At 45.0% G+C, this 57,541-nt stretch carries 51 protein-coding genes and 1 pseudogene (1 of these 52 cut by a window edge); 33 read left to right on the forward strand and 19 right to left on the reverse strand.

The window, feature by feature from the left end; all coding sequences use genetic code 11:
- The 4 genes in view from NC796_RS04610 to NC796_RS04625 are tightly spaced (at most 47 nt apart) and all read right to left on the reverse strand, a layout consistent with a single transcriptional unit that may run on beyond the window.
- A protein-coding gene (locus NC796_RS04610) for a hypothetical protein (RefSeq protein ID WP_310682535.1) crosses the window boundary here: on the reverse strand, positions 1–3,049 show its 5' portion. Its footprint begins 1,706 nt before the window's first position; only the first 3,049 of its 4,755 coding nucleotides appear in the window; it begins with the start codon at positions 3,047–3,049; its stop codon lies off the left edge, out of view.
- Positions 3,050–3,059: 10 nt separating this feature from the next.
- The gene (gene aroB, locus NC796_RS04615) at positions 3,060–4,154 is read right to left on the reverse strand and encodes a 3-dehydroquinate synthase (protein ID WP_310682537.1); all 1,095 of its coding nucleotides are present in this window, start codon (positions 4,152–4,154) and stop codon (positions 3,060–3,062) included.
- A complete protein-coding gene (locus NC796_RS04620; RefSeq protein WP_310682539.1) occupies positions 4,138–4,656 on the reverse strand; it encodes a shikimate kinase in 519 nt (172 codons plus the stop codon). The genes aroB and NC796_RS04620 overlap by 17 nt, the downstream gene beginning before the upstream one ends.
- A 47-nt stretch (positions 4,657–4,703) precedes the next feature.
- The gene (locus NC796_RS04625) at positions 4,704–6,290 is read right to left on the reverse strand and encodes an NFACT RNA binding domain-containing protein (protein WP_310682541.1); all 1,587 of its coding nucleotides are present in this window, start codon (positions 6,288–6,290) and stop codon (positions 4,704–4,706) included.
- Positions 6,291–6,341: 51 nt separating this feature from the next.
- On the opposite strand from NC796_RS04625, the gene NC796_RS04630 reads away from it, so the two are divergent.
- On the forward strand, positions 6,342–6,995 hold the full coding sequence (locus NC796_RS04630) for a hypothetical protein (RefSeq protein WP_310682543.1): 654 nt from the start codon (positions 6,342–6,344) through the stop codon (positions 6,993–6,995).
- 285 nt (positions 6,996–7,280) lie between these two features.
- On the opposite strand, the gene NC796_RS04635 is transcribed toward NC796_RS04630, so the two are convergent.
- A complete protein-coding gene (locus NC796_RS04635) occupies positions 7,281–7,583 on the reverse strand; it encodes an HU family DNA-binding protein (RefSeq protein WP_310682545.1) in 303 nt (100 codons plus the stop codon).
- A 201-nt stretch (positions 7,584–7,784) separates the two neighbouring features.
- Between NC796_RS04635 and NC796_RS04640 the strand changes: the two genes are divergently transcribed.
- From NC796_RS04640 to NC796_RS04655, 4 genes are read left to right on the forward strand one after another with little or no spacing between them, the layout of a single operon-like run.
- Entirely contained in the window at positions 7,785–9,425 is a 1,641-nt protein-coding gene (locus NC796_RS04640) for a sodium:alanine symporter family protein (protein ID WP_310682547.1), read from the forward strand.
- A gap of 44 nt (positions 9,426–9,469) precedes the next feature.
- Positions 9,470–10,105, forward strand: a complete 636-nt coding sequence (upp, locus tag NC796_RS04645; protein ID WP_310682549.1) for a uracil phosphoribosyltransferase — start codon at positions 9,470–9,472, stop codon at positions 10,103–10,105.
- Positions 10,092–10,655 (forward strand): LPS export ABC transporter periplasmic protein LptC, encoded by a 564-nt coding sequence (gene lptC / locus NC796_RS04650; protein ID WP_310682551.1) that lies wholly within the window; start codon positions 10,092–10,094, stop codon positions 10,653–10,655. The genes upp and lptC overlap by 14 nt, the downstream gene beginning before the upstream one ends.
- A 1-nt stretch (position 10,656) precedes the next feature.
- On the forward strand, positions 10,657–12,306 hold the full coding sequence (locus NC796_RS04655) for an OstA-like protein (RefSeq protein WP_310682553.1): 1,650 nt from the start codon (positions 10,657–10,659) through the stop codon (positions 12,304–12,306).
- 46 nt (positions 12,307–12,352) lie between these two features.
- Here NC796_RS04655 and NC796_RS04660 read toward each other — a convergent pair whose 3' ends face one another.
- Entirely contained in the window at positions 12,353–14,482 is a 2,130-nt protein-coding gene (locus NC796_RS04660; RefSeq protein ID WP_310682555.1) for an elongation factor G, read from the reverse strand.
- A gap of 256 nt (positions 14,483–14,738) precedes the next feature.
- Between NC796_RS04660 and NC796_RS04665 the strand changes: the two genes are divergently transcribed.
- Together NC796_RS04665 and NC796_RS04670 are read left to right on the forward strand one after the other, a co-directional pair.
- Positions 14,739–15,743 carry an asparaginase gene (locus tag NC796_RS04665; RefSeq protein WP_310682557.1) on the forward strand — a complete coding sequence of 335 codons (1,005 nt, stop codon included), beginning with the start codon at positions 14,739–14,741 and terminating at the stop codon, positions 15,741–15,743.
- A 149-nt stretch (positions 15,744–15,892) separates the two neighbouring features.
- On the forward strand, positions 15,893–16,603 hold the full coding sequence (locus tag NC796_RS04670; RefSeq protein WP_310682559.1) for a ribonuclease H-like domain-containing protein: 711 nt from the start codon (positions 15,893–15,895) through the stop codon (positions 16,601–16,603).
- A 75-nt stretch (positions 16,604–16,678) separates the two neighbouring features.
- Here NC796_RS04670 and NC796_RS04675 read toward each other — a convergent pair whose 3' ends face one another.
- Positions 16,679–17,977: a glucose-1-phosphate adenylyltransferase gene (locus NC796_RS04675; protein WP_310682560.1), complete on the reverse strand. Its 1,299-nt coding sequence runs from the start codon at positions 17,975–17,977 to the stop codon at positions 16,679–16,681.
- Positions 17,970–19,406, reverse strand: coding sequence for a glycogen synthase (locus tag NC796_RS04680; protein ID WP_310682562.1), 1,437 nt, complete (start codon positions 19,404–19,406; stop codon positions 17,970–17,972). Before NC796_RS04680 ends, NC796_RS04675 begins: the two co-directional genes overlap by 8 nt.
- Positions 19,407–19,560: 154 nt before the next feature.
- Here NC796_RS04680 and NC796_RS04685 point away from each other — a divergent pair, with 154 nt between their 5' ends.
- The 4 genes from NC796_RS04685 (at position 19,561) to NC796_RS04700 (ending at position 23,556) form a co-directional block, all read left to right on the forward strand.
- Positions 19,561–20,481, forward strand: coding sequence for an ATP-binding cassette domain-containing protein (locus NC796_RS04685; RefSeq protein ID WP_310682564.1), 921 nt, complete (start codon positions 19,561–19,563; stop codon positions 20,479–20,481).
- 2 nt (positions 20,482–20,483) lie between these two features.
- A complete protein-coding gene (locus NC796_RS04690; RefSeq protein WP_310682566.1) occupies positions 20,484–21,776 on the forward strand; it encodes an ABC transporter permease in 1,293 nt (430 codons plus the stop codon).
- 488 nt (positions 21,777–22,264) lie between these two features.
- Positions 22,265–22,516 (forward strand): hypothetical protein, encoded by a 252-nt coding sequence (locus NC796_RS04695; RefSeq protein WP_310682568.1) that lies wholly within the window; start codon positions 22,265–22,267, stop codon positions 22,514–22,516.
- A 242-nt stretch (positions 22,517–22,758) separates the two neighbouring features.
- The gene (locus tag NC796_RS04700) at positions 22,759–23,556 is read left to right on the forward strand and encodes an exo-alpha-sialidase (protein ID WP_310682570.1); all 798 of its coding nucleotides are present in this window, start codon (positions 22,759–22,761) and stop codon (positions 23,554–23,556) included.
- Between the two features lie 44 nt (positions 23,557–23,600).
- Here the strand turns inward: NC796_RS04700 and NC796_RS04705 are convergent, their stop codons facing one another.
- Together NC796_RS04705 and NC796_RS04710 are read right to left on the reverse strand one after the other, a co-directional pair.
- A complete protein-coding gene (locus NC796_RS04705; RefSeq protein ID WP_310682572.1) occupies positions 23,601–25,943 on the reverse strand; it encodes a HEAT repeat domain-containing protein in 2,343 nt (780 codons plus the stop codon).
- A gap of 6 nt (positions 25,944–25,949) precedes the next feature.
- Positions 25,950–26,732 carry an inositol monophosphatase family protein gene (locus tag NC796_RS04710; RefSeq protein WP_310682574.1) on the reverse strand — a complete coding sequence of 261 codons (783 nt, stop codon included), beginning with the start codon at positions 26,730–26,732 and terminating at the stop codon, positions 25,950–25,952.
- A gap of 85 nt (positions 26,733–26,817) precedes the next feature.
- On the opposite strand from NC796_RS04710, the gene NC796_RS04715 reads away from it, so the two are divergent.
- The gene (locus NC796_RS04715; protein WP_310682576.1) at positions 26,818–28,992 is read left to right on the forward strand and encodes a Tex family protein; all 2,175 of its coding nucleotides are present in this window, start codon (positions 26,818–26,820) and stop codon (positions 28,990–28,992) included.
- Positions 28,993–29,157: 165 nt separating this feature from the next.
- Entirely contained in the window at positions 29,158–30,354 is a 1,197-nt protein-coding gene (locus NC796_RS04720) for an aspartate aminotransferase family protein (RefSeq protein WP_310682578.1), read from the forward strand.
- A gap of 457 nt (positions 30,355–30,811) precedes the next feature.
- Here NC796_RS04720 and NC796_RS04725 read toward each other — a convergent pair whose 3' ends face one another.
- Both NC796_RS04725 and NC796_RS04730 read right to left on the reverse strand, forming a co-directional pair.
- Entirely contained in the window at positions 30,812–31,831 is a 1,020-nt protein-coding gene (locus NC796_RS04725; RefSeq protein ID WP_310682580.1) for a GntG family PLP-dependent aldolase, read from the reverse strand.
- A 7-nt stretch (positions 31,832–31,838) separates the two neighbouring features.
- Positions 31,839–32,825: a threonine/serine dehydratase gene (locus tag NC796_RS04730; RefSeq protein WP_310682582.1), complete on the reverse strand. Its 987-nt coding sequence runs from the start codon at positions 32,823–32,825 to the stop codon at positions 31,839–31,841.
- Positions 32,826–33,419: 594 nt separating this feature from the next.
- On the opposite strand from NC796_RS04730, the gene NC796_RS04735 reads away from it, so the two are divergent.
- Positions 33,420–34,283 carry a hypothetical protein gene (locus tag NC796_RS04735; protein ID WP_310682584.1) on the forward strand — a complete coding sequence of 288 codons (864 nt, stop codon included), beginning with the start codon at positions 33,420–33,422 and terminating at the stop codon, positions 34,281–34,283.
- Positions 34,284–34,464: 181 nt separating this feature from the next.
- A complete protein-coding gene (locus tag NC796_RS04740; RefSeq protein ID WP_310682586.1) occupies positions 34,465–34,749 on the forward strand; it encodes a hypothetical protein in 285 nt (94 codons plus the stop codon).
- A gap of 146 nt (positions 34,750–34,895) precedes the next feature.
- On the opposite strand, the gene NC796_RS04745 is transcribed toward NC796_RS04740, so the two are convergent.
- Complete coding sequence (locus NC796_RS04745) at positions 34,896–35,312, reverse strand: hypothetical protein (RefSeq protein ID WP_310682588.1); 417 nt, start codon at positions 35,310–35,312, stop codon at positions 34,896–34,898.
- 255 nt (positions 35,313–35,567) lie between these two features.
- Between NC796_RS04745 and NC796_RS04750 the strand changes: the two genes are divergently transcribed.
- The 4 genes from NC796_RS04750 to NC796_RS04765 all read left to right on the forward strand — a co-directional run bounded on the left by NC796_RS04750 (position 35,568) and on the right by NC796_RS04765 (position 38,982).
- Positions 35,568–35,738, forward strand: coding sequence for a hypothetical protein (locus NC796_RS04750; RefSeq protein ID WP_310682590.1), 171 nt, complete (start codon positions 35,568–35,570; stop codon positions 35,736–35,738).
- A gap of 36 nt (positions 35,739–35,774) precedes the next feature.
- The gene (locus NC796_RS04755) at positions 35,775–37,913 is read left to right on the forward strand and encodes a hypothetical protein (RefSeq protein WP_310682592.1); all 2,139 of its coding nucleotides are present in this window, start codon (positions 35,775–35,777) and stop codon (positions 37,911–37,913) included.
- A 273-nt stretch (positions 37,914–38,186) separates the two neighbouring features.
- Entirely contained in the window at positions 38,187–38,474 is a 288-nt protein-coding gene (locus tag NC796_RS04760; protein ID WP_310682593.1) for a hypothetical protein, read from the forward strand.
- Complete coding sequence (locus tag NC796_RS04765; RefSeq protein ID WP_310682595.1) at positions 38,458–38,982, forward strand: hypothetical protein; 525 nt, start codon at positions 38,458–38,460, stop codon at positions 38,980–38,982. Before NC796_RS04760 ends, NC796_RS04765 begins: the two co-directional genes overlap by 17 nt.
- 347 nt (positions 38,983–39,329) lie before the next feature.
- On the opposite strand, the gene NC796_RS04770 is transcribed toward NC796_RS04765, so the two are convergent.
- Entirely contained in the window at positions 39,330–39,542 is a 213-nt protein-coding gene (locus NC796_RS04770) for a hypothetical protein (RefSeq protein ID WP_310682598.1), read from the reverse strand.
- 528 nt (positions 39,543–40,070) lie between these two features.
- Between NC796_RS04770 and NC796_RS04775 the strand changes: the two genes are divergently transcribed.
- The 5 genes from NC796_RS04775 (at position 40,071) to NC796_RS04795 (ending at position 45,118) form a co-directional block, all read left to right on the forward strand.
- Positions 40,071–41,150, forward strand: coding sequence for an ATP-binding protein (locus tag NC796_RS04775; protein ID WP_310682600.1), 1,080 nt, complete (start codon positions 40,071–40,073; stop codon positions 41,148–41,150).
- Between the two features lie 14 nt (positions 41,151–41,164).
- Complete coding sequence (locus NC796_RS04780; protein ID WP_310682602.1) at positions 41,165–41,611, forward strand: response regulator; 447 nt, start codon at positions 41,165–41,167, stop codon at positions 41,609–41,611.
- 29 nt (positions 41,612–41,640) lie between these two features.
- Positions 41,641–43,086 carry a histidine kinase dimerization/phosphoacceptor domain -containing protein gene (locus NC796_RS04785; protein WP_310682604.1) on the forward strand — a complete coding sequence of 482 codons (1,446 nt, stop codon included), beginning with the start codon at positions 41,641–41,643 and terminating at the stop codon, positions 43,084–43,086.
- Positions 43,087–43,184: 98 nt separating this feature from the next.
- On the forward strand, positions 43,185–44,642 hold the full coding sequence (locus tag NC796_RS04790; RefSeq protein ID WP_310682606.1) for a histidine kinase dimerization/phosphoacceptor domain -containing protein: 1,458 nt from the start codon (positions 43,185–43,187) through the stop codon (positions 44,640–44,642).
- A 14-nt stretch (positions 44,643–44,656) separates the two neighbouring features.
- Positions 44,657–45,118, forward strand: a complete 462-nt coding sequence (locus NC796_RS04795; RefSeq protein WP_310682608.1) for a hypothetical protein — start codon at positions 44,657–44,659, stop codon at positions 45,116–45,118.
- Positions 45,119–45,139: 21 nt separating this feature from the next.
- Here the strand turns inward: NC796_RS04795 and NC796_RS04800 are convergent, their stop codons facing one another.
- A complete protein-coding gene (locus NC796_RS04800) occupies positions 45,140–45,412 on the reverse strand; it encodes a DUF3467 domain-containing protein (RefSeq protein ID WP_310682610.1) in 273 nt (90 codons plus the stop codon).
- A 145-nt stretch (positions 45,413–45,557) separates the two neighbouring features.
- Here NC796_RS04800 and NC796_RS04805 point away from each other — a divergent pair, with 145 nt between their 5' ends.
- The 6 genes and pseudogenes from NC796_RS04805 to NC796_RS04830 all read left to right on the forward strand — a co-directional run.
- Entirely contained in the window at positions 45,558–45,998 is a 441-nt protein-coding gene (locus NC796_RS04805) for a hypothetical protein (protein WP_310682612.1), read from the forward strand.
- Between the two features lie 66 nt (positions 45,999–46,064).
- Positions 46,065–48,317, forward strand: a complete 2,253-nt coding sequence (locus tag NC796_RS04810; protein WP_310682614.1) for a PAS domain S-box protein — start codon at positions 46,065–46,067, stop codon at positions 48,315–48,317.
- A gap of 35 nt (positions 48,318–48,352) precedes the next feature.
- Complete coding sequence (locus NC796_RS04815; RefSeq protein ID WP_310682616.1) at positions 48,353–49,495, forward strand: hybrid sensor histidine kinase/response regulator; 1,143 nt, start codon at positions 48,353–48,355, stop codon at positions 49,493–49,495.
- A 95-nt stretch (positions 49,496–49,590) separates the two neighbouring features.
- The gene (locus NC796_RS04820) at positions 49,591–49,980 is read left to right on the forward strand and encodes a PRC-barrel domain-containing protein (protein WP_310682618.1); all 390 of its coding nucleotides are present in this window, start codon (positions 49,591–49,593) and stop codon (positions 49,978–49,980) included.
- A 337-nt stretch (positions 49,981–50,317) separates the two neighbouring features.
- On the forward strand, positions 50,318–51,655 hold the full coding sequence (locus tag NC796_RS04825) for a hypothetical protein (RefSeq protein WP_310682619.1): 1,338 nt from the start codon (positions 50,318–50,320) through the stop codon (positions 51,653–51,655).
- 400 nt (positions 51,656–52,055) lie between these two features.
- Positions 52,056–52,169: pseudogene (locus NC796_RS04830) on the forward strand (IS110 family transposase); the annotation flags it as partial.
- A gap of 413 nt (positions 52,170–52,582) precedes the next feature.
- Here the strand turns inward: NC796_RS04830 and NC796_RS04835 are convergent.
- Together NC796_RS04835 and NC796_RS04840 are read right to left on the reverse strand one after the other, a co-directional pair.
- Positions 52,583–53,005, reverse strand: coding sequence for an SRPBCC domain-containing protein (locus NC796_RS04835; protein ID WP_310682620.1), 423 nt, complete (start codon positions 53,003–53,005; stop codon positions 52,583–52,585).
- 110 nt (positions 53,006–53,115) lie between these two features.
- A complete protein-coding gene (locus tag NC796_RS04840) occupies positions 53,116–53,760 on the reverse strand; it encodes a phosphoribosyltransferase family protein (RefSeq protein WP_310682621.1) in 645 nt (214 codons plus the stop codon).
- Positions 53,761–54,008: 248 nt separating this feature from the next.
- Here NC796_RS04840 and NC796_RS04845 point away from each other — a divergent pair, with 248 nt between their 5' ends.
- The 3 genes from NC796_RS04845 (at position 54,009) to NC796_RS04855 (ending at position 55,914) form a co-directional block, all read left to right on the forward strand.
- Positions 54,009–54,362 carry a hypothetical protein gene (locus tag NC796_RS04845; protein WP_310682623.1) on the forward strand — a complete coding sequence of 118 codons (354 nt, stop codon included), beginning with the start codon at positions 54,009–54,011 and terminating at the stop codon, positions 54,360–54,362.
- A gap of 131 nt (positions 54,363–54,493) precedes the next feature.
- Entirely contained in the window at positions 54,494–54,757 is a 264-nt protein-coding gene (locus tag NC796_RS04850; RefSeq protein WP_310682625.1) for a hypothetical protein, read from the forward strand.
- Positions 54,758–54,963: 206 nt separating this feature from the next.
- On the forward strand, positions 54,964–55,914 hold the full coding sequence (locus NC796_RS04855) for a CHAD domain-containing protein (RefSeq protein ID WP_310682627.1): 951 nt from the start codon (positions 54,964–54,966) through the stop codon (positions 55,912–55,914).
- A 125-nt stretch (positions 55,915–56,039) separates the two neighbouring features.
- Here the strand turns inward: NC796_RS04855 and NC796_RS04860 are convergent, their stop codons facing one another.
- Together NC796_RS04860 and NC796_RS04865 are read right to left on the reverse strand one after the other, a co-directional pair.
- Positions 56,040–56,282 (reverse strand): winged helix-turn-helix domain-containing protein, encoded by a 243-nt coding sequence (locus NC796_RS04860; protein ID WP_310682629.1) that lies wholly within the window; start codon positions 56,280–56,282, stop codon positions 56,040–56,042.
- Between the two features lie 728 nt (positions 56,283–57,010).
- Positions 57,011–57,541 (reverse strand): hypothetical protein (locus NC796_RS04865; protein ID WP_310682631.1); only part of this gene is annotated, 531 nt, incomplete at its 5' end.

A 57,541-nucleotide genomic window follows, 5' to 3' on the forward strand; every position in this document is an offset into this window, starting at 1 on the left:
CGCCCTCCACCACCTGGAATACTTTGGGTGCAATGTGGGGTACAATCCACATATCGATCTCTTTAAAATCAGCATCAAAATAAAACACCGTATCGCGTGGCGCCTGCGGATTCGGGGGCACAAAGTACCCATCCAGGTGCAGGCTTTGTCCGACGCCATCATTTTGAGACAAGTAGTCATCGTATTTTGTAGAATCGGTTACGATATCTATGGAGGTATTAAACCGGTTTTTCTGGGGATCAAATTGACTTTCAAACCGTGCATCTCCCACCATTCGGTCATCAATTTTCAGTTGACCGACCTGCATATTCCCCTGGATCGAAGGACGCGACATCAGTGACCGCGTAGTTAGCGTGCCGTTCATGGTACCACTGAATCCCACTCTTCCATCTATCAAATCAGAAATGCGCTGTAGGTTCACATCCCGCATGACAAACATAAGAGAGTCCTGCCTGCTTGGGGTGATATCGCCCCTGATTTCTATAAATTCATTTTGGTTCTGAAAGCGAAAATCCTGGAAAAGAACATTCCCGCTCCGCTCCAGCGTGATGGTCGGTATTAACTCATTTTGCCAGGCGTATTGGTTGTTTCCCAGGTAAAAATTCTCAATTTTCATTTTCATTGCCGAATCAGACAGGGTACTTGTCACCTGGAATTCTGACCGGGCCTCGTTGGAAATGTTGGCAATACTGCTGCTAAAGAAGAGGGAATCCTGGTTCAGTGAAATATCAAAACGTGCGGAATCTACATTAACGAGTTCGGTGTGCAGTGTATCCACACTGGCCTGGAAATCGATATTGGAAAACTCTTTTAGCGATTGATCGTGCCTGAAACTGGCAGTGAGACGCGCCGTAGCCCCAAATGCTTCATTCATATTGTAAATCAGCGTGTCCGTCCGCGAGTCTGCAGTTAAGAGCAAACGATTGTCATCGGCCCTAAAATCAAAGTTTAGCGTCGAATTCGAGACAATACGCGGAAGGTCTGGCCAGTAATGACGAATTAGCTCGAGATCTTTTGTCACGAGCTCCCCTTCAAGGGCAATCGATTCAGGGGTGGCACCGGCCGTTTCATAGTTTTCTTCCGATGCCAGCGAATCCAACATTATTTCGTGGCGAATACGATCGCCGATATAACGGCTCCAGTAATTAACCTGGCGATACATATTTGTGGGTTTAATATCACCGCGGAGCGTCATATCAAACAAAGTGCTTGTTAGCCTGAAGGTACGGCTTTGCAAGTCCGGAGAGTCCAGATCCATATAAATTTGATGTGCGTTGACCGTGTCGGCACCTATGGCTGAAGGCTTGACATCCAGGTTCGCCCGGCCCTGGACGCGATCGGCCTGAAGCCCCTGCAGCTCTACGTTGTAGTCCAGATTGAGGCGCGTTTGGGGGACAGGATCAAATCGGAAATACCGCGAAAGATCAAGATCCGAAGCTTCCCCCTTTAGGGCATACTGCGTCTCATCACGATCAAAATCGATCCATCCCTGCCCGTTCAGTCGCTCATTTCCGGTACGATAACGGTAACTGTGTTCCAGAAAACCTTCCACCAGGGTCGCATCAAAGCTCATTTCTTCTATACTGATCGAATCAATTGAACTGCTATAAAGCGAAGCTGAAAAATTGAGCAGATCTTTTGAGAGGTCGTGCCCAATTCCATTAAAGGAGGCATCCAGATTTATATTTGTAGTATCAATGTTTTGAGCCAGGAACGGCGAAATATCAATATTCTTACCTGAGAGGGAACCGGAGTATCTAAACGGAGAACGAAGCTGGGTGTATCCTTTTACGCCTATGGCACCTGAGGGACTATCGATGTTTAGATCCATATCCAATGAGTCAGGCGTGCCGGCTACTTTGCCCTTCATTCTAAGTGATTCGAACACCTGGAACTGGGCCTGATTGAGTGGACCCGTTATCACTTCCAGGTCACGCTTGCGAAGGGCCAGGTCCTGAAGGTCGAAGCGGTAGTTCATCTCCTCCAGGTTTTTAAGTTTTTTCATCAGCCCGTTGATGCTCAGGTAACTCTCCCCGATGCCAAGTTCAAATCGGTTGAGTTGAAGAGAATCCAAAATTCCCTCAGCATCAATGCTGAAATCGAGGGGTTCTTTGATATCAGGAACAGATGGTACCAATGTTGCAAATTCATCAAAGACAAACTTCTCGGAATTGATATCCAGGTTGTACCGGGCATCGGGGAGCTGCTGGCGAACAGAATCTGACTCCAGGTTAATCCCGTCAATTTGCCCGCTCACAGTAAGCTCCGACTGGGGCGTGGTGATATTAAAGGCGTTAAACTCCAGGTAGCGGCTATCATTGTAAATTTGGCCGGAGAACCTGACATTATCGATATTCATGTTATGCAGGTCGCCCGAAAAACTTTCGAAATCCAAAAACCGCTGTATTTCACTCAGCTCCAGAAACATTGTGGTGCTGATAGAATCGGACTGAAACGGCTCGGGAATGTCCAGGTCGCCGGTGTCACCGTGAAACCGGTCAACGTAAACACTCCCATTCTGTATGGTTAGCAGAGGCGCAATAATCTCGACTTGCTGAATCCAGGAATCCCCCAATTGGCGCTCGGTTTCAGGATGTTTTTCCCTGGGCTGCAGGGCTTTACTCAGGGTGTAGCTGTTGTCAATATCGCTTAGGAACCGAACTTCCGGGTGCTGCAACTGGAAGTCTACGATACTGATTTTATTTTGGAGCAGGCTCCAGAGGTCAATCTGCGTGTTCAGCTTTTTAATGGTAATCACGCTGTCAGCCGTTGCGGCATTGTATGTAGAATCCCCCGGTGCCGCTGCCATCAGGGAAACATCGGTTAGCTCAAATCGAAAGGGCATCAATCCCTGGAGATTGCCGATTGCAAGTTTGCCGTTAAACCGACTGTTAAAACGCTGCTCTATCTGGTTGGCTACATAGTTTTTGGAGGAATCGAGCTGCAGGATGCCGAACAGTCCCCCGCCGACAAGCAGAATGACCAACAGGAGAACGAGTATAATCCTCCAAAAATACTTCCAGATGTTATGTATCCAGCGTAAAACCACGCGTTATCTCTTAACTAAATTTCTCGTAGGCATGCGACCATGCATCCTCAATTAATTGAGTTCCCTCGCAGGGATAAATGTATGGACTTCCCCAGTCATCTAATAAAATGAGGCGAATTTGTCCATCTTGTACTTTTTTATCGGTCTTCATCGCTGTTATCAATGCACTCCTTTCCGGGACCAATTCCTGCAACTGAATAGGGTACAACGATTTGAACGGTTCAAAACGTGCACTCTCAATATCTGCTCCCAGTTTCACAGAGGCGTATGTTGCGGCAATCATTCCTATAAATACCGCTTGCCCGTGCGATATGTTTCCGTAACCGGACCGTTTTTCGAGCGCGTGACCAAAGGTATGGCCGTAATTCAGGAAGGCCCGGGTACCGGCTTCCAGGGTATCTTTCTCCACTACACGTACTTTTATTTCCGCACTTTGGGCGATAAGCTCAGCCCATGCTTCCGTTGGCTTAAACCCCGGATCCTCGATCAATGAAGCAGCCGTATCAAAGATTTCGGGAGCCCGTATGGCGCCGTACTTTAAAACTTCGGATAGCCCGTTGATCCATTCCCCCCGATCGAGCGTCCCAAGGAACTGAGTGTCTGCAAAAACTGCATCCGGCTGGTAAAACGCCCCAATCAGGTTCTTTCCTACATCATGATTGATACCGGTCTTTCCGCCGATGGAACTGTCGACCATAGCCAGCAGCGTAGTGGGCAGGTGGATTAAAGGAATGCCTCGCAAGGCTGAGGAAGCGGCAAATCCTGCGAGATCTCCGGTTACTCCGCCGCCGATTGCAAACAGTGGAGTACCACGCTCAGCACCGTTTTTTAAGATAAAATCAACGATACGCTGCCACTGCCTGCTGTTTTTGCTTTGCTCTCCCTCTGGAACCACATAGGTTTCAACCCGGTCAAAATAACTGCCCAGTTCGCGGGATATTTTATCAAAATGCAGGCGGTGTACCTGTTCATCGATCACCACAAAAGCAAGGCGTTGGGCATAACTGTCGCTGCTAAATTCAATAATATGATCCCAAATGTCGTTGCCGATATGGATCGTGTAGTTCTTCTGGTAGTTAATGGGTACTTCAATTGTATGAGACATGATTGCGTATCTTACTGACTAGTGCGGCTGCGGTATCTTCGATGGAAGATCGGTTATCTGTGTGAATGGTTATTTCTGACTGCTGGTAATATTTGAGCCTTTGGTCGTATAACTCCTGTAATTCATTTTCGAGAGTTTCTCTGTCCTTCATGGTGCCGTCATCGTTAAGCAACAACGGCCTGTTATTGTGTTGCAAAATACGGTCTAAGATAACAGAAAATGGCGTCTCTATAAATATCAGCAGCCCGTTTATTTTTATGTGGTCCACCAGGTGCTGATTATGCAGGGCGCCCCCGCCGAGTGCCAGAATACCCTCGTATTCCCTGATGGTTTTTAGCAACTGCTTTCGTTCGTGAGCCCGAAAGCCTTCCTCCCCCTCCTGCTCAAAAATTTCAGGAATCGATTTGCCGGCTTCTTCCTCAATAATGGTGTCAAGATCGGCAAACGGGCGATCGAGCTTCCTTGCCAGTCTTGTCCCAAGGCTAGACTTTCCGGTTCCCATGAAACCACATAAAAAAATTAACTTTGGTAAATTTGTAATCTCTTCCATCAACTTTTGGGTTTTTGTGGTGGTACCATTTCAACTTCTTCTCGCTCTACGACTACAGCTCCCGGCGGCGATCCCTTCGGCTTTCGCACGTATTTCACCTTGGTGTACATAACCGGGACGCTCTTCATTCCACGCGCCTTGGAATAGTACGCCGCATAGCTCGCAGCCTGTAAGATAACCTGTTTCGGCGGATAGTCATGCTGATTTCCCATGCGGATGACGGTGTGAGACCCCGCTACACCGCGAGCGTGAAGCCAGACATCCTCTTTATGGGCCAGGCTCGTCAGCTTGTCGTTGCTCTTGGCACTCTTCCCTATCCAGACCTCGTACTTGCCGATCTTAAATTTTCGATACGGTGATGAGGCCTGCTGATTGTCATCAGTGCCATAGCCATAGTTCTCAAGCAGATCGCTTTTATCTTTAATCCATTTTTGCAGCTCCGGCAGGTGCTCAATCGCTTTAAGTTCAGTGAGCAGCTCTTCCAACTGGTCAATTTCCTCCTCAACCGTTCCAATTCGCTCTATCGCTTTTTCATATGATGTACGCGACTCTTTCGCCTTTTTATAATAATACTGCGCATTTTCGGCGATATCCTTTTGTTGTTTAAGCGGTATCGTCACAGTTTCAGCCTCGTCATACAGGTCCTTCACTTCAATCTGCTGCTGGTCGGGGCGCTTCTGTTCGTGCGCGTGGGCCATTAGCAGGTGCCCATACTTTTCATATTCATCGGCCCGGTCCAGGCTTTTATCGGCTTGTTGTAGCTGTTCCAGCTGGGCCTCCTTTTTGCTGAGCGACCGCTCCAGCATCTGCTGCACCTTGTGCCGGTGCTGATGCAACCTGCGGGTGTGCACAGCTTCCCGGTAGGCATGACGGATGGTATCATTTACGGTATCAAACGCCTTTTCTGTTTCTATATCCAGGACCTCCTCAGACCACAGGCAGGTCTCACCCGTTACAAGCACCCGGGGATGCGGATTGGATTCGAGTTCGTCTGTTATCCAGGCAACAAATTCCTTCACCTCTTCCGGCGACATTTTGTCCACCTTGTGCTGATCGATTAGCACGGGTATCAAATTTCTTGGCAACAGCGGATTAAGACGTGTTACCTGGTTCTTGGGTTTCGCCTTTGGATTGACCTCATCTGCAAAGTCGGGTGCATAGGGCTTTGGAGGAGTCTGCCCGGTCACATCATCCCTGTTTTTAAATGCGTCAATAATTTCGTTGTCCTTCACCAAAAAAAGGTTGGGATTGTTACTGAAGAGTTTGAAAAGCAATGCATGACCCTCCTTAAAATGGAAATAAACCAGCCGGTCACACTCTGCTAACGCTATCTTAACGATCTTTTGACCCTCTATCCCCTTGAAAAAATCAATAACATTGCTCTTTTTAGGAGGACGGTAAGTGTCAAGGAACAAAGTCGTCTCATTTGGATTTGCACTAAATATTATGCGTAATGGTTCAGATTCAGAGTTAATGAACATCTCCAACACATCTTTGTGGGGAGATATAGCAAAGTCAAAAAAAGTATCCTTAAGACTTACTTTTATCTCTTTAATTAAATATATTAGTTCGTAATAATTATTCATTGCATTTAATTAAGGCAAATTATCAAATGTAAATTATAAAATTAAGTCGCGATGACATATCCCATTTTTAATTCAGTAGCCAATCAAATCAAGAGTGATCTCGAAAACAGAAACGTAAAAATAAAAACTTTTAAGACCTGGAACGAAGATCGAATTAACGCTACAGGTCTGGAGCTCGTGATTGAGCTAGACGATCACACCGAATTTGTCAAAGAGCTGTCCTTCAACTTTGACTGGGATCGGTTCAGAGAGACAGTATTGGCACAACAGCTTGAAGGTATGGAAGAGCACCCATTTTTGCTGGATGACAATATGGTAAGTACCAGTATTGCTCCGGTCATTGACATCGAAGTAACCTGGATGTTTGATGAAGAACGATCTCAGCCCTCGGTGTCAGGGGAAAATGGCAACCACCGGCTTGATGCAGCAAGCGAATGGATGGAACGCATCAGTGAAGAAGTCAACAAACTGCTTGGGGACGATGACATCATTACCCGCTGGCATATCGAGGTAGAGGGTGATGAGTATGGAAAGTACCTGTCTGCCATCAATCTCATCTCCTATTTTCAATATACGCTGACTGACTTGAAGAGCCTGAACAGTGTGCATCAGTTTGTTACTGAGCGCCTGAAAGAACTGCTCCTGAAATCACAAAAAGTAACGCGAATTTCGGACCGCGTGCTCAGAACCGTTGCCGCAGCATAGGCTTTCTAAAGTTGGATACACCAAAAAGAATGTAAAAAGGCCTTCGATTATCGAAGGCCTTTAATTTTCCGAAGTAGAAACTACCACTACTTATTTTTCTTGTGCCTGTTCTTTCGCAATCGTTTCTTCCGTTTATGCTTGGCAATTTTTGATCGCTTTCTCTTTTTTCCGCTTGGCATGGTTAATCACCTTTTATTATTACTGTTTATACTCATTTCTTTTTGACCCGTCAGTAGGAATGCCTCCAAATATAGCAATATCCGGAGTAAATACTACTGTTAAAATTTACTCACCTTCTTCCTCTTGCATCATTGATTCGTTAACTGCTTCCTTAAAATCTTTAGAAACTTTTAAAACCGGAACATATTGTTCAGGCACAATCACTTCTTCATTTGTTTTTGGATTGCGAGCCACCCGTTCGGCACGTTTCACCACTTTGAAACTTCCGAATCCCCGGAGTTCTATATTTTCTCCCCGCTTCATAGCATCGATTACCGTTTCCATAAAACCGTTAACTACCGCCTCCGTTTCCACCTTGGTTAGCCCGGTTGATGATGATATTACATCTACAATGTCTGCTTTAGTCATAATGAGTCACCCTGAAATTTTAAGACAATTATAAATACTGATTGAATAGTCCAACGTTAAACAGCTCTTAAAATAATTAAGCCTATCTTTTTAAAAAACATTGAAGGCTGAGGACTTATTTTCATCTAAAAAAGTGCTAAATCTTTTATACTTTCACATCTGTTTAAATTAAAACGAAATTTTAAACGGTAGCAAATTCGCATGGAGACATTTGAGAATATCATCAGCTGGTTGGAGAATATTATTTGGAATTACCCGGAGTCCTTTCCAGCGATGGTGGTCATTCTCCTGGCTTTTGGTATCTACATTACCGTACGGCTGGGTTTTGTGCAGTTTACGCGTTTCAAACATGGATTAAAAGTTGTTACCGGTTTTTATGATGATCCCGAGGATGAGGGAGATATAAACCATTTCCAGGCTTTAACAACCGCCCTCTCAGCCACTGTTGGGATCGGGAATATCGCGGGTGTGGCCCTTGCTATCCACTATGGAGGACCCGGGGCCCTTTTTTGGATGTGGGTCACCGCCCTTTTGGGAATGGCGATAAAGTTTACCGAGGTAACGCTGGCACAGGAATATCGGAGCTCAAATCCCGATGGCACAGTCTCAGGCGGACCGATGTATTATATCGAACGGGGACTCGGCTCCAATTGGAAATGGCTGGCTGTGGCCTTTGCTATCTCAGCTGCAATCTGTGCTTTTCTTACCGGAAATGCGGTGCAGGCCAACACTGTTGCTGATGTGATGAAAACTGATTTCCAAATTCCTGTTGTCGTTACCGGATTTATTACCGCCAGCCTGGTGGCTGCAGTCATTTTGGGTGGCATTAAGCGTATTGGCCGCGTAACCTCCCGCCTGGTGCCGTTTATGGGTATTCTCTATGTCCTTGGGGCGCTCGCAATTCTTCTGATTAACTACCAGGATGTTCTTCCTTCCCTTGGACTCATTGTCAGCAATGCCTTTAATCCGCAAGCAGGAGCCCTGGGTGTAGGCTCGGGAGCGCTTATTTTCACCCTCAGCTATGGGGTGCAGCGGGGACTTTTTTCCAACGAAGCAGGCCAGGGATCGGCCCCTATTGCGCACTCTGCCGCTAAAACCGACCAGCCTGTTCGAGAAGGTGTAGTAGCTCTCCTTGAACCGTTCATCGATACACTTGTCATTTGTACCATGACCGGTCTTGTCATCGTTTCTACCGGGGCCTGGGATATGCATCATCAATCAGCGGTAGATCCGGCTGATGATGTAGTGACATATGAGCTCAACAGTGCAGGAAACCAAACACCAAACAATAATGTGCTGTATTTTAAAAATGGCGTTCCACAAAACGGCATTATGAACTACTACGGCATCTCTGTTGACACCATGTTCACTAATGCGTCATTCAGTGAGCCATTTAATGGCAGAATTGAGCTTTCGGGTGATCAAGTGGGCGTCTATGCTGAAGATGATTCACAGATCCCCATTCTTTACGGCGGGGTTGTTCAAAATGGTGCACCGCTCACCTCGGCAGCTTTCGAAAAGGGGCTCGCCCCGATTTTTCCAGGTGGAGGATACATTGTAACCATTGCGGTCTTCCTTTTTGCAGTTTCCACCTCCATTAGCTGGAGCTACTACGGAGATCGGGCGGCGCAGTATCTATTTGGATTTGGGTCTATCTTCTGGTATCGCCTGACGTTCGTCGCCATGCATTTTCTTGGAGCATTGTTTACGATAACCGTCGTTTGGAATTTCGGCGATGTCATGCTTGGGCTAATGGCATTCTTCAACATCGTTGCTCTCTTTGCTCTCTCTGGTGCTGCTTACAAAATCACCAAGAAATATTTTGAAAACCCGGATGTTTGATTGTTGCCGGCAAATTCTAACTACTTAAGAATCTGAGTTTGTAGATGGAGAACCACAAAAATGTAACGCTGGTAGAGCACCCGGTAGTTGCGCGGGATCTCACTATTCTTCGAAATCAATCGGTCAGTATTACAGAATTTCGGGCGGCCCTAAAGCGAATTTCCACCATCTTGGGATATTTTGCGCTCAAAGATCTTCCACTTCGTACGCTCACTGTTGAAACACCGATCGAAGAGACGGAAGGCTATGAGATCGACACTGACGTGGTAGTGGTTCCAATTCTGCGAGCGGGCTTAGGCCTGGTAAACGGTATTGTCGATTTTATTCCCGACGCCAAAGTTGGGCACCTGGGAATGTATCGCGATGAGGATACACACCAACCGGTAGACTATTACACAAATCTACCAGAAGGAATCGAGGATGCCTACCTGGTGCTGGTAGACCCGATGCTGGCAACTGGTGGAAGTGCCAATGATGCGCTCAACTATCTTAAAACCCAAGGGGCACAACAAATCCATTTTATTTCGTTAATATCGGCACCGGAGGGCATTGCTTTCTTGCAGAAAAAACATCCTGATATACAAATAATTACAGCAGCAATTGATGACCGGCTGAACGATGACGCTTTTATCGTTCCCGGCCTAGGAGATGCAGGTGACCGATATTTTGGAACAATTTAAAACAACTTTGATCCTTTTTATTTCATGCCTTGTTTTACTGGGCTTCTCTTCCTGTGGAGAGCTTTCCGATTCGCAAACCCAGCGGGTAAAGGAAGCCCTGAGTGACACCCTCCTGTCAAGCACCGAAACATGGGATGTTGATATGGAACTTATTGAGAAGGGACAAAAAAAGGTGCGTATCCGCGGTTCTTACGCAGCTACTTATACGATGGAAGAGATGAACGAGACACGAATTTCCGGCCCGGTGTTCGTGCAGGTATTTGATTCAACAGGCACTGTTGAAACGCGGGTTACTGCCAATCGGGCCGTATACCAACCCGATGAGTCGATATTCCAGCTGCATGGAGATGTAAAAGTGCGCACCATTACCAACCGAAGGCTACGGTCGGAATACCTGAAATGGAATTCGGGGGACAACCGGGTTTCCACCCCACAGTTTGTGATTATTACCACTCCATCCGACAGCATTGCAGGAAACGGGTTTGAAGGTACCACAGACCTTTCGGAATATACCATCCGGGAGGTTACAGGCCAGGTCACTGTTGATTGATATGGAACACACTTCTCAAACATTATCCAAATTTCCAACTCTGCCCTTATTCCTGCTGGCAGGAATACTGTTTCTCTCTATTTCCCCCCAAAAAGCACACGGCCAAAATCGTGTTACAATTAACAAGGCACAAGAAGTGATGGGGGTGACGATGCAGGGCGAACGGGTGCGTAAACTGATCGGGAACGTGAGCCTTCGCATGGATGATATGGTGATGTATTGTGATAGTGCATACCAATTTCTAGAACGAAGTGAAGTACGGGCATTTGGTAATATTGAGATCGATACGCCCAATGAACAAATTTATGCCGATACACTCATATACTTTACCGATGTTGATTTCAGTCAACTGCGCGGTAGAGTAATCATTGAAGCAGATAGTGCGACGCTTTTCAGCCAGGCCGTGGACTACCGGTTTTCTACCAGGGTGGGACACTTCCTGAAAGATGTGCGCCTTCAAGATCCGGATGGCGTACTTAAGGCCAACAGCGGTTTCTACTACCGTGAACCGGATAGCGCGGTATTCAGAGGCAATGTCCAAATTTCCGACAGCCTGCAGTACATCGAGGGTGACAGCCTGTTCATCAATCGAAGGAAAAATACGTACCGTCTTTACAGCAACGTATTTGTTGACGACAGGGAGAACAGCGTAATCCTAAAGGGAGATTCCCTCAAATCCGATACGACCGGCCACCGGCGTCTTGAGGGCAATGCATGGCTCAAAAAATTTGAACCGCAACCCGATACCACCGCCCCTGCGCCCGACACGCTGGTCGCTGACAGCTTGAAACCGGCTATCCAACGGCAAACACTTCCACCCTACGCCAGAACCGACACCACCACTACTACTGAGGATACCCTGTCAACCTATTTTATGCAAAACAGGCCGGACAGCATCAAAACTGACACGACTACTACCACTACCACCCAAACAACGGGTAGCTCACCGCCGGATACCACCCATATCAGGGCGCAGATCATATACTCTATCCAGGAAACGAGCCCTCCCGATACTCAGGCCGTAATCAACGCCTACAAAAATGTGCGTATATGGTCACCCAAATTTTCTGCTGTTTCGGATACCGCTCGTTACGATGACCAAACGGAAAACTTCATTTTGAGGTCAAATCCCACTGCCTGGCATAAACAGATTCAACTTACTGGACCTTACATCAGGGTGAGACTTCAAAATAATGACATCGACGAGCTGGTTTCGTATCCACAGCCTTTCGTAGTACAACAGGACACTACACTCGACCGGCTAAACCAGATAACCGGGGACACGCTTCGCGTCAATTTTGTGAATGGAGATATTTCCAAAATCCATGTATTCCCGAATAGTCACCTGCTGCGCTACACCAAAAATGAGAACGATGAACCGGACGGGGCGATTGATATGACCGCTCCCTCCATTACTCTCCTTTTTAAAGAGGGAGCCCTGGACACGATGAAAGCGTTGGGACCTGTGGATGGCATGTATCTTCCCGAGAGTAAAAAAACGGCAGACCGACGCCTTGAAGGATTTGTGTGGACGCCAGACCGCCGACCGAAAAAGCCCTCAGAACCGATGAAACGGCGCTTACCCCCCATCCCTGAAGATCCGCCGTTTGAATTGCCAATAAGGTATATTGAAGCCTCCAAAAGAGAGTAAAATATTTGCGACGCACTTCAAAATGCGTCGCACATCGATAAACTTATTAATTCACTTCCTGCAGGCTCATCGTTTCCTGGATTACCCGCTCCTGTTTATCGTAAGGTACCTTGTCGTAGTGTGAAAACTCACGGGTATAACTGGCACTACCCTGCGTCATTGACTTCAGTCGCGTAGCATAATGATCCAGTTCTTCCAGCGGCACCAGGGCCTTTATCTTTTGGATAGAACCTTCGCCATCCATACCCTGGATCTGCCCACGCCGTGTGCTGAGATCACTCATCACATCACCCATATACTGGGCTGGAACGGTTATTTCAACGCTATAAATCGGTTCCATAAGCTGCGGCTTGGCCTTCATGAATCCATCTCTAAACGCCATCAGAGCAGCCGTTTTGAACGCAGCCTCATTAGAATCTACCGAGTGCATCGAACCGTCATACACTGAAATGCGCAGATCCCGAACACGGCAATTGCTCATCGGCCCGTTTTCCATTTTCTCCATGATTCCTTTCAGGATAGCCGGCATAAAACGGTTGTCTATGACACCACCAACGATGCAATTCCTGAATATCAGCTTGCCACCCCACTCTAGATCAATATCCTGTACATCGCGAATTTTCAGATCATTGTGCTCCGGCATATTCTCCTGCAGTGGTTCCATCAGCATCGAAACCTCGGCGTACTGGCCCGCTCCACCCGACTGCTTTTTGTGTTTGTAATGCGTTCGGATACTCGTAGTGATGGTCTCGCGGTATGGAATGCGTGGCTGGACAAACTCAAAATCAAGGTTATAGCGATTCTTCAGCTCATATTTTATTACGGCCAAGTGCTCCTCTCCCTGGCCATGCAAAATGACCTGGTTGAGCTCCTGGCTGTGCTCCACATCCAGTGATGGATCTTCATGCTGCAGCTGGTGTAACGCCGTACCAAGCTTGTCCTCTTCTCCCTGGGTCTTTAACTGAATCGCAGTACGAATCGTCGGTTTGGGAAACTCAATTGGCTCAATAGTGATATCGTTTCCCTTTTCATGAAGCGTCTCGTTCACCCCAATGTCTTTTAGGCGAACGGCTGCTGCAATGTCCCCGGTTTTAACCTCAGAGATATCAACTCGTTTTTCGCCGTTCGTCAGGTAGAGGTTCGACAGCCGAACCATATTACTGCTCGTACTGCTCACCAGGTCTAGGCCGGATTTTACCGCACCACCGTAGACTTTAAAGTAGATCAGGTCTCCCACATGCGAGGCCGCACTGTCTTTGAAAGTAAACATAACCGGCCGACCTTCGGGATCGAGAGCAAACTCCTCCCCATCAACCGTGTTCGGTGGGTTAGCCTCCAACGGATTTGGAGCCACGTTGCCCAGAAATCCCATAACGCGACCAGTGCCCATATTCCGCTGAGCGCAGCAACAAAACAACGGGTACAGATCCTGGTTTAGCAGCGATTTCTGAAGTCCTTCCCGCATCTGGCTTTCGGTGAGCTCTCCCTGTTCAAAATAGAGATCCATCAGCGTTTCATCGTTCTCTGCCACTGCTTCTACAAGCTCGTTGTGCAACAGTTCCGCCTGCGATTTTTGGGAATCGGGGATCGGTAGTTTATCCGGCTTGCCCCCCTTCTCGGGGAATTCATACATCGTCATTTTCAATACATCAATGATGGCATGGAAATCTTCGCCCTCACTAAAAGGATACTGCACAACAACGACGCCACGTCCAAAACGCTCCTTGGCCATATCCACGGCCTTCTGAAAGTTGGATTGAGAAGAGTCCGGTTTGTTGACAATAAATAGAGAGGGAATGCGATACTTCTGTGTATATCGCCAAAGTGATTCGGTGCCCACCTCAACGCCATATTCACCATTCAGTGTAAAGATAGCGGTATCGGCCACCCGCAGTGCACCTACTACTTCTCCGGCATAGTCAGATGTACCCGGAGTATCGATCAGGTTAATTTTGTTTCCCCGCCAGTCCAGGTTTAAAAAAGAGGAAAAAACAGATTTTCCTTTTTCATGTTCAATTTCGTGGTAATCGGAGATCGTATTTCGCTCCTGGACACTGCCGCGTCGGCTTATTGAACCCGACTCGAAGAGCATGGTTTCAGCAAGGGTGGTTTTCCCTGCGCCAGAATGACCCAATAGCACGACATTGCGAATTCTTGATGGCTGATACACATTCATAGCTACCTCCTTTTTTGATAGGCTAGAGATTCGGCGGCAGCCAGGCGACTACTAATTCCCTTTTCCGAAGACGAAGTTCTGACTTCCGCCAGATAAGTGGTTTTAGATAAGTAATGCAAAAAAAGGAATGAAGCCAAAAAATTATTCACATATTGAGGGCAATATTACAAATAACAAATATCAATTTTCAATTACGTGAGGTTGATTGAAGCTTGCTATTTTTGAGTCCCCTGACGAACCTGAAAACAGATAGTTTATGAAACGCATTCTACTTATTCAGACCGGTGGTACCATTGCGATGGATCTTGGAAAGGGTAATCAGCCGGAATTGGATCCAGAGAAATGGTCGGAAACGATCTACCGTGAAATCCCAGAGCTTTCTGAAATTGCCGAACTGCATATCGAGCGGCTCTTTTTTGAAGACAGCTCAGATATTAATGGCCAACACTGGACCCAGCTGATCAAATTTATCAGGGAAAAGTCGCCCCGGTACGATGGTTTTGTAATTCTACACGGGACCGATACGATGGCCTATACCGCCTCTGCCCTCTCCTTTGGGCTCCAGAACCTTGACAAACCGGTCATCCTGACGGGCAGCCAAGTGCCGATGAGCAGCCTCCGCAGCGACGCCCGCCGCAACCTGGTCAACACCATAGAAATGGCCACCTTTCCGCTGTTCGAGGTGGCGATCTGTTTTAATGACTTTGTGTACCGCGGCAACCGATCCACGAAGATGAGCATCGGTGATTTTGATGCTTTTGCGTCGCCAAACTTTCCGGCCCTTGCCGAAATTGGCCTTCATATTGAATTCAACAAACAGGTTCCGCGACCAACAAACCAGTTGAAAGCATTCCCCCGTTTCAGCGATCGGATTTTTTTGTTGAAATTGTTCCCAAACTTGCCTCCAAATTTCCTTGAGCAGCTTGACTTGTCTGAACTCGATGCAATCATCATTGAGGCGTTCGGAAGTGGTAACTTCCCGATGCATGGGGAAAAATCGGTACTCCCATTCCTGGAACGATCTATTGCACAGGATTTAATCGTTATAATAACTTCACAAGCCCCCTACGATGCCGTGGACCTTACCAAGTATGAAAGCGGCAGAAATGCGATGGACCTCGGTGCGCTGAGTGCCAGGGACATGACCAGCGAAGCAACCCTGACTAAAATGATGCATCTGCTGGCCAATTACGAACAACCTAGCCGAATCAAGGATATTTTCCAACAAAATATAGCCGGAGAGATTACAGCCGGTAACTGACAAGTGTCCGGCTGGTTTTGTTTTTGGATGATTGGCGCCATAGTCTGATATTGGAACACACGAAAACCGGAAGACATAAAACCAATGATCAGCAACTGGGTTTCCTCGGAAGGATCTGCTGTAGCCTAAACTAAACCACATTTTTAACCATGTTTTTTGTATTTGATGTAGAGACCATCCCCGATTTTGAATTTGTTCGTTCTGTGCTTGAAGAACCCGAGGATGACGACGATGCCATGTTATTACAGGCGGGGGAAGAATTGGCTCGTAATCAATCGGGATTCTTGCCTCCCATGTATCACAAAATGATCTCTTGGGTGGGACTCTGGATCGAAAACAATGGCGTTCCCAAACAAAAAGTGTCTTGGAACGGTACTGATGAGGAGGAGGGTTTAAAATCCCTCTTCGATTCCCTCTCTACGTACAAGGATTTCGGGCTGATCCACCATAACGGCCGTGGATTTGATCTGCCCCTGTTGACTTATCGCGCCATGAAGCACGGCCTGCAGATGCCCCACCGGCTAAACCACCGCGACATCAAGTACCGATACAGCAATTCAAATGTAGATCTGCTTGATGAGTTCAGCAACTACGGGGCCAGCTCCTGGCCAAAACTCAAGCACCTTGGCTATCTTATCGGCATTCCGTTTAAACAGACCGGCGAAGGCAACGAGGTGCTGGATATGTTCAACCGGGGCGAACTGAAAGAAATTGAGCACTATTGTTATGAAGACGTCATGGCGACCTACATCGTTTGGCTACACCTGAAATTTACTGTTGGTGACATCAGCAAAGAGCTGTTTGACAACCTGCAGGAACGCGCTATGAACAAACTGAAGGAGATTCAGACCGAAGAGTAAAAATACCAATGCCGGGCTTTAACACCCGGCATTTGATAAGTGTGACCCTTGGTTTATTATAGGCCGGGGTCCACTTTAAATTTTTGTCCCGTCAGGAATGACCGCTTCTTTGGGGATAATGACAATTCCATCCACCACGTGATAGTTGCCGTAATCACCATCGTCGAGGTGATCGCCGCCTGCAATACGAACATCATTACCAATATGGACATTTTTGTCAATAATGGCATTGCTGATAAAGCAGCGCTGCCCAATGGCCATCGGTGGATGTTCGGGTGTGCCCTCTTCGATCTCCTCTTGGGATTGGAAAATATCATTCCCCATAATAATGGAATGTTCAATACTGGTACCCCGCCCAATCCTCGAGCGAATACCAATAACTGAACGCTCTATCCGGCTTGCTTCAATAATGCATCCTTCTGCAAGTACAGAATGGTCAAAAGTGGTACCCGACAGTTTGGAGGCAGGAAGCATTCGGGCGCGGGTGTAGATAAAATCTTCGTTGTCGAAAAAATTGAATTGGGGTAGTTCGGAAGTCAGCTCAAGATTGGCCTCAAAAAATGATTTGATGGTCCCGATATCGGTCCAGTAACCATCAAATTCATAGCTTCTCACATTGAGATCGCTATTAATTGCTTTGGGGATAATCTCTTTTCCAAAATCAGTGGCGTCCGGCATACCTTCAAAAAGTTCGCGCAATGCTTCCTTTTTAAAGATGTATATCCCCATTGACGCCAAATAATGGCGCCCCTCATTTGCAAACTTTTCCGGCATATTGGATTGCCATTTTTCCAGCTCTTCCATCTTTGGCTTTTCGACAAAGTTGGCAATCTCTTTCTCTTCGTCTGTCTTCATAATGCCAAAACCGGTGGCATCTTCAGCCCTCACCGGGATGGTACCGACTGTAAGATCAGCATCAGTTTCGTCATGCTGCCTGAGCATCCGGCTGTAATCCATCTGGTAGAGCTGATCGCCGGAAAGGATCAACACGTGGTCATGCCGATGATTTTCCATATGGTGCAGTGACTGACGGACAGCATCGGCCGTGCCCTGGTACCAGTTTTTGCTTTCGGGGGTTTGTTCCGCAGCCAAAATATCGACAAAGCCGCTGCTGAAGACATCAAAATTGTAGGTATTCTTAATATGGCGGTTTAGCGATGCGGAGTTGAACTGTGTCAAAACATAAATCCGGCGCATCCCGGAATTCAGACAGTTGGAAATAGGTATATCCACCAACCGGTACTTCCCAGCAATAGGGACTGCTGGTTTGGATCTCATTTTGGTAAGCGGATAGAGCCGGGTTCCCTGTCCCCCACCAAGAATTACTGAAATTACCGGACGATGCTTATTAAACTTGCTATATGTTCTAGTCATTGATCAGCTCCCTGTAAAGTTCAAGATATTTGTTTGCCGAAGTTTTCCATGAGAAATCTAACCTCATAATGGTCTTTCTGACCGAATTCATTCCTTTAGAGTCCTCATAAAGCGACAGACTGCGCTGTATTGCATCAGCCGCCGCGTGGTGTGTAAAGTCATAAAATGTAATTCCGTATCCATCTTCCTCCCCAATATCTTTTACAGTGTCTTTTAGTCCGCCCACTTTCCTGACAATCGGAACAGTGCCATACCGCATCGAATACATTTGGTTCAGGCCGCAAGGTTCCACCCGAGATGGCATGATAATGAAATCGCTGGCAGCATAGATAAGATGTGCCAACGATTCATTGTAATCCAGTGCAGCATCAAAGAAGCCAACGAAACGGCTGTTCATCTGCCGAAAACGTTCATGGAGACCACGGTCACCGGTACCCAGCAGCATAAAGTTAACGCTTTGCTCACTGCCCAGGAAGTGGCTGAAGAGATCGGGCAGCAGGTCGGCGCCCTTTTCTCTTGCCAAGCGACCGATGTATGAAATAAGCGGATACTCCGGGTTTAAGTCAAATTGATCACAAAGAGCTTCCTTATTTTCCAACTTGCTCTTCCGGTGCGTTTTCAATGTGTAATTCTTTTCCAGGTAGGGATCGGTTTTGGGATTCCACACCTCTGTATCAATACCGTTCAGTATCCCCACCGACTTGTGCCGCTCGGCATGATAGAGCAGGCTGAGGTCACCGTTTTGGCTCAGTTCTTCCATGTAACTCGGTGACACAGTGGTTATTTTCCAGCAGCATTTGATACCTGCAGCCAGGCAGTTGAATTTGCCATCCCAGTCCAACAGGCCTACCTCGGACAGGTTAAAAGAGGGCAGCAGTGAGTAAACCTCGCGGTCATACTCGCCTTGGTATTCCGCGTTGTGCACTGTCAGAACGGTGGGAATATTCTCCATTCCACGGTACCGGTAGCAACGCGTGATGATAAAGGGAACCAGCGCTGTGTGGTGATCATGACAATGCAGCAGATCCGGATCTTCTTCACTGTAGTGAAGCCAGTCTAACGATGCCAGCTGAAAGCTGAGATAGCGTTCGAGTTCGTCCCAGTAACCGTGCCCGCTGTACGGATCAATATAAATGCCCGGGCGATCAAAACGTTCAGGGATATCCACTAAATACAGGGGGAAACCAAGGCTGTCCTCCTTTTCCCGCTGTATTTTATAATGAAACTGTCCCTCTCCCAGCGGCGTATCACCCTCAAAAATCGTCTCAAATTCGTGTTCCTGCACCCACTCAGTGGCATACTTCGGCATGACAACCTTCGCATCCACATCATTATTTCTCATATACTTTGGAAGCGATCCGACAACATCCGCCAAACCACCGGCCTTGGCAACCGGGTAACACTCTGCGCTTAAATGGATAATATTCATATCAGGTATCCCGAAATAAAAATTACTTTTATAATTTTAAGTTATACCCATCCTCGGATACCAAGTAAGAAAATCTTTAAATGGCAGTCAAAATCTTTCTTATAATCTTTCAGACTATTATGTTCACGCTTGAATTGATAAAAAAATTTGAGAGATGGCAATAATAAATCTGCAAGAGGTAAATAAATCATTCGGGAAAACAGAAGCCGTAAAAAACGTTTCGTTCGAAGTTCACAAAGGACGCATTTTTGGACTTCTCGGTCCTAATGGTGCGGGAAAAACGACCTGTATTCGCATGATCAATCACATCCTGATTCCCGACAGTGGCACCATTACTATCAATGGACAAAAAGTTAGCCCGGAAACCCAGAAAATGATCGGTTATATGCCTGAAGAGCGTGGTCTATACAAAAAAATGAAGGTGGGTGAACAGCTGCTATACCTGGCCCAACTCAAAGGTCTGACCAGGGCTGAGGCCAAGAAAGCGGTAAACTACTGGCTGCAGCGCTTTGAAGCTGCCGACTGGTATAACAAAGAGATCGGCGAGCTTTCCAAAGGGATGTCACAAAAAATTCAGTTTATCGCCACGGTGGCTCACGATCCCGATATCTATATTTTTGATGAGCCGTTTAGCGGGCTGGATCCCATCAACAGCGAGATGCTGAAAGAGATCGTCATTGAGCTCCGAGACAAGGGCAAAACGGTCCTTTTTTCCACACACCGCATGGAGCAGGTGGAGCAGATGTGCGACGAAATCTGTCTTTTCAACAACGGTCGTGCGGTACTCAAAGGCGATCTACGTGAAATCAAGTCCTCGTTTGGAAAGAATACGGTGAATATAGAATTCCAGGGAGATCCCTCCTTTCTCGATTCCCTCGAAGATGTTCGCATCAACAATCGCTCAACAAACTTTGCTGAGATCAGGATACTGAATGGACAAGGTATGCAGGGCATATTGGAAACAGCCATGAAACACGCTGAGATCTACAAATTTGAGCGCGTAGAGCCTTCACTTAACGAAATCTTTATTTCAACCGTCGGAGAAGACAATATAAACCCGAAGGATCTAAACTAGTCATGAATATTCGTCAAATTTTACTGGTATTGAAACGGGAATACCTTACCCGGGTCAAGAGCAAAGCTTTTATCCTCACTACCATTCTCATTCCACTGGGGATGGCCGCTTTTATCGGCATCATGGTGGCAATCACTGTTTGGGATAGTGAACCGGAGCATACCATTGCCATCGTAGATCAAACCGGTGCCCTGTATCCCCGGCTGGTCCAGCTGGATGAAAACAGGTATGACAATGCGTCTTCTGTCCCTGTTGATACGCTGCGTTCACAGGTCATGCGCGAACAGCTCGACGGGTATATCGTTTTCAAGGAAGAAAATATTGAATCCGACAAAAATGCGGAGCTCGTTTATGGTGGAAGCGGAGGCTTTCAACTTTTGAATAGTCTACGCGATGACGTTCGGGAAGTAATCCGACAAGAACGGCTGGAACGGGCCAATGTATCGGAAGAAGTGAAAAAGATTTACGAGAGTCGGCCGGGACTCGAAAGTCGGCGGCTGACCGAAGAAGGCAAAGAAACCGATGACAACATCGGAATGCTGACCGGACTGGGCATGGCGATGGGTATCCTGATCTTCGGTATTGTGACAGGCTATGGCGGTCTGCTGACACGCAGTGTGATAGAGGAAAAAACTAGCCGGATCATTGAAATTGTGACTTCTTCCGTAAAACCGATAGAACTGTTGTGTGGTAAAATTATCGGTGTTGGGGCCCTGGCTGTTACACAGGTTGCTATTTGGATTGCCGCTGGATTCGGTTTAACCACGGTAGCGAGCCCGGTTGCCGCCATGTTTATGCAGTCTCAGTCAGAAAGTATGAAAGCGGCTGGCGAAGCGTCCGGGGCAGTCGATTCAGCGCTTTTTGAGATACCAGCGATAGCCCCTTCCCTCATTGTTCTGTTCTTTGTCTTCCTCATTTTCGGATTCCTGATTTACAGCACCATGTTTGCCGCCATCGGTTCAGCAGCCGACTCAGAGACCGACACCCAGCAGTTCATGTTTCCAGTGATGGTGCCTATTTTTATCGCGTATCTGCTGTTATTCAGAATCATGGAAGCGCCCGATACTAGCATGGCGGTGATCAGCTCGCTGATCCCTTTCTTTTCACCGATACTGATGGTTACGCGTGTTGCCATCACCGATGTCCCTATTTGGCAAACCGCTCTCTCAATTGTCCTGATGGCCGGGACCTTCTGGGGTATGCTGTGGCTGAGCGCTAAAATTTACAGCGTGGGTATATTGAATTATGGAAAGAGTGCCAGCTTTAAAGAGTTGGTGAAGTGGATTCGACAATGATCACAGTTGAAATGAGGTACTTTAAAACTGTAGATCTTTTAAAACTATGCTAATAGGATACATTTGAAGTTTATGACCATTTGATTTCATCTCTTTCATTGGATATTCATTTTACCCCGTAGTCAAGGGAAGCATATTAGACCTTTTATTAAGATGAAATTAATTCAAAAGGAGAATGCTAGTATGAAACGATCAACTATTTACATCAATACTCTAGTCCTTTTTCTCTCCCTATCACTCTTGATACCGCGACCAATCTTGAAGAGAACAAGCAAATAAGAGTAGAGCATGTCAAGTCTGAATCTTATACAGGGATAAAGGCAATTAAAAAATCCATTGAGTTTTTTGAAAAAGGGATATAACAACATCCTGAGTTGGAACCAGAAATGACCATGGAAATAGATTCAAAAAAACATGAATCTTTGAAAAATATGGGAGGGTTTTAACATAACCCTCCCTAATCTGTATACAGAAAAAGTGACAGTATTATGAGGGTAAACCTAACAATATTTCTTGCTTTAATAACAATTTCACTCACATTCAAGGAAATTTCTGCGCAAACTAAAGATGTTAAAAGTTCCCAGGGATGGAGCATACCGAAATTAGCTATAAAGAACTCAAATCATCAATTCCCCACATATAATATAAATTTGGCTGAAAACAGACAGGGAGTTTATATATTTGGAAACTCAGTTCCCCGACCCGGAAAAAAGTATCATTCAATAAAAAATATGATGTAGAAGAGACACTTATTGCGATAAACCCTGAAGGTGATCAAATTCCTGTTCCCAAAGGAGATTATAACTTCGCATATCCACGGGCAGTCTCTGATTCAACCGGGCGAATTCATTTACCGTGGGCAGAGCATCCTAGCAGGAGAAAAATCCCAGAATTTAGCATTATCTACTACTCTTTCTATGAAGAAGAAAAGTGGTCGAAGCCCGAAATCATTTACCAGGCAAAAAGCTTTGGATGGAATAGTGTGGATGCTTCTGATTTTTTTGTGGACTCAAGAGATCAATTACACCTATTCTTAACGGCTGATAAGACAAGCTCATCAGGAGAGGGAGTGGTTCACCTGTATATGGATGAGGATGGATGGCAAAGCGTATATTGGACCGGCAAGAGAGCACGTGCATGTGCCTATGTTGATGCAGATATTGATAACAAAGGCAGAATACACCTGGTATGTATAGGCCCGGATTTCAAAATTTCCGGGGATCTAAACAGTGTATTTTATACACATTCGGATGATGCAGGGAACTCATGGGCTCCCGCCAAACGAATAAGCTTGTCTAAGCAAAATCAAGCATCAAGTCCTGACCTCATGATCGCTCCAGATGGAAGAATCCACCTGCTTTGGGCAAAAAATCTGAGTGGAGGATTCATGCCACAAACCATTTTTCACACTTTTTCAGATGATAATGGAGAGAGCTGGCGAGAACCCACTAATTTGAAAACTGATTATCAGCCAATCACATATGATTGTGTCATGGATTCAACAGGAAATCTCCACATGGTATATGCAACCCCTATAATGCCACCTGAGGTTATTGAAAAAAGCACCTTTTATACTCACTGGAATGGATCAGAATGGGTTGAATTTGAACCAATAGTCCATTCGGGATTCTTTCTTAATTTCAGTTCTGAACTCCTGAAAACCAATGAGGGGAAACTGTACATGACTGCCCGGCAATACAATGCAGATAATTGGCAAGAGAAAGAGTATAACCCCAAATTGGAACAAGCGGTTTATTTAACTAAACAATTATATCAATGAATCATCGTGCCCCGCTGTCGAAGCCCCCCCTTGTATGCTATGCCTTACTGTACCACCTTCTGCATCTCGTAAAATACACGGCCGTCATACTCGTCCAGCAATCTTTCTTTAAACAGATCTTGAGCATTAACAATATTTAAATCTGCAACAGCGCGTACGGCGTGGTATCGCATCCTCGGATCGCTGTCCCTGAGCAGGTTTCCTATCCACTCAGTCCACTGCTCTTGGCTGGCATCTACTTGTTTTAATGTATTCAAAGCTTCAGCACGAACGGGATAGCTGTAGCTTTCGCCCATCAGGATCGTCAGGTTTTTGATGAGATTATCACTGGACAGCCGACCATGATCGGCCAATTTCTTCAGCACAAATACTGATTTATGCCCCACCGTGTCCTGGTTCACCACCTGCTGTGCAAAACTTATAAGTGACTCGGTATGGGAAGAGTCTGCTGTTGCCAAGAGGCTGTTTGTGGCCTGCTTAAACAGCCGTATCGTATCAGCTTGCACCGCTGTCTGCTGTAGCGCCTGAATCACCTGATCATTACCCTGATAATAGCTTAGAGCCTGGATAGCCGCTAACTTGATATCAAACTGATCCCGGCGTAACGCATCCAGAAACTGCTGCTCGGTTCCGGTTGCCCCCTGCGTTATGGCTCCCATGGATGAGAGCAGAGCCGCTTCCACCTCAGGGGGCTGCTCGGTTGACATCAGGTCCATAATAGCAAGCTGAAGGTCGGGGTTGTCGGCATGGTTTCTCAACTGCCGGGCCGCTTCCACTTTTTCCTCAGGCGACTGGGCGTTTCTAAGCTGACTCAATACAAATGAAACCGGCTTATACTCTATCAGCGTAAGGTCCTCCCGATGCGATGAGTTTATCGTCACGTAGGAGACCAAGGGATCCAGATTAAGCAGAACCGAGTCACTGCCCCCGGTAAAGGTGACCTCCGTAGTATCTGCTTGCATGCCGGTATATTCGATCAATGGCAGGGTTACCAGCTCTGTCAAAACGGAATCACGGGCCTGGAATTTCAGCAGCAGTTCGCCCTTTGTTTCGTTGTATTGGTAATCTACTTCATACACAATGGAATCTTTTTCGACGGTTTCCTGCTGGTCTAAAAGTAATTGCGGCGGGCTAAACCACGGCTGACCACTGCTTTGGTACCAGCTTTCCGCATAATCGGTCCAGCTTTTAACCGCACCGCCCTGGGTAATTTCATCATTCAGATTTTGCTCAATAACCTGCTTCCAGGTTGTATCATCCCATTGCGGATAAAACTGCTGCCACTGGTTCCAGTGTTTGGGACTAAACGCGTGATAGGGATTCACCGACACTTCCGGGTTTGTTGCATCCTTGATCGGGTCCGGGGATTCCTGCGGAAGAGACTGATTTAACACGGTTTGGTAAAGATTGATCGCCTCTGCATCCGACCACTGCTCCTCCCGCTGCAGCAGGCCAAACCACTGGGCATAAATACCGCGACGAAGCTGGGCTTCAAGGTCGCCCCTGTTCTTGAAAAGGAATACAGAACCAGCACTGTAGGGTTTCGTCTCCCAGCGGTGATCATCGAGTATTATAACATTTAATGTCTCAAAAGGATATTCAACACCGAGTCGTGTTTCAGTACGACTTAAAACCGAATAGGTTTTCTCCAGCAGTTGCTTACCCGATCTGTTTATGAATCCCGTATCTCCCGAGACACGAACCTGCTTGATTCCATAAGAAGTTTCAACACTTTTAAGCGGACCGGCTGCGAACCATAGCGAAGAAGCAGGAATTGAACGATCGCTCTGCCACTGCACCTTCTTCTCCTCAACCGATGTAATCTCTTCAATGTTTGTTTTGCCCGGAGCAAAAGCCAAAAAGTTTCCCGGTACCGTCAAAGTTATCTCCGTAGAGAACGTTACCCGTGGGTGATCAACCACCGGCAACCAGTGCCGATTCGAAAGTGGCAGCGACGAAGTCCAAACGGTTCCATTTGAGCCAAAGTGAACGCCAAATTTGGGAGTAGTCTCATAAATGATATCTATCCCATAACTCTGTCCCTTTTCTGATGGCTCTCCAAGGGAAATAAACAGCGAGTCATTCCCAAGCCTGTACGGGGTTTCACTTCCCCCTACCTGAACATCACGGATATCCATATGGGCTGCGTGCAACACAAGAGAATCGACCCCGGCAACATTCGCATTGATCTCATAAGTGGCGTGACCTTCCAACAGCTTTTGCTCAGGATCAATATTGAGGTCAAGTACCAAGTGGTTAAAAGTAAAATCAAGTTTTGGATAATGCGTGTAATCGAATGACTGCGTTTGCGCTTGAGCTAAGATCAATGAGAATGATAGCAATGCCCAAACGAAAAGAACGCCTGAACTAATTTTTTTTAGGAGCATATATCGTTAGTTATTGGAATATTTTTTAAAAATTTTGATCACTGAAGGATAAAGTGCCTTGCTGCAGGAAAAACCGTTGCCAGACTCTATCGTCTCTTTCCCGTTTGTATCACAAAAAATACCGCCTGCTTCGCGCACAACAGTTAATAACGGTGCCGCATCCCAGATATTCAGTACCGGGTCAAACATCAGGTCGGCACGGCCGGCGGCCACCATCATATGGCCATAAGCATCCCCCCACGTACGATGAACACGCGTGGTATCGAGAAGTTCCGAAAACGGTTTCTCATAGCTGTACTCTGCAGGCGTGGTTACATCGGTGGACAAGAAGCTGGCTTCTGAGAGATTCTCATTTGAGCGCACAAAACAGGGCTCCCCGTTCAACCGCGTGCCTCTCCCCTCTGCTCCCTCGCACATCTCGTCCAGGGCCGGAGCATAGACGATCCCGATCTTGGGTTCATCTTTATGCAACACACCAATCAGCGTGGTATAAAATGGGATGCCGTGGATAAAGGAGAGTGTGCCATCGATGGGGTCGAGAATCCATTTGATATCACTGTCAGTGTTCACATTCTCGAACTCTTCACCGACGATGCCGTGCTCAGGAAATCGATCTTGTATCTCATCGCGCATTAGCCTTTCCGCCTCGCGATCGGCTACTGTCACCGGGGAAGCATCATCCTTGAACTCCACTTCAACGGCGTTCTTAAAATATTGCAGCGTATGATCGCCGCCTTTACGGGCTATTTCTATTGCCGCTTCATGCAACGTTGTTAAATCAAAATTCATCTGTGCAAAAAGTCTTAGTGTGATTATTTTCAGCATGCCAAATATAGGACTCAGAAATTAGAAGTCAGAATCTAGAATAACCAGTATGACAGAAGCACAAATTCACCAGAGCATTGCCACCGAGTTGAGCCTTAAACCGAAACAGGTCGGAACTGTCGCCAATTTTTTGGATGACGGCGCCACGGTCCCATTCCTGGCGCGCTACCGTAAAGAGGCAACCGGTGGACTTGATGAAGGACAAATTCGAGATGTTCGTGATAAACTCAACTTTCACCGCGAGCTCGAAGATCGAAAGAAGACGATCCTGAAAACAATTGATGAACAGGACAAACTGACTGAAGAGCTGGAAGAAAAAATTAAATCGTGCACCGATCTGAATGAGCTTGAGGATCTTTACCTTCCGTACAAGCCGAAGCGCCGCACGCGTGGAGATATGGCCAAGGAAAAAGGACTGGAACCGCTGGCTGAACTGATCTGGGCTCAGGAAGTTGAAAAAGGAGACCCGATGGAGTTTGCCGCCGATTATGTGGATGAAGAAAAAGAGGTTGAGACGGCCGAAGATGCCATTGACGGGGCACTTGATATCGTTGCGGAGTGGATCAACGAGTCGACTGATGTACGCGAAAAACTGCGGGACATCTTCCAGGAACATGCAGTGATCAAAACCGAAAAAAATCCCGATGTGGATGAGCGTACCAACTTTGAAGATTATTACGAGTTCTCGCAAAAAGCCAAATATCTCAAACCTTACCAGATTTTAGCCATCAACCGCGGGCAGCGAGAAAATATTCTATTTGTGAATGTGGAGCTTTGGGATGATGTGACCCTCGAAAACATTGATGATGTGGTGATCAAAAACGATATGAGCATCTTTGTTCCGCTGATCCAGGATGCCGTGGAAGACGCCTACAAGCGGCTGCTGTTCCCATCCCTCGAGCGCGAGCTCCGCACAAAACTCACCGAGAAAGCGGATGAACACGCCATCGAGACGTTTGCCACGAACCTGTCGAATCTGCTGATGCAGCCGCCGCTCGATCATAAAGTGGTTATGGGGATCGACCCGGCCTATCGCACCGGGTGTAAAGTAGCCGTTGTGGACGAAACAGGTAAATACCTGGAAGGAACGACTACCTATCCGACGCCGCCGCAGGAAAAAGTGGCAGAAGCCGAGGAGGTTTTTGCAAACTATATCGAAAAATATAATGTGAACCTTATTGCCATCGGCAACGGTACTGCCAGTCGCGAGACCGAACAGATCGTGGCTAATTTCATCCAGAAGCGAAAAGAGAGTCACCCTGATGAGGAGCTCAATTATATGATTGTCAATGAAGCAGGAGCCTCGGTCTATTCCGCTTCCGAAGTGGCCGCAGAAGAGTTTCCAGACCTGGAGGCAGCCCAGCGCGGCAATATCTCTATCGCACGGCGTGTGCAGGATCCACTGGCTGAGCTGGTGAAAATTGATCCTAAATCTATCGGAGTGGGCCTGTACCAGCACGATGTCAACCAGTACCAGCTGGCGCAATCGCTGGAGGATGTGGTGGAAAGCTGTGTGAACCAGGTAGGTGTCAACCTCAATACGGCCAGCGCCCCGCTGCTGTCACACATTTCCGGACTCAGTTCGTATGTGGCGAAAAACATCGTACGGCGCCGCGAAAGCGAGGGCATCTTTAAAAGCCGTGAAGAAATTAAGGAGATTACCGGGGTCGGCGATTTCCGCTTCCAGCAGGCAGCGGGATTTATGCGAATCCCTGAGTCCAGCAATCCCTTGGACAACACCGCTATCCACCCCGAAAGCTATGAGGCGACAGAGAAACTTTGCAATCTCTTCAGCATTGATCTGACAAAGCTAAAAGAACAAGGCAAAGCAATTTCGGAGAAGCTTTCCAACATCAACAAAGAGGAAGTGGCTGAGCAGATCGGTGTAGGCGTCCCCACGCTGGAGCTTATTATCGAGAATTTGCAAAAACCGGGTCGAGATCCGCGTGAATCACTGCCAAAGCCGGTGCTGCGCGATGATGTCATGAAGATGGAAGATCTGAGCGAAGGTCAAAAGCTGCAGGGCACCGTTCGCAACGTGGTGGATTTCGGTGCATTTGTCGATATCGGGGTCAAGCAAGACGGGCTTCTCCATATTTCCAAAATGGCGAAACACAAGGTGGAAGATCCGCATGTTGTTGTTGCCGTGGGTGACATCCTGGACCTCACCATTGTGTCACTCGACCTCGAAAGAGGACGAATTGGGTTGTCTCTTGTTGATTAACAAAACAAGTTGAAGGTTCAAGGTTAAAAGTTGAACGTTTTGGACAGAAAAAAACCTTAAACATCCAACCTTCAGCATTTAACTGCTTTTAATGTATGATTCTTAACTCTTACTGTTTATTTTAAGCGAGCAAGCTCATAAAGTGCCTAAAAACAACATATAACAATGACAGAATCACAGATTCCTGAAATCACTGAACAATATTATTTCAACGTCTTCAATCGCCTGCCGATTACGTTAGAGCGGGGCGAAGGTACCCGCGTATGGGATGAAGATGGAAACGAATATATCGACTTCCTGGCCGGCATTGCCGTGAACAGCCTGGGACATAACCATCCCGCTGTGGTAAAAGCGATCCAGGAGCAATCTGAGCGGCTTATCCATGCCTCCAACATTTTCTATTACAAGAAGCAGGCTGCGCTGATCAAGAAGATGGCAGAAGTCTTTGACATGGACAGAATTTTCTTGTGCAACAGTGGGGCTGAAGCTGTAGAAGGGTCAATTAAACTGGCCCGCAGATATGCTGCAAAAAACGGGAAAAACGGGGAAATCATTACGATGGAAAACGGCTTCCACGGCCGGACAATTGCTACTATCTCCATGGGGATGAAGAAATACCAGGAAGGTTTTGATCCCATGCTCGGCGGTTTTAAAGAGATCCCCTTCAACGATATTGAAGCACTCGAGGCTGCATTTGATGAAAATACTACCGGTGTCATCCTGGAGATAATTCAGGGATCCGGCGGACTCCATGTAGCCACCAAAGAGTTTATGAAAGCGATTGAAAAACTCTGCAGGAAACACAATGCCGCGTTTATTGTGGATGAGGTTCAAACCGGTGTTGGTCGTACAGGTGCTTGGTTTTCCTATCAAAACTTTGGCGTACAGCCCGATATCGTCGCCTCGGCCAAAGCGCTGGGCAACGGATTCCCCATAGGGGCAGTGCTGGCCCGAGAGGAAGTAGCTGAAGCCATGGGTTCCGGCATGCACGGCAGCACGTTCGGCGGTAACCCAGTGGCATCTGCTGCAGCACTTGCTACACTCGAGGAGATGGAGAAACAGCAGATTGTGAAGCAGGCTGCTGAGAAAGGTGCCTACTTCGTAGAAAAGCTACAAGAACTAGCCGACAAGCTGGACGGGGCGATCAGGGATATTCGCGGCCTCGGACTCATGATCGGCGTGGAGCTCTCTTTCGGCTGTGGCGACATTGTCACTGAAATGCTGGATCGCGGTATCATCACCAACTGCACGAAAGGCAATGTCATCCGCATTGTGCCTCCTATCATTATTACCGCTGAAGAGATCGACACCTATGTTGAGAAGCTTGAGGAGTCGATAAAAGCGGTACGGGCCGAAGCGTGATCATAAAGTCAATATTCTTTACTTAAAAATCCCCCTTTCCTCAAAGGGGGATTTTTTATTTTTGTGAAGTCAACATTTATCTCACAAAAAATGATGTCTCATAAAGTTCTTACTATTTGATATATCTTTGAAAGCATTGGTTGAAAGTCTCCCTTAGCAAAGGGAGATTTAGAGGGTTGTCGGTATAACCAACTCAAGCGAAGAAGGCTTACCGTTCTTAGGATTCTCCGAAAAGAACTGCGGAATGAGATGGACAACGTACTGCATTCCATTGAAAGCTGGATTATCAAAAATGAGTCGGATTGCGGATAAACAACCCCCTCTGTCCCCCTTTGTTAAGGGGGATTCTAACCGCTCCTATAAAAATTTGATTCAGTTAAAAAACCTTTGCCTCTGAATAGCATTATCATTTCGTAAAACTCCCTGCATTCTTTGTGTAACTTTGTGGCACTATCCACTAATTGAATAAGCCTTTCATAACTCTTATCACATGCTCCAGGTCTTCATCTGTTACTTGGTAATGGAACGTAGCCCGAATAGTTTGCGGGCCAAACGGAACCATGCGAACACCACGCTCTTCCAACTTTTTAAGGGCTGATTCCGCCTTTTCCTCCATCAGTACAAAAATTACAATATTCGTCTCAACACTCTCCGTATCGATTTGAAGCTTGCTGCAGGCATTAATCAGTTCGGCCAGCTCCTTGGCGCGCCGGTGATCATCCTCCAACTTGCTCCAATGGTGATCAATGGCATAGTTAGCCGCAGCTGCCAACATACCGACCTGCCGCATTCCCCCGCCCAGCATCTTCCTAAAACGACGAGCGCGACGAATATTTTCACCCGATGATAACACCATCGAGCCGACTGGTGCTCCTAAGCCCTTGCTAAAGCAGACACTGATGGTATCGGCGACCTTCCCAAAGAAAGCAGGATCAATATTCGTGGCCGCAATCGCATTCCACAGCCTAGCGCCATCCAGGTGAATTTTAAGTCCATGGTCATCCGCAAAAGCTCTCAATTCTTCCAACTCTGATTTTGTGTAACATGCCCCTCCACCCTTGTTAGTACTATTCTCGACAGCAATTACTCGAGTGTTTGGCTCCCACATAAATTTCCCCCGAATCCTGTCGTGAAGCATCTCAGCCGTCAATTTTCCACGATGACCCGCCAGCGTTTGCAGTTGCACCGATGAGATAAACGAGGCCGCCCCACCCTCGTAATTAAAAATATGGCCCTTCTTTTCGATGAGTATTTCATCACCCGGCTCAGTTAAGATTTTAATACTGATCTGATTGCCCATGGTCCCGCTGGGTACAAACAACCCGGCCTCAATCCCAAACAATTCGGAGACCTTGTCTTCCAGTTCATTCACGGTGGGATCTTCACAAAACACATCATCGCCCACTTCAGCATCCATCATCGCATGGCGCATGCCATCGGTCGGGGTGGTAACGGTATCGCTTCGCAGATCAATCATATCGGAATCAAAGATATTGTTCCAAAATCTGGTTAAATGCCTCGGTGTTGATATTTGTGCCGCATAAAATCAGTCCCACTTTTTTGCCTTCCAGGCGGTACTTCAATGGTCCAACTAAAGCCGCGAGAGCAGAAGCTCCTGCAGGTTCCACGGCCAGCTTCAATTCCTCAAATGTCAACTTCATAGCGCTGGCCAGTTCCTGATCCGTCACAAGAACCACGTCATTAACAAACTTCTGGCATAGGGCAAAGCTATATGGCGCGGCATGGGGAGCACCGAGACTGTCAGCGATGGTGGCAACTTTCTCAATCGATTCCGGTTTGCCGGACTTCAGGCTTTTGCTCATGCTGTCGGCTCCTTCCGGTTCTACGCCAAACACTTTGCATTGGGGATTTAGTTGCTTGATCGCAGATGAAATTCCTGCACACAGTCCACCGCCGCCAATCGGTACTATCACAGCATCCAGGTCTGGAACCTCTTGATGGAGTTCAAGTCCCACGGTGGCGGTACCCAGAGCAGCAAGTCGGCCTTCAAACGGATGGATGAAAGCACGTCCCTCCTGCTCTTTAATCTCCTCCACCCGATCAAAAGCCAGGTGGACATCATCAACGAGCTCTACCTCTGCCCCAAGTGATCTGCATTTCTCAACTCGATACTTATTGGCTGATTTGGGCATTACCACCTTGGCTGTGGTATTCATCGATTTGGCGGCGTAGGCTACCGCAATGGCATGATTACCGGCACTCACGGCCGTCACTCCTTTCTCAAGCTGGGTGGATGTGAGATTATGCATATTCATCAAAGCACCCCGTGGCTTGAAACTGCCGGCATACTGGAAAAGCTCCATTTTAAGATAAACCTGGGTATCTCTGCCAACTGCTTCTTCACTAACATCCCCTTTCCATTGCCAGACAGGGGTTAACCGAATTTGGTCGTACAGCTGTTGATGTGCCGCCTTAATATCCTGTATCGTGGGAACTGAAATCTCAGTCATGACAAATTTCAGAATTAGTAATTAATGGAACTACAATTGTTTGAAATAATAACACATTCATAAAAGAACCTGTAATATCAATTCTTAGACAGGAAGCATTTTCTGGAAAGCTCGTAAAACGATGCTATAATAAGCAGTAAGCAGGGTCTAAATTTCACTTCAAAAAAAGATAAAAATCAGTGCTTACTGTTTTATAATTTCTGGATAGCGTAGTCTATAAATTTAATTTCCTTTAACGGGTTTAGAGATTTAAAAAAGCTTATATGTCATCCTGAACTTGTTTCAAAACGAACAGTGCGTTTTTGGCCCGAAAAGGCCCTTTTTGAGCGGTCATGTACTACCTTTTGTACCCCCGGAAATGAACCATGGGAAAGGAATTCATTTGAATATACCGCAGTGAGACCATTCCTATCTATCCCTTTTTGTACCATGGCGTACCTTATTTTCTCTTCTGAAGAAAATATGTGAATTTCCTGGGAAAGAACGTAAATTTTATCCCGTCTGCCGATGGCTCCGCAGGGTGAGCGGAAAAATGCTATTTCTTCCCGCTTCAAATGGTACAGCAAACCAGCGATAAAATAATCATTAGTTTCAATGCCGGAAAAGGTACCCGTTATATCCCGAAACACGTTCCCGAAAAGAGACCTGCTGCTCAAACTTATCGCTGACCGACTGGCAAAGCTGCGTAACGATCGTAATTTCGGCTCGGATAACGAAAGATATCTTTATACACGCATTACCGCAGTAGCATATCTCAAAGAAACCGGCCAATATCGCAGGCAACTTCAGGGTTGCCTTAAGAACTTCTCAGGCCGGACGGCCGAAACCTTTCGCCCGGAATTTGTCTCGGCCGTTCGAACGCTGTACCGGGATCATCTCTTGAATCTTGGCCGGAGCGTTATTGAATTTTCAGAGCAAAAAGTAAACCGGAGAAAAATCCTGGATTTGGATTTCAGTGGTGCTGAGATTTCCAACCCCCACTTCTCCGGGATCCTGGAGAGTCTTTTTAATGAGTATGGCGAAGTTGTTCTTAACCTGGACTATGCGCCCTGGACGTGTCGAATGGCCCGCATCTACAATTGCTCGAAGGATACCATGAACCGCCTGGAAGGCAAGCTTCGGATCATTGGACAATTCGGGTGCCTCGATGAAGCTATTTCATTTTTAGAGGTCCGCATAGGCCTGCATGGCAAGTATACCTTTAAAGTGTTAGTGGATAATTTGGATGAGCTCATCAATGACTTCCTTATCGACAGCTCCAACGGTCTTGTCAATAACGTGAAAGCCCAACAACCGCTAGATGAGCTTGTAAAAGAAGCGGCCGGGAAATACGAAATCCTGAATGCGCCTACCTATCTCGTTAATCCGGCAGCCTATAAGTCCATCCTCAAACACCGGATTAAGGCTACACTTAAAAAAGGATCATTTAATTTCCCCAGAAGCGGTCAAAATTTGTGAGAACGTATAGTCGATTTCCGAGCATACGGGGCACCATTACAGGTAAAATTACAGATTTTGAATTTACCCTATTGAATCGGTGATCAATTTTCAAAATCTGATTTTTCCGGGGCGTGAATGTTATTCCCAGATGCGGTTTCTTTGGTGGCGTTATCACATTTGAACCCACAAACAACACATTATGAGCTCTCAAGACCCCAAAGAAACCCTGCTGGAAACCATTGCCATCCTTGAGTCTAAAATGGATTTTCTGTTACGTGCTTTTAATGCCAAACCGGACAAATCCCGATACATGACGGCCCAGGATATCGAAGCGGAATTCCGTATCCTTCAGCGAACGGTACTGAACCGCAGCAACCTGCCGCCAGCCCACAAACAGTTTATTCCGAGCCTGAGGGTTGGTGGCGGACGCCGAAAATATTTTGATCGTAAAGTAATTGAACGGCTTTTTTCGGCCAATGTGTAAGAACACTCTGCCCACATACTCTTGTATCTATTTATTTTTGTAACTGAAAAACCTCAAGTAGAAACGGCCTATGCTTAATACCAGTCAACCAACGCTTCGGCGACCCAATGCAAAAGGGATCACCAGCAAAAAGGAAGTGCTTGATCTTATCGAACAGCTTTCTTCAGTAGTTCAAGAAGTGCAGTCTGAACATCCGGATCAAGCCGCAGGTGCGGTTGCTCGGATAGTTGATCTTCAATGTCACCTACAAGCTTCTTAATCTCTTTCATGCGGTTATCAAGCAACTGCTTTTCTTTCAGCTCCGTGTTAATTTCGGAATCTTCGTTAACCACAAAAGGCCTACCGTTACCCGTTAACAACCAGTTGAGATTTACCCCCGCCTTAGCAAACCGAATTAACGTGGAGCTGTTTACTTCTGTCTTCCCTCCATTTTTTATCTCCGAAATCACAGACCGATTTACGCCCGTCTCCCGCTGCATTTCAGACACATTACCCTCGTAGTATTCCTCCAGCAGATACCGGACATTATCTTGTAATATTGAGCCAGATTTTTTCTCCAACATTCCTCTTTCCTATCCTATTGGTTTTATTGTGATTGGAATAAATGCCCTTCTAAAATATTTATGATCACATCACTTTTTGTTGTTTCGTTGTTATCACATCACTACTTTAGCCCTGTAGGTATCGGTAACGTTTAACGGTAACCATCCGATTATACTACTTACCCATAAATTTTAAAAGACAGAAGTACGCTTGTGAACGGACTAATAACAAAATATAAATTTATCGAACCTCAACTCACCTGACAGGCCCCACTTATGGCAACCATTAAAACCCGCTATACCCTTGGGGATACCATCCAGTTTATTGACGGCGATGGCAAGCCCCGCAGGGAAATCGTCTGCATGATCGAAACCCAACTGGTGGAAGGGTACGATCTGTGGTTCATCACGGATATGGTGACGACCTGTACAGGCTCAACCATGTGAGTGAACACAAAATTTTAATATCTCAAAGAAAACTAAATGAGCAGCAGCAACACCCGGGAAGGCTCTCTAAAGCTACTATCGCCCAATAATCGACAATACCCAGATGAGGTTGAACCATCAGCCATTTCTGATTCTCAAAGGCAACCGTTTGAATACGTGGACAGCTCCGATCCCCTGGATTTCGGGTGGTACCGTAATGAAACCGATGGCACCAATCGCCGGATCGGCACCTTCGACATTGAAATACATTCCAAGATCATCCGCTATAATCCCGAAACACTGAAATGGGATTCGACGCTCTACGAATGTCAAGTGAGTTGGCTTACTCCGGAAACACGACATCTAACCCAAAGCGAACTCTTTGTCCTGGAGCCGGAAGACCTACTATCAAAGAAAGCCTTCCAGATTCAGATCTTTAAGCATTCTTATCAGTCGGCTCGCTTCAAGTCTGATGATGAGATCCTCTTCTTTATGAGCTTTTTGTGTAACCGCTGGCAGCCGCAAACGGTCTATGAGTTCAACTATTATGGCTTTATAGAACACCATGGCTACACCTTTTATCTGACACGCAACGCCTTAATTACTATTCCGGATGATCACCTTCGGGAGCCCCAATACATGATAGCGCCCGACCGAGACTCTGGCCTATTCCCCATGGTAGCTGCCGACACTACCTTTTACGTCAAGCCCGGGCGCATTGAACCCGCCCCGTTGTTAGATCTTTCTTCGCCCACAGATGGCTTTTACAGCGATGAGGAACATCATCTGTTTACCGAGAAAGAGCTCCAGTACTTTATAGATACCGTGCGAGACAGGTTTGGGGAGCTTATCGCCGGACAACATCCCGAAAAAAAGGCAGAAGGATATTTCATCTTCTCCTATATGCTTTCCTTTCTCTTTTTTGATGAGATCTATGACGTGTTCAAACATGTGGTCTTTTTGTATCTATTTGGAGAACCATCAACCGGTAAGGGGCAACTGTCTCAAATCATGCTCAATTTCTTTGGCCAATCCTTTACGGATGTGGATTCCAACCCTACGCTCAAGTCCGCCGAAAACAAATTGGCCAACCACAGTAAAATACCGGTCATTATGGATGAGTTTGTGCCCGGGAAAGGAAAGATCACGCCACAAGTATTTAACATGTGGTACGAATTGAGACAACGTGGGGTGAGCGCCTCCCACGATCGGACCAAAAACGCCTGGAGTCCTGTTCGGTCGCAGCTGATGTTTATCTCCAACTACAAACCCACCGAGGACCACTTCCGATCGCGGTGTATTATGATCGAATACGCCAAAGACAAACGGGGTTCGGTGGATAATCTTTGGTGGTTTGATAACCACAAAAAAGAGATGCAACGGCTCTTTCTATCTCTGCTGTACAAGTTTAATGATTTCAATCGCGAGCTGTTCAAAAGTGAGCTACTCTGGACCAAACGCCTGCTTACGGAAGCTGTTGAAGAAGAACTGGGGCGACGAAGTGACCAGGAAGGCGTGCGATTTCAGATTAAGGACCGGCAAATCGAAAATATGGCGGCCCTTATTACTGTGGATCTATTTGTTTGTCGGCCCGGTGACGTACAGTTCGCAGAATTTGTTAGCCAGTCAGCCCAAGAAAATCGAAACTCCAAGGTAAGCGAAGAGGACCTCCGGGAGATGCAGAACCTACTTCGGGATTCGCGCGTATCCACCGAAATATTTCGTTATGGCGTGGAGTTTCTAGCCAATTCCGCTGAGCGTGAAGTGCACCAAACCCCACTTCAGCAGTTCCTAGCCAGCATTGAGATTATGAATGATAACGGGGAGCTCCCGAAACGATACTACGGCTGGAACAGCAAGGATGGGCTGGTAATGTACTGGAGCGGCATTTGGGACGCCTACACCAACTATAACAAAGGCCGGGAGTATATCAGCCAGGATATTATACGGGAAGAAATTGAAGCTCTGGACCAGCATGGGAAAGCCAAAACGAATTATTACAGTTACGAAGATCCAATAAAGGGTACCGTCAAAGAAAGTCGACATGGCTACCATATTCCCCGCAAACATCTAACGCCAACCTGGCTACGCGCCTTTGGCAAGCGGGAGGAGGCGAACATCATGTTGGAAGAGCAAGGCCGCCAGCCGGCCACCGAATACCAGACAAGCACCGGTGATAGCTCACCACCATTTTAGGCGGAAATAAGAGAAATCTACGATTTTCTAAGAATTTGAAAACACCGTCTTATTTTCTTAGAAGTTCCATTTCTCCCCCAAACAACACCCTGTAAGTATAATAATAATAGTTAGTTAGTAAATAATAATATATCTAAGAAAACCACTAAGAAACGACTAAGAAGTCTAAGATCGGTCTAAGATATCTAAGATAAATCTTTGCCAATTTCTTAGACACTTAACCTATAGTTTTTACTGCACTTAACCTTGGCCTCTAAGAAAATAAGAAAGACTATGTCTAATTTTGAAAATCCTGAAAATACCACCAACCCGATGGGAAACATACCCTCAAGCAATGAAGACTTCATGACGATTGGCGAAGCGATCAGCTACATGTGTGAAAAACTGGGACGCATCTCCCGGACCACCTTTTACCGGTGCGGCTATCGCAAAATGATAACCGTGCGCAGTTACGGGCGGAATAAAAGTACCGGCCGTGAAGCCGTTAAACTGTGTCGCAAGTCAGAAGTGGATTATATCATTCAAACCATTCAGGAGAATCCCCATGCCGAAAACATCTAACCGCATAGATGAAATGCCGATGACCCGACAAAAAGTGGTAAAATCATCTATAACAAACGATCATCTGAGAGCAAAAATAGATGAAATCAACAGTCAGTATCATGATTTTAACAGACTCCACCTATATGTAGATGAAACGAGGCAATTCATTCAGGTGAATTATATAAATGATGATGGTTTTGATGCCCCATTGACGGGTTGGCTTGATATGGGACAAGTTGGGACATACCTTAACAACTACCAGCGTATGTTTTGTCTGGATCCCGACCGTATAGATCGTTTTTTCGATATGACGGAAGCAACCGTGCTTATACCTACCAGCTGGCTTCGGCATACGAGAAAACGTCCGAAAGGCATTGCTAATGCTTTTTTCTACATGAGACAGGCATATCAGGGAGTAATACCCCGGCGAAAACCTATTTCTGTTAGGCCAAATGCAGAAAAAATAGGTCTTTTTGATATTTTAGATGAGAATTTGACCTATTATGTGCAAAACACATTGGGATAAGGAGCTTACCTGTAGTTTTTAACTATTCTTCTTTTGAGGCCATCACTATATATCCCAACTCTTGGTTTTCTTCTCTGAACTTTTGAAATAACTCGTAAGCGGTGCCGTGCTCTAAAATCCCGGCTGCTTATGAATATTCATTGCCTCTTTCATGTCAGTAAGGTAGGCTCCAGGGCGAAACCCTCAATCTCTTTTTTTAGGTAAACCTACCATCAGGCGTTAATAAGACAGGTGTATTTCTCTCGTAAACGATGGCAACCACGTGGTTAGTTTGTAAACCGATCTGAGTCAAGAATCTGTTCTTCGGAATTACCATGAAACCGTTTTAATTACAAATAACAAGGTTTTTAATTGTTTCTTTTTTTCTTACTTGCCTCGTAGAGCTGTTGACATTCCGCATCATAGCTGTTGGTTATCTCCATCAATTTATTTTTTGCTTGCTTGGGAATTCTTCCTTTTGGACCTGATAACAGCTTTTTGGCAGCAACAATAAGCGTGTTAAGTTCAGATTGTTGAAGAATAACTTTCCATTGCGAGTTACCGAAATGCTGAAGTTGCATAATCTAATCTCCGTTTCTTTAAATTAATAATCCGTTCATTGCACAGGAGATGGGCTTTATCTATGGGTTGACCGCTCTCATTTTTAATGCATTTTAAGCTAGGTATAAGTCATCTGGGAGTCAAATTTGGGGCGTTACGAATGTCAGCCGACTGCCGATAATTGTAAACTCATTTTGGGGCTAATTCCAAAATATAATTATATTTAAGTGTGCTCTTCTCATATAGCGTCTCTCTTGATGAATAGTCATGCCTCCTGCTTTGATCGGCAGGGGGCACTTTTGTTAAAATAAGCTATCCCCTATCAACAAATGTGGGTATTTCGCCCACATAAGTCTTTCCAAGTATTAATTATTTATAATGTTTATTAATAATTCCACAGTAACAGTTGAGGTTGCTGGCTTTATTCGATAAGGTGTTAGTGGTGTAATCTTTTTTAAAAAGTGATCAAGAAGGGGGTATCTTAGCAGGTAGGAGAAGCTCTCCTACATTTCTTTTATTCAATCCAGGGCAAATATAAAGGTGTACTTATGAGTGCTATAGACGGCAAGTTTTCCAGTGATTTTTTTCACATGGCCCCGGATTTGATGTGTATTGCGGGCACGGATGGTGTTTTCAAAGAAGTCAATCCCGTGTTTGAATCGATGTTGGGGTACACCCAGAAGGAACTTACTTCCCGCAAGTTTTTTGATTTTATCCATCCAGATGATCACGAGGCGACCCAGCGAGAGCTAAAAAAAATAGTAGAAGGAGAACAGGCGCTAAATTTTAAAAATCGGTACCGCACCAAAGGTGGAACCTTCATCTGGCTCTCGTGGAATGCTCATGTGGATCAACATACAGGGTTAATTTATGCTACCGCCCGCGAGGTAACCGAGCAGGTGAAAACCAAACGGAAGCTGTTGGACACCAAGCAGCAATTAGAGCAGGCCAACGAGGACCTGGAGGCCTTTAGCTACTCGGTATCTCACGACCTTCGCACACCGCTACGGGCTATTACCGGGTTTTCCCAGATACTGCTGGAAGATCACGCTGGTCAACTGGACCAGGAGGGACAGCGCCTGCTGCAGGTGGTCATCGATAATACTGATAAGATGGGGGATCTGATCGATGATATCCTAACTTATAGCCGGGTAAGCCGGGCCGAACCGGTTCGCTCCCGAGTGGATCTGCAAAAGATATTTGAAGATGCAGCCAGCCAAGTGCTGGATAGTTTTCCTGAACTTAAGGATAAGACCACCGTTACCATTCAGGATCTGCCACCAAGCATGGGGGATTTATCTATGCTCAAACAGGTCGCAGTGAATCTAATCTCGAATGCAGTCAAATATTCTACCAATAGCGACCCAATTGAGGTTGAAGTTGGAGTGACAAATGGACAAAACCCCACCACCTACTACGTGAAGGACAACGGCATCGGATTTGATATGCAATATGTCGACAAGCTGTTTGGGGTGTTTCAACGGTTGCATAATAGCCGAGAGTATGAAGGAACAGGGGTGGGCCTGTCGCTGGTTAAGCGCATTATCGATTCTCACGGTGGAGATATTTGGGTGGAAAGCGAGCCTAATGAAGGAACCACGTTTTATTTTCAACTTTCTAAGAATTAACGGTGGCTAATATTATGCTTATGGATAATGCTATTGAGATACTCATTGTGGAGGATAATCCCAATGATGCGGAATTGACGATCCGGACCCTGGAAAAAAACAACCTGTCCAATAGGATTCTGTGGTTAGAAGATGGGGAACAAGCCTTGGATTTTTTAAAAGGCAGAGGAGACTATGAGGGACGCAACACCAAACACAAACCCAAAGTAATCTTTCTGGACCTAAAACTACCTAAGATGAGTGGTATTGAAGTGGTCCAAAAAATTAGACAAGAACCGAATTTGGAACAAATCCCCGTTGTAATGATGACCTCCTCCCAAGAGCAGAAAGACCGGCTGCAAGGATACCAGAATGGGGTCAACAGCTATATTGTGAAGCCCTTAGACTTTCCTGAATTCACTGAAGCCATAAACGATGTAGGCTATTACTGGTTGGTGCTCAACCGGCCACCCAACGATTAGGTTATATTGAGTAACCAAAAGGGAGATCAATGAGTGAAAGCAATATAAGGTTACTTATCGTAGAGGATACGAGCTCAGATGTTGATTTAATCATTCATCGACTCAAGAAAGATGGGGTTGACATTTCCTATGAAGTTGTTGAGCAGCTGCCGCAAGTACTAAACAAGCTGCAAAATAACGTCTATGAAATGGTTATCTCGGATTTCAACCTGGGAGGCTTTGATGGAATCGATGTTTTAAAGGTGGTCAAACAGCATAACCAGTTGCTGCCGTTTATTATGCTATCAGGGGTGATGACCCATGAGCAAGAAACCAAGGTACTTGAGCTTGGGGGGGATGAGGTCCTGCTAAAAACCCAACTCAATCGCCTGCCGTTTTCGGTACGCCGGTTGCTGCATGAGCGCAAAAGCAAAGATAAGCTACAGGAAGTTCATAAAAAGCTGAAAAAAGAACGAACCCGCATCAATCAGTCTCAAAAGTTGGCCGGAATGTTCTGGTGGGGATATGATCCTGAAAATGATAATGTAGAATGGTCAGATGCTGCCTATCATCTGTTAAAGGTAAATAAAGAGCAATTTGGGGAAACGATGGAGGCATTTATGAAACTTGTCCACCCACAAGATCGCCCCTCCCTCAAAAAAACATTGCGGGTCATCAGAAAGGAGAAAAAACCACAAATATATTCGCTTCGGATTAAATCCAAAGGAGAAATAACTCATTTTAAATGTAGTGCTGACCCTGAGGTTAATGAGAACGGTGTAATCACCTATATCTATGGAACTGCCCAAGATATAACCCAGTTAAAACGCCATGAGCAACGCCTTGAACAGGCTTTAAAACACCAGCAAGAGCTACTGTCTGAGGTTCATCACCGCGTAAAAAATAACCTGGCCATTATTTCCAGCTTTTTAGAGCTGCGTTTGTTTGAAACAACCGATCAAACCGAACGGGAATTGCTAACCAAGCTGATAGGAAAAATCAAGTCTATTGGCTTAGTTCACGAACACCTGTATCACTCGATGGATTTTCTGGAAGTTGAGTTAGGTGCTCTTATTGAGGACTTGGCAGACATGTTCCAAATGCTTACTTCCCCACATGACCAAGAGATTAACATCCAATGCCAAACGGATCCGGTCTTGCTGAATGTGAACCAAGCCGTTCCATGTTCACTCATACTATCTGAGCTGTTGGTCAATGCTGCAGAACATGCCTTCGATGGCCAAGATGATAAACGGATTACCATTATTAGTCAACCGACGAATAGTAACACCATTGAGCTAACTGTTTCCGACAACGGGGTTGGACTCCCTGAAGGATTTGCATTTGAACAAGAAGCAGGATTGGGTTCTACTATCATTTCTACGCAACTTAAGCAGCTAAATGCGGACTATATTGTTAAGACAGATAAAGGGTCCACCATTACATTTACCTTTGAGTTGAACCAAGGCAAAGGAGCACACAGCAACTGGAATTAGATAAGTTGGCCATAACTGGTTGAAATTATTCAAAATCTCTTATTGTTATTGGGCACTAGGTAGTGACAGGGGAATAAATTTAGGAAGGAAAGATAATTATGGTGATAGGGGCACAGGCGGTAGATACGCACTTACAGGTACTGGTTATTGAGGATACCCCGACCGATGCAGAGCTACTAATCCATCGACTTCGGAAACAGGATTTTACCTTTGATCACCATTTAGCCGAATCAGCTGGACAAACACGCGCTGCGCTTGAAAACTACCAGATTGATTTGGTTATCTCAGATTTTCATATGCCCGGCTTTGACGGGACCCAGGCCCTGCAGATCGTTAAGGATTTCGACCCGATGATCCCCTTCATTCTTTTGTCTGGCTCTATTGACCAAGATCAAGAAACAAAAATCCTGCAATTGGGCGCCGATGAGGTGATTATGAAGTCCAATCTTAATCGCCTTGCGTTTTCGGTACGCCGCGTATTATACGAGCGACACCAAAAAAGCCAGCTAAAATTGCTGGAATCGGTGGTGACCAATACCAAAGATGCGGTAATGATCCTGGAGGCTGAAAGCAATAATTTACCCGGCCGTAAGATTGTCTATGTCAATGAAGCCTTTACTCAAATGACCGGCTACTCCAAAGAGGAAGCCATAGGGCACACCCCACACCTGCTCAATGGCCCGAAGACCGATAAAAAGAGTAGACAGCGACTCGGCAAGGCCATGGACAGCTGGAAAACCTGTGAGGTGGAGCTACTCAATTACCGGAAAACGGGAGAAGAATTCTGGGTTAACATCTTTGTTAGGCCCGTGTCCGCCCCCAATGGAGGATATAGCCATTGGATCTGTATAGAACGAGAGATTACGGATCGAATAAAACGAGAACAGCAAATAAGGCAGTCACTGAAGGAAAAAGAGGTCTTGCTGGCCGAAATTCACCACCGCGTTAAGAATAATCTGGCGGTGGTATCCGGCTTGCTTCAGCTGGAACGATTTCATTCCAACCAGTCTGAAGTGCAAGATATTTTAAAGAAAGCCGAACTTCGTATAAAATCAATCGCAACGATTCACGAAAATTTATACAAGTCAACCAACTTTGCTTCATTATCTTTTGCCAATTATATGGATGACATCATCGAATCCATCCAAAAAGCATATGAAAGCAAGCAGACAACGATAGAATTAGAAAAAAATATTGCCCAGGTATCCTTAAATGTTAATCAGGCAATTCCCTTAGGCCTTATGATTAATGAACTGCTAACCAATGCCTATAAACATGCGTTTCCGAATAAGAAAAAAGGGCATGTTAAGATTGAGATAACACAACAGGGTGAGCATATCATTCTATGTGTTTCAGATGATGGAAAAGGCTTGCCTGAGGAAGTAACGGATCACAACGTGGATAGTTTGGGATTCACCTTAATTGACACGCTGGTAAAACAACTCCACGGGACCAGCACCATAAAGAGCGATAACGGGGTCAACTTTAGGCTTGAATTTCAAAAACGCAGCCCGAAAGGTACTGCCAATGCTCTGAATTACAATCCGAACAAATAGTAAGGGAAAAGGGTATGGAATATCTGGTAAGCATATCATTTTCTTCTTCGCCGTTAGTCAATACTAAGACCATGGTGAAAGGGTTTACCTTTCAGGATCCGATCTGGTATATGGGGCGAGTGCAGTCGTGTTACTTTGTCTATTCTTTTCTTACAAAACATACTGCAAACCTAAGGCTGTATTTCGAAGATCTTATGGTTAGTGAAATCTGTAACGGAGATATACAGTGTAACTTGACCTTGTCGTATATTACTCCCCAAAATAATCAATCAATCCTGTTTGAAAGCGATTATTCGGAAGAGGAATTATTACAGGCACTGGAGGATGAGTGCAACTTGTACTATTCTACCAATCAAAATCATATCCCTACCTTGGATGCAGAATGTGAAGAACACAATATTACTGTTCCTATCTTAAAAGGGAGCACGTATTTATTGGACTACACCAATGGAAAAGCCATTGATGCTTTTTGGTAAGTTAGGATCTATTTAAACCTTTTATTCTTCGCCGTATTTTTCTTTGTATTCGGCCAAACTCTCTTGAATTGCTTCACTAAGGTTTTCCATATGCTCGGGGCTGACAATAATACGGGAGACCAGTTGTGCTTCCTGTTCAATGTTCAATACAAAGCCCAGAATAAATTCATTTTTTGTAAAAGTGACACGAGCCAAGTTTGAATAAACCCCTTTGGCCACATCTTTGCCGGCGGTGACTTTAAGTTTATTTAAATCATTGCTTTTTCCATTCTGTTGTGAGTTTGCATCAGCCATAGGTAATGATGTTATAAAATTAAGATTGTTTATTTGCTGAATATAACCAATTATACTGTGGTTGATCCTTGAAATGAATTTTGACGGATTCTTATTTTGTAGTGTAATAATGACAATAATATAGCTAACGTTCACAGTACTTGTTATGAAGTTAAAAATGAAGTTGCGCAAAAAATTTAAATTTGCAGCAACTACATTATTATTCCTGTTTGGCGGACATACTAAAGAGGCTCATTCTCAAAACACCGCCCATGCCGTAATGAAAGTATCAGTTCGTATAGTTTCCAATCCACAAATAGACAGTAACATAATTACCGATATTTCAGATCAGCTTCAGACAGGCAAAAAGCAGCTCAGCCTGGGCGGCTACAGCATGGATATACCAACCGGAAGACACTACACTTTTGACTTTAATCCTCAAATAAAGATGCAAAATGATGCTGATTCATGGGACATTTCGACAGACGTTCTACAAAGTGAAAAAGACGGTAAAATCACCTACAATTTTACAGGTAAGGCTAGTACTTCTTCAATACCTCCTGGCAACTATTCTGGTGAGTTATCTACCACAATAGAGTATATGTAGGTGTTTAGTTTTTTGTAAAAAATATGTCTATAGGACAACTGGAGTTTTAATATAAATCATGTGGTGATGGATTGGGAAAGTGTCAGTGAAGACTTGTTTGAAGGTTTTACGAGCAAAGTAAAATTACTTAACCAAATTTTCGAATCTTTTCCAGAGATTATAATACTGGAAAATACTGACCGGTCCATTTTGGCTGTAAACGATTCAGTAGAATCAATGTTGGGATATTCGCCATCCGAACTAGTGGGAGTACCAGTAAAAGAGCTTTATGCGAACGAGTCAGCATATGAAAAAATGGGAAGAGCAGTAATGAGCGCTGGAGCAGGAAAGTCTCAGACGTTAGAAACAAAATTTCTAAAAAAGAATGGGGATTCCCTGCCTATCGAAACACTTGTTAAAAAAATAGTAGATACAACCGGGAATCATGTCGGTTTTCAAGCTGTGGTAAGGGACGTATCCGAGCGAAAAAAGCGGGAAAAGATCATTAAAAAGTTTTTTTCCCTTCCGCTGAATTTCATGACTACAGCTACTCCGGATGGATATTTAAAAGAGTTTAATCCTCATTTTCAACAATTGCTTGGTTATACGGAGGAAGAGCTTTTAAGCATGCCGTTTACTGAATTGATCCACCCTGAGGATATTGAAAGAACCATGCAGGAGGTCGGAAAGCTTGCCTCGGGGGAAATTAAAATGATGGTAAGATTCGAGAACCGGGTGATAGCAAAAGATGGTACCGAATATTGGATATCCTGGGCTGCAACCTTTGATGATGAGACCGGTCTCATGTATTCCATGGGGCAGGATGTCACAAAACATAAGGTGTTGGAAAACCAGCTAATCGAATCCAAGGAAAAAGCAGAGGAGGCTAACAGGGCCAAAAGCCAGTTCATCGCCAACATGAGCCATGAAATTCGCACGCCAATGAACGCGATCTTGGGTTTTGCAGATATGCTAAAAGAACAAGTAGACAGTAATCTGGAGACAGAGTATGTGCAAAACATTTACAACAGTGGGCAAAGCCTGTTGAAATTAATTAATGATGTGCTAGACCTGTCGAAAATAGAAGCTGGAAAACAGCAGTTAAACATTCGTCCCGTTAATGTTAGACGAGTTGTTGATGAAGTCCAAAGTATATTTGCACTTCGTTCCGAAGAAAAAGGAGTAACAATTAGAACCGAAATAGATGATTCCACCCCAAATTCTATTCTGTTAGATGAATTAAAGTTGAGACAAATTCTGGTAAATCTTGTAGGTAATGCACTGAAGTTTACACAAGAAGGTTTTGTGGAAGTAGGGGTACGATCTAGAGAGATCGAAAGTATAGAGAGCCAAGTTAATCTAGAAGTGTATGTAAAAGATACTGGTAAGGGCATAACTAAAGAAAGGCAGCAGGCAATATTTAGTGAATTTGAACAGGAAGATTATTCTATCTCAGATAAATTTGGAGGCACCGGATTGGGTCTCGCAATTTCTCTACGTCTTGCTCACCTAATGAATGGGAGTATTAATGTAGAAAGTGAGCCAGGAAAAGGCAGTATTTTCACTCTAATAATCCCCAATTTGGCCATTGCTTCTATGAATGAAGAAATGGAAAATGATGTCTTGATAGATTATAACATTGATCTCAAGAAAGGCCGGATTCTCATTGTCGATGATATCCAATTGAACAGAGATTTAGTCAAAGATTTTTTGAGAGAATATCCGTTAGATGTTTTAGAAGCCTCCAACGGAGTAGAAGCAGTACGTTTGGCCGAGGAACAATCACTGGATTTGATTTTTATGGACATCAAGATGGCACACATGGATGGTGTCGAGGCCATGAAACAGATTAAGAAAAAAAAGAAAACACTACCCATAGTTGCACTTACTGCTTCCGCATTTACCACTCATAATAAAGAATTGGAGGGGTACGGCTTCGACGGGTACCTAAGGAAACCGGTAAGCAGATCACAAATTTTGATGCAACTAGCAAGATTTGTAGGTACTGATGAGAATAATAGCATTGAAGAGAGCAATGATGACAGGCAGAAAAAGTCTCCTGAGATAAATGGTGTCAATATAAAGGGGGGAAAAATAGTTAAGAAATTAAATTCTGATATAACACCTATTATCTCAGAACTGGATACTGATGCCATTATGATGGACCATTATAAAGATTTGTTAAAAGCGATGAAGGAGGTTGAGAAAGAGGTTCCTGCACAGGAGATTGTACGTTTCAATAGCCAATTAGAGACAGCCATACAGCTTTTTGATATCGAACAAATCCGCAAGCTGGTTACCATTAAATATCCCGAATTAATTGAAACTCTCGAGGGCTAGGATTTCTGAAAACTTTAAATGAATTATGAATGTCCATGACTGATCAAACAGATGGCAAACCTGGGAATGATTTTTTGATCTTAATAGCGGATGATGTTTCCCAAAATATACAGCTGTTGGGTACAATCCTCGATAACAAGGGTTACAGAATTGCAGCTGTAACGAGTGGTGACCAAGTGGTAAAAACTGCTATTAAGAGCCAGCCTGACTTAATCTTGCTAGATATTATGATGCCGGGCAAAAATGGTTTTGAGGTGTGCCGGGAGTTGAAAGCAGACCCTCGGTTATCAGAAATACCAGTAATATTTCTTACGGCTCGTTCTGAAGAGGAGGATATAGTTAAGGGATTTAATTTGGGAGGGGCTGATTATGTAACAAAACCTTTTAACTCAGGTGAACTACTGGCCCGTATTGAGACTCATCTGAGTTTAAAGAATGCCCGGGACCAAATCATAAAACAACAGCAGAAACTACAACAACTGACAGAAACAAAGGAAAAACTGTACTCTATCATAGCTCACGACCTGAAAAATGCATTGTTTGGAATTTCAGGTTTAGCCGAATTTGTTGAGGAAGACCTGGTGGATGAAAAAATTAACCCTGAGATCCTGGAAAATGTGAGGTTGATATCAAGGTCCTCTGAATCTGCTACCATGATACTGAAAAACCTTTTGGCATGGACTCGCTTGCAAACAGATGATCTTGAATTAAATCCGGAGAATTTTTCACTTTCAGAGGAGATAATCAATAGCATCAATCTCTATCAGACCCAGGCAAACAAGAAAGAAGTGGAAATCCAATTTGATTCGGAAATAGAAGCACCAATAATCTTTGCTGATCCACAAATGATATCCACAGTGATTCGAAATCTTATTTCAAATGCTATCAAATTTTCAAATGAAGGCGACCAAGTTACTGTTGAGACTACCCAAAAGAAAGATGCTATCCAGGTAGCGGTGAAAGACGAAGGGATTGGAATACCGAAAGAAATTCAGAAAACTATCTTCAACCCTGAAGAACGTCCAAAAAGAACGGGAACGGACAATGAGCAAGGAACGGGCTTGGGACTGCTGTTATGCAAGGAGTTTATTGAGGCTCACAGAGGTGAAATTTTGGTTGAAAGCTCTCCAAATGAAGGATCTATCTTTAGGTTTAGTATACCCAATCACATCTCCTAGCATAACAAAGGATAAGGGACCAATGATACATTAAAAGTCCGATTTGAATACTATACTTGTTTCAAATAGTTTTAGCTAACAAATTAAAACGGCAAATGGTATTTGGGGTACTAGTTATTGATATGACAAATTGCAATAAACTTGTTACCGAACTTTTAGGTACTAAATTACAAATTCAGACTCAGGAGAAAATTGGGGTGGTTCAAAACGTGGCTATAAACACAAATGATGGGACCATTACATTTATTTTTCTTTGTTATGCAAATTTTTTTGGTAAAATACATCGTCATTTTGCCATCCCACGAGAGGAAGTGGATTTTGTATTTTCAGGTGAAAATTTCTTTTTTGAAATAAAGAAAGAAAAATTGGTCGAGGCTGCCAGGTATACTACAAGAGGAAATTTGAAGGATTTTTCACCTGAATATCAACAAATTCAGGAACTCAATATCTCTGAAAATAATTTTACACTGGCCTATCAATGGTAAATCAGAATATTGGGAATAGTTAAAATCCAATACATTTGACTCACAATACAGCCATTCTTAATAACTAAGAGTAAAACAAAACTTTTCCAACCTAATTATTTGAAGGGTTTTAACTTCCCTGCTATAAAATCATCAACCCGTTTCACTCAAGTGAGCATTCAATTTCCTGCTACTCGAACTATATAAAAAAATTTTAATGTGAATTTGGCCTCTCGATCAAAAATAGTCGGAACTTTTCTGCCATGAGTAGTATATACAAAGCATACGAAGAACTACGTAGTTAAATACGTAATTATTCGTAGGAGTGACAATTAACCTTAATAAACCAAATTCATATATGAAACATTTAAAGATACCATCATTACTGATAGTATTAGCTATCACATTGGCAGGTACAGCTTGTGATAACAACTCTGCAGGTCCTGGTGAGGGATCCGCTGCAGTTGAAGGACAAGTTCAAGATGAGAATACACAAAATAAAGCCAAGTACTCGAGTCCAACCACGGCTGCAGCCGTTGAGGGAGCAACCGTAACGGCTGCACGAATTTCCTCTGACGGAAGCCTGGAAACTATTTCCGGTGCTGAAACTGAGACAAACGCAGAGGGCGAGTTCACCTTAAACATCAATGCTGAAGCCGTTGCCAATTCAGGCCAGCAGGTTATTATAATGGCAGAAAAAAGCGGCCAGCAGTGGAAGACGTTTATAACCGGTGAACTTGAGAGTGGTAGTACCGTTCAGGTTCAACCGCTGACTGTAGAATCATCCGGTGAAGCCGATGTATATTCCAAAATCGTAGCCGAAGGTAATGCTGAGATGGTGTCCAAGGCTGATATCGAAGCGTATATCGGGGCCAAGGCCTCATCTGCAATTCAAAGCAACAGCCAGGCAGCAGCTACCTATGCTGAAGCATTGGCAGCAGAAGCAGAAGCACGTGCTGAGTTCTTTGCAAGTCAATCTGCTGAGATTACAGGAGATCAAAAACAGCAGATTATGGAGACAAAGACACAAGCACAGCTTCAGCTTGAAAGCGAGCTGAATGCGGCTACCAGTGCGGAAGATGAACAAGCAGCGATGGAAGCCTTCACAAAAACAGTGGTTAAAGCACACGCTGACGCTGGCGTCGATGCTGAGCTGTATGCCAAGGCTAAAGAGATGTCAAATCGCGTATTTGTAAAGCACAGCAGTGAAGTTTCTGCTGAAGCTGAATCTGAAGCGAGAACCACAGCTGCCCTGTTTACCTCTTACGCTATAGATGCTGCTGTACAGGCACGCATGGAAGCGCAAGGTGCTACGGAATCTAACATCCAGGCTGCTGCTGATGCTGCAGTAACACTCCGTAGCGATATCAAAGCGATGACCGGAGCTACCAAGGAAGATATTGACGCTGCCTTCGAAACATATAACGAAGCTGTCGTTAATGCTCTTTCCCAAGAGTTTTCCGCTAATGCTCAAACAATGACAGAAATTAATGCCCGAATTAATGAAGACAACGGGGCCAAAGCTGAACTTGAATCTTCACTGGAAGCTACACTGAGTCTTCAGATATTTGTAGATGCATACACAACATTCTATTCTGAAGTCAAAACGATTGTGGATGAAAGCTTCACAACTGCCAACGATGCAGAAGCCGAATTCGTGGCCGACATCATGGTTCTGGCTAACCTGGGCAACTAGGTATTCAGCTACCAATTAGGAAACTCTAGAGGATCCCGAGCCAACCGGTTCGGGATCCTTTTTTATTTCAACCGACTTCATTGAATCTAATAATTGGCGGATGCCAATCAATATGTGAACAGGCTGAAGAAAATACCCAAACAAAAAAAGACTAGTATCAAGGCATATTTATTCATAATACTACTTTTTAAATTTTTATTGCACCGAACCACCTTACACTTAAGCTATAGGCTCCTGTATATTGAATCAAATACAAAATGGTAGGTTAACAAATAAAATTGGTAGCTAGCAAGAATCGGCGTGGCCTGTCCGCTTAATGCGCGTGATATTATTCATGGCCTCCTCCCGGAATCGTAGATTACGGTTCTGGACAACCCTAACAAACCCAAGGAGGAAAGCCATGAACTTTTATATTCTCGAACATCCATATTACTGCGGAATCGACCTGCATGCAAGAAGCCCTGCAGGGTGCATCCTGGACGGGACTGGAACCGTCGCCTATCACAAAAATATGCCCTGCCATCCGGAATATCTTCGATTGCCCGGCAGATGGGAATCGCCCAAACGCATCGGCCCCTGCTGCCCCTGCTCCGAGATGCTCCATAACTGGAATGGCCCGGCCGGGCCATAGCCCCGCGCGTGATCATCCGGGTCCAGGGCACGCAATATGTTCTATAGCCGTCCCGCAATAGGTGGGACCGGTGGGTGAATGCGGGCTTGTTTCGACCACCAACCGCCGAGCCTCTATATATGTTTGGTGCAGCCACGAAGGCTGTCAACCATCGTTGAATACTGCCTGCAGCAGCAATCCACCAGGCCATCGAATACAGAAAGGCGTGAAAAAAACTTGCCGGGGAGAGCTATTGCCTGTTGACTTTGGAAGCCGTATATGGATTATAGGGTATACGTCATAATTTTATTAGAAGTTCAGTGCTCTGATAATTCCTTAATCTTTTTCTTTGCCTTATCTGCAAACTCAACAGATGCTTGGTAATAATCTTGAGCTTTCGGTAATGGAGAAAAATCTCCAATCTTAATTGTCAGGATCGTTTGATCATTTTTTCTAGACAATTTGAAGGAATATGATACATCATATGCATCCTCACTTAAGTCAACCCTTGGCAAGTATAGAGAAATATCCAAGTGATTATTTGGCTCAAATGTTCTGACAGTCATTTTGGAGTAACCTTCCCATTCTATTATACTCCCGAGTCGTAATTTGTCCTCTGAAAAATCCTCTGGAAGCTCGTCCCACTGTTTATAGTATTTCGTATAGGTCAATACTTCCCAGACTTTTTCTTTCGAAGCGTTGATTTCAATTTGATCTTTTACAGTTAGTTTCTCTTCCATATTCCTTTAAATTAGCTCTGAGTTGTAATCGAAATGCTTTTAACGGGATTGCGCTCGGCACAGAGCCTATAATTTCTTTAAAAGTAACTCATTTGAACCTTAACAAGGAACTAAAAAAGTTTTGTTGTCCCGCTAAGCTGTTTTTTCAGGTAGAGCTGAACATCTTCATCAGTAAGGTCTGTAAAGTTACAGTACCCCTGTGATACGGCTGCTAAATGTTGATATTTATTCAGGATAAGCACTTCATCTGCTTCGGTCTCAAGCTTAGAGAGCCTGGTTAGGCCCGAAACGGGAGCTGCTATTACAATCTTTTCGGGATGATGCTTGCAGCACATTCGAATAGCACCAAACATCGTTGCCCCTGTTGCAATGCCGTCATCCACCAGAATAACCACTCGCCCTTTCAGAGAGGGCAAGTCTTCTCCGTTTCGGTATTGAAGGACACGCCGTTGAATTTCTTTCTTTTCCTTTGTCTGAACTTTGATAATAATATCTTTGGTAAGATATTTATTTGACCAGGGATCAAAGTACAGGCTGCCATCCTCTGCAATGACACCAAAGGCGGCTTCGGGCTGCTGAGGATAGCAGAGCTTTCGGGTTATGATTATGTCAAAATCACATCCCAAGGTAAGGGCTGCGAAATATCCTACTTCTACTCCTCCTCGCGGAATGGCTAATACGACAGGCTTTGCCGATTGATATTTTTTGAGAGCACTCCCCAGCGCTCTGCCGGCCTCTTTTCGATCCTCAAACATTTAAGTAGTTTTCCTTAGGAGTTTAATCTATCAATGCATGCGAATAGATAATGCCCATTAAATTAATATTCCTTAAAACTTATCACCAAGTCTATAGGTGCTTCTACCAAACAGATGAGGGGGATATTCCTACATAATGGCACACTAAAAATTGAATTGGTATTTTTGACCACAGAAGTATAATTTATTTTATTGAATTACCTTCCCTAACAGAATGATTCTTTGGTACTTAACTAGTTGATGAGTCCATGAGGAAAACTGAGTGGCTTAAAAAATCGATCAAAGAACGAATTCTTTGGTATGATAATGAGATAGGTGAGCTACGTGAATACCTTAGCAGAAATGCTACATTAGAAAAAAAGCAAGATCTGGATATTCGTAAGCAGCGACTGTTGCGATTTGCTGAGCGCATGGGATTCGATGATGTTCCCTTAGATGGTCGGGTAAGCGGAGAAAGCCTGGTCAAAAAATTCTATCATGAAGTCATATTCCATGCCCATCAATCGCTGCCCCTCGAAGGATCTCCCCTGGAAGAATGGCAACAAAAATTAGCCCATACCAGTGGCATTATCTCTGGGTTTATGATGGCTGAGAAACGATAAAACCTCCGGTTTACGTGCACATCTCTACGACCTTCCCATAGTCAGGAAAAATATTTTCCTCTTCTAACAGTTTAATCACTACCCCGACTATTATCGTAGTTCCAATTAATCTCTACCAAAAGATCCGCATATTGAACAGATGGAAAGATACCGATCATCATGAGGAGGTCTATGAATACGGTGGCTTTCTTATAACCCACCACCGCCTCATTGAATCCGGGACTCCCGCAAAACACAAAATGAAATGTGAAAAAGACTATATCTATAAGATGGAAAAGAAGAGCATTCATTTGGAAGCCGGCGGAGCTTCCTTCAGGGAGGCTAAAAGAAATATCATAGACAAAATTGACGATTTTAATAATTCTCAAAATGAGTGGCGTCCACTTTTAGACTAAAAAAGGATCGTCCAATTTCTTTACCTAGCCTTAACACAGCCATGACGAGGGTACTCTGGGTGTGAAGTCTCCTTCCTTCAGCAAATCTCATAAACGAATATGGTTGTTACCTTGTTTTATTGGTTGTGGGAACATCAACATGAAATGCAGTTACAAGCTAAGCCTTCAGCTTATTATAAAATTTCAAATTAACGGTTTGCGTGAAAATGAGTATCCAATTACACTACACGGAGGATCTTTCACAGGGGGTGAAGCGCTTGATGATCCAGGAGTGTAACAAGGCTTTGGACTATTTGGATAATGCCAGCGGAGAGGAGCAACGGCACGAAGCGGTCCATGAAGCCCGTAAGGCGTTTAAAAAAAACAGGGCCTGCTTGCGATTGGTGCGGGATCAGATTGACTATTACGAGGAGGAAAACGCCTGGTTCCGCGATCGAGGACGGGAAATATCAGACATCCGGGATGCCACCTCCAGCCTTGAAGTGTTGGAGCGGCTTCAAGAGCAATTTGATTCACACCTGTATGAGAACGCATTCAATGCAATTGAAAAACAATTACGTTCCTATCGTAAAGAATTGGCAAAGAAAGTATTCAACCAAGAGAAACGACTTGAAAGTATTCAGGAAGCACTTAAGAAGAAGCTCGAAACCATTCCGTGCTGGCCTCTAAAAATCCAATCCTTTGATGAGCTGCGACCCAGCATCAAACGCACCTATAAACGGGGCTGTAAGGGTTTGCAACGGTCCCTGGAGCAGGGAAATGTGGAGGATTTCCACGAGTGGCGTAAACGGGCAAAGTATCTGCGTTACCAGATAGATGTGCTCAACAGGATCTGGCCTCCGGTTCTGGAAACCCTGGAAGATGAGCTGCATGCAGTAACCGATTTTATTGGTACGCTCAATGATTTGGATACCCTGCAACATATTATCCAAAAAATGGACCGTCCTTTTGACAACCGGGAGGAAGAAATGATGTTCAACGCACTGCTGGAAAAGCAGCAGTGCATTATGAAAGAACATGCCCTGTTAAAGGGCCGGAAGTTCTACTGCGACTCACCATCCGATTTTTGTGACCGCCTGGAAGTATATTGGGAAACCCACCACCAGGAAATTGAAAATGAGAAATTGCCCCAGCCCGAACCCCTGGAATATTCGTAGTAGCTTCATAGGTCTGTTTAAATCGAGTTCAGGATTCTATCGAGTGGCAATAAATTTTTGATTTTCAGATGAGATTAAATTACTCCTTGAAGCGATACCGTACCCCTTTTACGGTTTCGATGTATTCATTCCCGATCTTTTTGCGAATTTTGCGTACATGAACGTCCCGTACGATCCACTACATGTACTCCCGTGCCCCAGACATGGTTTAATATGGTCCGTCGGTCCAGCACCTTTCCTTTCGGGCTAGCCAGGTAAAAAAGCACCTCAAATTCTTTGCGGGGCAGCTGATTTATTGCTAGAGTGTCCGGGTTTTGGTATTCGTTTTGTCCCCAACTAGTAGAAGCGAATAAAATTAAAATTGCCATTAGAAATGACAGATTTCGTGTGTCGTCTCCTTGAAGCCAACGATTAGCATGTGTTGTTAAACAATAAAACAACCCCGGCCACAATCAAGCGACCGAGGTCAATAATTGGAGTGGGAGATAAGATTAGGATATAGCCTTCAGTAAAGGACTTATATTTAAAACGTAAATTGGGGGAAATGGATTCCTAGTCGATAAGAGACTAAAACCCCGACCGTTTTCAAACGACCATGGCTAACTATTCAAAGTTATATTACACTCTATAGATACCATTCAATGCACATCCTCACAAAAGAATTTGAATTGGAAATAAATCTGAAAAGGGGTTTGGATGCCGACAGTTCAGCTTTAAAAGTCGTTCTCGTTGCGGGTGTAATGGCATCGCAACCAGCCGACATGGCTGCTTGGTAATGGATACGCAGTTCAGCTTTCCCGGCGGCAATAGAAAATACTACGTACCCTTTTTACCGGACAATCAAACAGCAGGTTCAGCCAGCCTTTCCGGCTATTCAGTTATACTGAGTCTCGGGAAAGGACACAGTCCTTGGATTAGCAGGGAGGAAATTCCCACCACTTCAATAATCAAAATATCGAGGGGAGCGGGTGCAGCGTCCATTCAAGGCCTGCAAGCTAAGAGCAGGGAGAAAGGCTCTCTACTCTAGTCGAGGCTTAGTTAGACATCGCACTGACCGATATCCATTTATTAAAGCCTGAGTTCAAGTAATTTGAACTTAGAAGAAGTATAACTTTTTGTCTTTGGTCTTGGAAAAGATGCCTACGGCAGGATGAATCCCAAGCACATAAGGATCCTCGGTATAAAGTGCTACTTCGAACTCATCCCTAAGGTGGTTTGCTGATATGCGACGAGGCAGGCTTTGAGTTTTGACCATATTCGGCATTTCCTGAACGTCTATTTCATATAGTCCTCTGTTGGTTGCTAAGACCGACGAGGTGTGATTGAAATTGATGGAGTTAATGCATTGTACCTCATCTTCCAGTTCATCAAAACGCGTCATATCACCCCAAATATCAAACTGGTATATTGTATTTTTAATCGCTACCAAGAACAGATCTTCGGAATTGGGGACAGGCTCGATTAAATCCACACTTCCCAATTTATTTACTTCCTCCATCGGTTCGACCTCCATTCTCATACCAGTATTTTCAATAATATCCGGAATAAGCTGACCGATTACGCATCTGTTTTTGGGGGTCAGTCCGATCATGCGATCTCCCACGATAACCACATTATGAATGCGGGT

This window comes from Aliifodinibius sp. S!AR15-10 (genome assembly GCF_031569985.1).
Taxonomy (GTDB): domain Bacteria; phylum Bacteroidota; class Rhodothermia; order Balneolales; family Balneolaceae; genus JAMQKA01.

Coding starts and splice junctions, on each gene's coding strand:
- aroB (WP_310682537.1), bottom strand. CDS start 4,154: ATGTCTCATACAATTGAAGTACCCATTAACTACCAGAAGAACTACACG.
- NC796_RS04620 (WP_310682539.1), bottom strand. CDS start 4,656: ATGGGAACCGGAAAGTCTAGCCTTGGGACAAGACTGGCAAGGAAGCTC.
- NC796_RS04625 (WP_310682541.1), bottom strand. CDS start 6,290: ATGAATAATTATTACGAACTAATATATTTAATTAAAGAGATAAAAGTA.
- NC796_RS04630 (WP_310682543.1), top strand. CDS start 6,342: ATGACATATCCCATTTTTAATTCAGTAGCCAATCAAATCAAGAGTGAT.
- NC796_RS04635 (WP_310682545.1), bottom strand. CDS start 7,583: ATGACTAAAGCAGACATTGTAGATGTAATATCATCATCAACCGGGCTA.
- NC796_RS04640 (WP_310682547.1), top strand. CDS start 7,785: ATGGAGACATTTGAGAATATCATCAGCTGGTTGGAGAATATTATTTGG.
- upp (WP_310682549.1), top strand. CDS start 9,470: ATGGAGAACCACAAAAATGTAACGCTGGTAGAGCACCCGGTAGTTGCG.
- NC796_RS04655 (WP_310682553.1), top strand. CDS start 10,657: ATGGAACACACTTCTCAAACATTATCCAAATTTCCAACTCTGCCCTTA.
- NC796_RS04660 (WP_310682555.1), bottom strand. CDS start 14,482: ATGAATGTGTATCAGCCATCAAGAATTCGCAATGTCGTGCTATTGGGT.
- NC796_RS04665 (WP_310682557.1), top strand. CDS start 14,739: ATGAAACGCATTCTACTTATTCAGACCGGTGGTACCATTGCGATGGAT.
- NC796_RS04670 (WP_310682559.1), top strand. CDS start 15,893: ATGTTTTTTGTATTTGATGTAGAGACCATCCCCGATTTTGAATTTGTT.
- NC796_RS04675 (WP_310682560.1), bottom strand. CDS start 17,977: ATGACTAGAACATATAGCAAGTTTAATAAGCATCGTCCGGTAATTTCA.
- NC796_RS04680 (WP_310682562.1), bottom strand. CDS start 19,406: ATGAATATTATCCATTTAAGCGCAGAGTGTTACCCGGTTGCCAAGGCC.
- NC796_RS04685 (WP_310682564.1), top strand. CDS start 19,561: ATGGCAATAATAAATCTGCAAGAGGTAAATAAATCATTCGGGAAAACA.
- NC796_RS04690 (WP_310682566.1), top strand. CDS start 20,484: ATGAATATTCGTCAAATTTTACTGGTATTGAAACGGGAATACCTTACC.
- NC796_RS04695 (WP_310682568.1), top strand. CDS start 22,265: ATGAGGGTAAACCTAACAATATTTCTTGCTTTAATAACAATTTCACTC.
- NC796_RS04705 (WP_310682572.1), bottom strand. CDS start 25,943: ATGCTCCTAAAAAAAATTAGTTCAGGCGTTCTTTTCGTTTGGGCATTG.
- NC796_RS04710 (WP_310682574.1), bottom strand. CDS start 26,732: ATGAATTTTGATTTAACAACGTTGCATGAAGCGGCAATAGAAATAGCC.
- NC796_RS04715 (WP_310682576.1), top strand. CDS start 26,818: ATGACAGAAGCACAAATTCACCAGAGCATTGCCACCGAGTTGAGCCTT.
- NC796_RS04720 (WP_310682578.1), top strand. CDS start 29,158: ATGACAGAATCACAGATTCCTGAAATCACTGAACAATATTATTTCAAC.
- NC796_RS04725 (WP_310682580.1), bottom strand. CDS start 31,831: ATGATTGATCTGCGAAGCGATACCGTTACCACCCCGACCGATGGCATG.
- NC796_RS04730 (WP_310682582.1), bottom strand. CDS start 32,825: ATGACTGAGATTTCAGTTCCCACGATACAGGATATTAAGGCGGCACAT.
- NC796_RS04735 (WP_310682584.1), top strand. CDS start 33,420: ATGCCGGAAAAGGTACCCGTTATATCCCGAAACACGTTCCCGAAAAGA.
- NC796_RS04740 (WP_310682586.1), top strand. CDS start 34,465: ATGAGCTCTCAAGACCCCAAAGAAACCCTGCTGGAAACCATTGCCATC.
- NC796_RS04745 (WP_310682588.1), bottom strand. CDS start 35,312: ATGTTGGAGAAAAAATCTGGCTCAATATTACAAGATAATGTCCGGTAT.
- NC796_RS04750 (WP_310682590.1), top strand. CDS start 35,568: ATGGCAACCATTAAAACCCGCTATACCCTTGGGGATACCATCCAGTTT.
- NC796_RS04755 (WP_310682592.1), top strand. CDS start 35,775: ATGAGCAGCAGCAACACCCGGGAAGGCTCTCTAAAGCTACTATCGCCC.
- NC796_RS04760 (WP_310682593.1), top strand. CDS start 38,187: ATGTCTAATTTTGAAAATCCTGAAAATACCACCAACCCGATGGGAAAC.
- NC796_RS04765 (WP_310682595.1), top strand. CDS start 38,458: ATGCCGAAAACATCTAACCGCATAGATGAAATGCCGATGACCCGACAA.
- NC796_RS04770 (WP_310682598.1), bottom strand. CDS start 39,542: ATGCAACTTCAGCATTTCGGTAACTCGCAATGGAAAGTTATTCTTCAA.
- NC796_RS04775 (WP_310682600.1), top strand. CDS start 40,071: ATGAGTGCTATAGACGGCAAGTTTTCCAGTGATTTTTTTCACATGGCC.
- NC796_RS04780 (WP_310682602.1), top strand. CDS start 41,165: ATGCTTATGGATAATGCTATTGAGATACTCATTGTGGAGGATAATCCC.
- NC796_RS04785 (WP_310682604.1), top strand. CDS start 41,641: ATGAGTGAAAGCAATATAAGGTTACTTATCGTAGAGGATACGAGCTCA.
- NC796_RS04790 (WP_310682606.1), top strand. CDS start 43,185: ATGGTGATAGGGGCACAGGCGGTAGATACGCACTTACAGGTACTGGTT.
- NC796_RS04795 (WP_310682608.1), top strand. CDS start 44,657: ATGGAATATCTGGTAAGCATATCATTTTCTTCTTCGCCGTTAGTCAAT.
- NC796_RS04800 (WP_310682610.1), bottom strand. CDS start 45,412: ATGGCTGATGCAAACTCACAACAGAATGGAAAAAGCAATGATTTAAAT.
- NC796_RS04805 (WP_310682612.1), top strand. CDS start 45,558: ATGAAGTTAAAAATGAAGTTGCGCAAAAAATTTAAATTTGCAGCAACT.
- NC796_RS04810 (WP_310682614.1), top strand. CDS start 46,065: ATGGATTGGGAAAGTGTCAGTGAAGACTTGTTTGAAGGTTTTACGAGC.
- NC796_RS04815 (WP_310682616.1), top strand. CDS start 48,353: ATGACTGATCAAACAGATGGCAAACCTGGGAATGATTTTTTGATCTTA.
- NC796_RS04820 (WP_310682618.1), top strand. CDS start 49,591: ATGGTATTTGGGGTACTAGTTATTGATATGACAAATTGCAATAAACTT.
- NC796_RS04825 (WP_310682619.1), top strand. CDS start 50,318: ATGAAACATTTAAAGATACCATCATTACTGATAGTATTAGCTATCACA.
- NC796_RS04835 (WP_310682620.1), bottom strand. CDS start 53,005: ATGGAAGAGAAACTAACTGTAAAAGATCAAATTGAAATCAACGCTTCG.
- NC796_RS04840 (WP_310682621.1), bottom strand. CDS start 53,760: ATGTTTGAGGATCGAAAAGAGGCCGGCAGAGCGCTGGGGAGTGCTCTC.
- NC796_RS04845 (WP_310682623.1), top strand. CDS start 54,009: ATGAGGAAAACTGAGTGGCTTAAAAAATCGATCAAAGAACGAATTCTT.
- NC796_RS04855 (WP_310682627.1), top strand. CDS start 54,964: ATGAGTATCCAATTACACTACACGGAGGATCTTTCACAGGGGGTGAAG.
- NC796_RS04860 (WP_310682629.1), bottom strand. CDS start 56,282: ATGGCAATTTTAATTTTATTCGCTTCTACTAGTTGGGGACAAAACGAA.